The organism is Ammoniphilus resinae (genome assembly GCF_017873965.1).
GTDB lineage: Bacteria > Bacillota > Bacilli > Aneurinibacillales > RAOX-1 > Ammoniphilus_A > Ammoniphilus_A resinae.
This window is the reverse complement of record NZ_JAGGKT010000012.1, coordinates 55,157-112,827: the sequence shown is the minus strand read 5'-3', so window position 1 is coordinate 112,827 and position 57,671 is coordinate 55,157. Positions and strand designations below refer to the sequence as shown.

Here is a 57,671-nt window from a genome sequence, read left to right as displayed (position 1 = left end):
AACGGGGAGATTGTCGTCGCCATGACCGAAGAAGGGGAAGCAACGGTAAAGAGATTTTATAAGGAACGAAATCACTTCCGCCTACAACCCGAAAACCCGGAAATGGAACCGATCCTACTTCCACAGGTTACTATTTTGGGCAAGGTGACTGGAGTTTTCAGAGATTTGCATTAGGAAAGAAGCGGGAGCTCAGGAAACTGAATGAAAGAAAAGGCGTACAAATTGACAATAGAAATTTGTGCGCCTTTTCTATTTATGCGCGCAGGAGACTTTAACGCCAAATTTGACCTCATACCCGATGATGACCTTTTCTTGCGTCTTTCACACGAGATTTGGTCTTCATAACCCCGATGATGACCTTTTCTCACGTCTTTCACACGAGATTTGGTCTTCATAATCCTGATGATGACCTTTTCTTGCGTCTTACACACGAGATTCGGTCTTCATAACCCCGATGATGACCTTTTCTTGCGTCTTACACACGAGATTCGGTCTTCATAACCCCGATGATGACCTTTTCTCACGTTTTTCACACGAGATTTGGTCTTCATAACCCCGATGATGACCTTTTCTCACGTTTTTCACACTAGATTTGGTCTTCATCACCCTGATGATGACCTTATCCCCTACACCACCAGAAAAAACCAAACAATCATGATCGCCTGTACCCCCAATTTAACAAGGGCGCTGCCAAAAAAGGCGACCATTGAGCCAATCCCTACCTTAAATGCCAAGGAGAAATCCTGGTTGCGGGCCCATTCTACAAGTAAAACGAAAATAAACGGTCCAAGCAGCAACCCGATCGGCCCCATGACAAAAGGTCCAATAAGCAGCCCAGCCACAGACGCCGCCATCCCCCATTTGCTTCCACCATATTTCTTAACGAAGACCATATTGGTGAGAAAATCAGAGACCAACAACAGAATGGTCAATATCGCCATTCCCCACCAAAATGAGGCTGGCAGCCCATGCCCCTGATCAGCAAGCAAAAATTGATAGATTAAAAAGCCACCCCAAACAAATAGGGCGTCCGGTATAACCGGGACAAATATTCCGACCATACTGGCAATAAATAACAGAATAATAATTGACCAAAACAGGATATCCAAGCGACGACCTCCTTTACCCATTATTCTTTCATCCAATACGTAAATACAAACCGAAAAGATTCAGTTCTACAGAAAAGAACCCTCAACACCATTGGTGCCAAGGGTTTCTTTAATCTTAATAGCTCGACATATACTGTTCTTTCTCCCACCCGTGAATCTGCAGACGGAACATGTCCCATTCAATTTCTTTTGCTTCCACGAAGTTCACAAAGGCATGCTCTCCCAATGCCTTTACGATGATAGGATCGTTTTTCATGCAATCGATGGCTTCTTTAAGTGTGGATGGAAGTGTGCCGATTCCTTCCTCTTCTCTTTCCAATTCATTCATGACGTAAATATTGCGATCAGTAGGCTTTGGACATTCCAGATTGTTTTTGATTCCATCCAACCCAGCAGCAAGCATTACGGCCAAAGCTAAATACGGGTTGGCCGCAGGATCCGGATTACGAACCTCGATACGGGTGCTCAACCCACGAGACGAAGGAACGCGAACTAGCGGGCTTCTATTTTTTGCCGACCAAGCGACATAGCATGGCGCTTCATAACCTGGCACAAGACGCTTATAGGAATTGACCAACGGATTGGTGATCGCTGAGAATCCTCGAGCATGCTTCATAATTCCTGCCAAATATTTTTTGGCTGTCACACTAAGGCCAAGTTCATCGGATTCATCATAGAAGGCGTTTTCTTTACCTTTAAATAACGATTGGTGGCAATGCATTCCAGAACCACTGATTCCGAAGATTGGTTTCGGCATAAAGGTTGCATGTAAACCATGTTGACGTGCGATTGTTTTAACAACTAATTTAAAAATTTGAATTTGATCTGCGGCCTTCACAGCATCAGCATATTTAAAATCGATTTCATGTTGTCCAGGTGCTACTTCGTGGTGGGAAGCTTCGATTTCAAATCCCATTTTCTCCAGGGTCAACACGATATCCCTACGGCAATTTTCCCCTAGATCAAGGGGAGCAAAATCAAAGTATCCGCCTTTATCGTTTAAATCAAGCGTTGGTTCGCCTTTTTCATCTAGTTTAAATAGGAAGAATTCCGGCTCAGGTCCCACATTCATCGCTGTAAATCCAAGCTCTTCAGCTTCTTTAAGAGTACGTTTTAAAATGACTCGAGGATCACCAGGGAATGGCGTTACGCCATCAGATAAATACACGTCACAGAACATCATAGCTACTTTCCCATATTCATTGCCCCATGGAAAGACCATCCAGGTGTCCAAATCAGGGTAAAGGTACATATCCGATTCTTCAATTCGAACAAATCCTTCGATGGAAGAACCATCAAACATCATCTTATTATCCAATGCCTTGTCCAACTGACTAACGGGAATCTCTACATTTTTAATCATTCCTAATAAATCTGTAAACACAAGTCGAATGTACTTAACATTCTCATCCTGCGCCAGTTGACGAATATCTTCTTTAGAATACCTTTTACCCATAGTTAAGCCTCCCTCAACACTCTTATTTTTTATCTATCGTTAATTAATGAAGAATCGAGATAATTCCCCACTAATCAAAGATGTCGATGATCCCGGTTTACTCATCATAATTTGCTGTTTCAACAGCTGTCTAAGTTCCCGATCTGTCATATCCTTACGAATTCCCTTTGCGACAGGGGCCACCATTTTGTCATCCATCGTAACAGGAGCTTCCAGCCCTAACATCTCTTTAATACCGGCCATGTTCAATCCTTTCTCAAGATAGGATTTAATTATCAGTAACCGGTCTACATCATTGAATGAAAAGAGTCGCTGATTTCCCTCTGTCCTTGCCGGTTGAACCAGTCCATGTGCTTCATAATAACGAATCTGCCTCGCCGTCAATTCCGTGAGCTTTATGACTGTTCCGATGGAAAACAAAGCCATATTGCGACGGATCTCATCACCCAAGATTAACACCTCTTCATTCATATTTTCCAACATAGGCACATTTTATCGCAGCAAAAATCCCATGTCAATTATTCTGACATGGGATGTTAAGAAAAATATCATTAAAAAAGCAGATCTTTTTCGAGCATTCGGTCGAGAGCTGTAAGAACGCCTACCTTAACATGAGAAAAAGTCAGTCCCCCCTGCACAAATCCGAGGAACGGCGCACGCAGCGGTCCATCTGCGGACAGCTCGATACTCGCACCCTGAATGAAGGTTCCCGCTGCCATAATCACATGATCCGCATAGCCGGGCATTTCACTCGGTTCAGGGCGAACATGGGAATCGACCGGAGAGGCCTTCTGTATTCCTTCACAAAAAGCAATCAGTCGCTCTGCCGTACCAAATTCCACAGATTGGATTAAGTCTGTTCTAGGCTCATTCCATTTAGGATTGGTACGAAAACCTAATAATTCAAGCATTGCTGCTGTGAAGGTTGCCCCTTTTAGCGCTTCCCCGACGACATGTGGCGCAAGGAAAAATCCTTGATACATCTCATGTAAGGAATAAAGCGAGGCCCCTCCCTCCGCTCCGATTCCAGGTGCCGCCATACGGTAGGAAGCCAACCTCACCAAATCTTCACGTCCAACAATATAGCCTCCTGTTTTGGCTAGTCCGCCGCCAGGGTTCTTAATCAAGGAGCCAGCCATAATGTCAGCACCCACCTGCGTGGGTTCAAGCGCCTCTGTAAATTCCCCATAGCAGTTGTCGACAAACACATGGATATCGGGTTTAATCTCTTTAACAAAGCTGATCATCTGTTTTAAATGATTAATAGTAAACGACGGCCGGTCCGCGTAACCCCTTGAGCGTTGGATGCCAATCACTTTTGTTTTCTCAGAAATAGAGCTGGCAATCAACTCGAAGTTAACTTCCCCTGTTTCCGTAAGCGGTATTGCCTGATAATCAATTTGATAATCCTTTAGCGATCCCTGTCCAGTTCCCCGTACCCCGATCACCTCTTCCAAGGTATCATAAGGGGCACCGGTAATATACATCAGTTCATCCCCAGGACGAAGCAATCCGAATAGACAAATGGAAATGGCATGTGTTCCGGATACAATTTGCGGCCGTACGAGGGCAGCTTCCCCTCCGAAAACCTTCGCATAAATTGCTTCCAGGGTGCTCCGGCCGACATCATCATAACCATATCCTGTGGAAGGGGCAAAATGGAATTCGGTCACTTCTGCCTCTTGAAATGCCCGCAATACCTTGAACTGATTATAATCCGCCATCGCCTCAATTTCTTTTAATCGGCTTTCAATCATGGCCTCTGCCTTTTCCACATAAGGCTTTAACTTTTCACCAAACTTTAACATTGAATACATATGTTATGCTCCTAGCTGTTCACGATTCTCATCTACTTAGATTAAAAATGCCTCGATTTCTGCTTTATGTCTGCCGAAATCCTCATCAGACAAGCGCACCTGCACCTCCCAGAATTCCTCTAACTCCCTCTTCTCAATCAATTCACCAAGCCTGTGTAGCCTGGACATGATCTCCGCCTCTTGATAGGGAATTCTCATCGTGTATACCTTGGAATGTGCAAAAAGGATCGCTTCCATTTTATCAACCAACTGTTGAATCCCTGCTCCTGTTGCGGCAGAGACGGCGACCCCATCAGTACCAAGATAAGGCATAATCTCCAGAAGATCTGTTTTATTGTAAACCTTAAGGGTAGGCCGATCAAGTGCATCCAATTCCTCCAATACATCTTCTACCGTTTGGATTTGCTCGTCACGGTTCGCACTCGAACTATCAATCACATGTAGCAGCAGATCCGCCTGGACCGTCTCTTCCAACGTGCTCCGAAAGGCTGTCACCAATTTATGTGGAAGGTTTTGAATAAAACCAACCGTGTCGGACAACAAGAACTCCCATCCCGATTCCAATTCCAGCTTTCTCGTGGTCGTATCGAGCGTCTTAAACAACTTATTCTCTGCTTCCACTTGCTCCACCGCGCTATTGCCCAGGATAGAATACATCTTATTAAAAAGGGATGATTTCCCCGCATTCGTGTACCCGACTAGCGAAACGACAGGGATGCCTGTGCGTTTTCGCTGCGCCCGGTGCAATTCACGGGTCCGCTGTACGGTTTCCATGTGGGACTTAATCTCATCGATCCTTCTGCGAATATGACGGCGGTCCATTTCTAACTTTTGCTCCCCCGCCCCCCTGCTGCCAATACCTCCTCCCTGCCGGCTTAGTTCCATCCCTTTCCCAGTCAAACGAGGAAGTTTATACTGCAGTCGTGCCAATTCTACCTGTAGGATCCCTTCTCTACTTTTTGCCCGCAGTGCAAAAATATCGAGAATGAGTGCGGTTCGATCAATAATTTTCGTATCCAATAGATTCTCTAAGTTTCTCTGTTGAATGGGTGAAAGTTCTCCATCAAAAATAATCAGATCAGGTGTTAACTCTTCAATTGCTGCCTTCAGTTCATCAACCTTCCCTTTTCCGATATACGTCACCCGGTCTGCACTCGGCCTTTTTTGCGTCAGAGTCGCAATGACTTCTGCTCCCGCCGTATCCGCCAGACTTTCCAGTTCTTTTAAGGAAGTGTAAAAAACCTCATCCGTCAAGTTTGAATGCTGTAATCCGACAAGTATGGCTCGTTCTTTTTCTTGTTCCAAATTTATCGCCCTGCCCTTCGATTCCCTTAAAGCCAAAAGATGGGAATATGCTTATTTATTATAATGCTCTTTTTCTAGTGGTTCAACGTATCAGGGTAGCAAGATTCAAGCAAAGTTCCCATCTTGCAAAGCCCAACATAATCATGTTATTGTCAGATGGAAATGGATTTAAAATGGGGCGAACAAATGGAACATTTCGTAAACCTAATTAATACACAATTACTTCCCCAGATTCAAATTACCAGTTTACATTCAACGGAACCTCTTGTTGTAGAAAAAATCCCTTCCCCTTGGAAGTTGTGCGGGATCGGAAATTATGCAGCTGTTTTATATCATCCGGAATACCCCGGGTGGGTGGTCAAAATTTATGCCCCGGGTAGACCTGGAATAACCGAGGAAATAGAGGTCTATCGTCGTTTAGGGGACCACCCTGCCTATTCCAAGTGCTATTATCACCAGGAGAATTTCCTAGTTCTTAAACGCCTATATGGAACCACATTATATAATTGTATGCATGAAGGCCTTCGGATTCCCAGGCAAGTGATTCTTGATATTGACCAAGCACTTGACTATGCTCGTACAAAAGGTTTAAACCCGCACGACGTACATGGGAAAAATGTGATGATGAAAGATGGGCGGGGTTATGTGGTAGACGTATCGGATTTCTACAAACAGGAGTATTGCTCTAAATGGAAGGATCTTAAAAAAGCCTATTTTAAGATCTATCTTCCCTTCTTCTATCACTTTCCTGTTCCTGTCCCCTATTTTGTACTAAACCTAGTGCGGAAGTGCTACCGAAAATACAAAAAATATTTTTTCTCCTCCTAACAGCCCTCTCGAAACTAAGCAAAAGAGAAGCCATTATTCTGGCTTCTCTTTCCCCTCCAAAACATCCTGCAATTCCTCATGTATTAGCTGTCGATCTTCTTTCGGTATGACGGTTTGCAGTTCTGCACTGTCCCAATAGACATTTGGTGTTTCCAGTGTTTGGATCCCATCAAGACTGAAATTCCGCAAGCTGAGGAAAAGACTTTTCAACTCATCTTTGCTCAGGTCTGTGCGGATATGGTCGGCCATCGCATCCATCACATCAAACAGCTTAGTCGCCCCTTTAAAGGAAGTTAATTCAGAAGCAATCGCTTTAATTGCTTCTTTCTGTCTACGGTTGCGATCAAAGTCACTAGAGTAAAAATTTTCTCCTCGATCATCTTTTCGATGACGTACCCAATTGAGGGCATTTTGCCCGTTTAGGTGCTGCCGTCCTGCACGGAGGTTAATATGTGTCCCATCGTTCGGGTCGTTGTAAATCATATCCCGCTCCACATCAACGGTAATGCCGCCTACCGCATCGACAATTGCTTTAAAGCTTTCGAAATCGACGACGACAAAACGGTCAATCGGGATATCAAAAACATCCTCCGCCATCTGCTTGGCCAGCATGGAGCCATCAACAGTCGGCTGTTTTCCTTCTGCTTCCTCCTGTTTTCGTAAATGTTCACCTAGATTAAAAGCCTCGTTCGCCTTGGCTCGATGATCAATTTCAGGAAAATACACTTTTGTATCACGCGGAATAGAAGCCATAGAAGCTTTTCCATTTTTCTTATCAATGGTCGCAACAATCATCACATCGGTAAGGTTCGTCCCTGTTTCCGGACGATAATCCCGACCAAGGATCAACACCGAAAAGGTGTCCTTTTCCTCTTCTTGTTCTGCTTCCGCCTGAACCGTCTTAACCGCCCCAGCACTCTTCGAAACTTGAACCTTTTCTGTAGATGGAATAACCATTTCGTCAAAAGCCTGGTCAATCCGCCATGATGCATAACCAACAGCACTAATTCCTATAATCAAAGAAAATATGAGGGCATTAAAAATAAGAAAACGCAACCTTTTCTTCTTTCTTCTTCTTCGTCTCGGTATGTTTTGTCCTGGTCTCGTTGGCGTGGGCATGGTCATACTTTTCCTTTCTTTTCAACTTTTTCCTGCTTATTCAACCTTACCTTATTCCTCCTTTCCCTATCAACCCCTAATTTTACAAAAATAGATTTGATTCGACACAAATGAAAACCGGGAGAAAGTTTTCAAGATTTCACCCGGTTCCTATCTATTCGTCTTCGTTACCACAATCCGGAGGATGATTCACAATGCAAGTCATCGGAACCAATGGTGATCAAATCCTCTTTACTTGGGTTCGTCTTCTGAATTAATCGGACCGCTTGATAGCGGATCGATTTCTCAATAATATTGCGCACATGTCGAGCATTACTAAACCGGCGATGGGGATGGTGCATCTGGTTTTGCAGATGTTTCCTTAGTTTTTGTCTGGCATAAGAGGAGAGCTGATATTCCCGTTGTTCAAGCATCATCTCGGCAATTTGCATCAGTTCATCCAAACGATAATCAGGAAAAGAGACCTGGATTGGAAAACGGGATGGGAGCCCTGGATTCGAATTTAAAAATTCGTCCATTTCGTTGGAGTAACCAGCAAGAATAAGGACAAAATCCGTCTTATAATCCTCCAACCCTTTGACGAGGGTTTGAATTACTATGCGGATGGGTAGAATTTTGCCCATCATTTTCTGGTTTCCACCTAGTCACAATTTGTATAGTATCTTCATTCAAAATGACTTTGCTCACTAAAATCTGAACCAACTTCCTTTTGGTTTCAATAGTCAGGTCTGATAAAGTACTTTGATACTTTTTAATTGTTTCCTTTATTCTTCCCAAATCGTTTTGCTTTTCTTTGGCACGATTCTTTGTATTACGTATAAATTCAAGTTCAACTTCGAGTTGTTGTACTTCCCCATTAAGTGGCTTTAAATTTCCCTCTAATTCTGTTTCTGTAATTAAATCCTTCACAAACAATTGTTGGTATTTTTTACGCTCTTTTTGTTTTTTCTCAATTACTCTTAAGAGATTTTCTTCCTTTAAATTCAATTCCTCAAGTTTATTAATATCATCTTGTTGGTCAAGAATTTCTTTAATAATTTGATCTGGATTTTGTATATATTGCTTTAAATATTTCCAAACGTAATCATCAATTACGTCCTGCCTCCAATTCCGCCCGCGGCAAACATTAACTGCTTCACCTGTTCCGGTTCGAAACCCCTTCTTGGCTTTATTTACACATGTATAGTAAAATAACGTCCCGTTTTTCAAACGACTTGGCGGTCCTGCAACAAGTGCTCCACCACATCTTCCGCAGCGACAAATTCCTTTGAGAATATAATTCTGTGTTTCTCGACCCCTATTTTTTTTAATTAAATTTCTTAGTTTAATTTGAACTTTATTAAAATCATCTTCACTAATGTAGCGCGGAATTTCAATTTCTAGCCATTCCTCTCTAGGTTTCTCGACAATTATTTTTTTTCCTTTCTGTTGAACAATCTCTGTTTTTCCATAATAAAATTTACCTAAATAAATATCATTATGGAGTATCCTACTTACAGTAGTCTGATACCATATTGGTCCCTTAGGGCCTGGAACATCTTGTTTACAAAGCTCTATAGCTATCTTAGTACACGTCATTTCTTCTCCGTCTTTTCCATTTATCATCCAGTCAACCATTTTTAAATATACTTCTTTTTCATATGGATCCTCCACAAGGGTATCAAGATCCTTATCATACTTATACCCATAAACCCGGTTTATTCCTGGAATTTTTCCGTTTTTAATCATTTGTTTTCTTCCACGTTTGGAATTAGCAAGTATTTTTGCTTTATTGTATTGTGCAATTGAGCCCTGTATATTGTACATTAACATAGACTCCGGGTTATTTGGATCCACCTGAAATTCTACAAATTCGAGATCACAACCTGCATTCCAAACACGTTGAGTAATCTCTGTTTGTAACGCCAAGTACCTACTCAATCGGTCTGGATGAAGAATAACTAATTTCCTACCAACGCTGTTTTCTAAAAGATATAAAACATGATTCAACCCAGGTCGATCCGGGTTATCTCCCTGCTCTCCAGGCTCGATAACGACCATTAGTTGGCATTCAGTATAATTAAACTTCTCCTTTGCATGTTTAATACACCTTTCCATCTGTGATTCTAAGGAATATCCATGAATCGCTTGATCAGCTGTAGATACACGAACATAAATAATGGCCTTAATTTGTTCAACTAAGACCATTAATTCATCATTAGGATATTTAATAGAGCCTTGAACTTTTTTAATCATTTGAACACCCCTAGCATATCATTATTACAATTAGCCATTGTTGTCCTTTTTTAAGCTTTCGTAATCTAACCTTTGGGAAATTTTCAATACTTCTGTAATCCATTCCTTAATTTTGGGTTGCAGTTCTTCTAATGTTGGTCCGTTATTCGGATGGATTTCAAGTATGCTGAATTTATTTCTAGACCTTTTCATTAGATCCCCTCCCTTGATACATCAATATGGGAAAATGGGGTAGTCCTATGCGATTTTTTACTTAAGGATGAATGATTATCATCCTAGGTTTTCACTTCCTAATAAAAGGGATTAAGACCAATCTCAAGATTGGTTCTTATACTCTGTTTCTTCTTTGACATCTTGTTCTTGAATTCAAAAAACAAGACTTGCCTCATATAATTTTCTTCGGGCATAACGGAGGCAGTCAGCGGGAGACGTTTTCTTTCCGATTGATTGAATTTTTTATGTGTTTTAACTCGCTTATAACTTTTGAGTCCGACTCTGCGAAAGTCGGGCTTTTTCTTTGTCCGATTAATTTTACTTTCTGGTAATCCTTCAGAATAATCTCCTGTTTATTGAGCTAAAGACACCCGATAGCGGAATAAATAAAGTCCTGACAAACCGTTAATGGATGAACTGAAAACATATGCTTCATAATAAGATCAGAAAAAATTCTAATTCTCTGTGAGGGTAAATATGTTCCATTTAAAGGGCAAGAACGATGATAATCAGCCTAAAAAGACAGTTATTGCTTTAGATGCCTTGAAAACGAGCTTGGCAAACCTCGATGACGCAGAGTTCGTTGAACAAAGAACTGCTCTTGATCAACCAATAACACTGATCTATATCAATACTTTAATTGACAAAGAACGCCTAAATGAATCGATTATAGAACCATTGATCCAGTGTTCTTCTGACAACATGGACCAATGCTTTACTAACGCTAAAATCAACAAAATTACAACTTTAGAGGATGCAAAAAAAAATCTCATGCTTGGCTCCATTGTTTTTAACAACCCAAAGGATAGTCATTGGTGGACTATTCAGTTGGAGAAGCCATTAAGCCGGTCCATAGAGCAATCTGTCACGGAAACCGTTATCTATGGGGCAAAAGACAGTTTCAGTGAACAGATTGACGACAATATTACCCTGATCCGCAGGCGATTACCTTTGACGGAATTAAAGACAGAGAAGTTTCATATTGGGTATTTAAGTCAAACACAGGTCATCTTGATATACATCGAAGGGTTGACGAATCCTGAATTTATTTCAGAGGCTAGAAACAAAATTTCTACCATCAATTATGATCAGTTCCTGGATTCTTCACAAGTCGCAGCATTCATGGATGACCATCCTCATAGCATTTTTCCGCAGTTTCTGCAGACGGATCGCCCGGATGCGTGCACATACGCCTTGGGAGAAGGGAAAGTAGCTATCTTAGTAAACAATACTCCCTTTGCCCTGCTTGCTCCCATTACATTTTTCCATCTATTCCAGTCTCCTGAGGATTACTTTCTCCGCTGGAGCATTGCCAGTTTCTTGCGTCTAATCCGGTATATAAGCTTTGTAATTTCTTTAGTATTAATCCCTCTTTATGTAGCGTTGACCACTCATCATTATCAGATGATTCCGCTGCAGATGCTATACGTTCTATTGGAGTCAAGAAGTAAGCTGCCTTTTTCTCCTTTTTGGGAGGCCTTGATGATGCTCGTCATTCTTGAAATTATCAAAGAAGCCAGTTTGCGAATGCCCACGAAGACCAGTCAAACGCTTGGAGTCATTGGCGGCATTGTAATTGGACAGGCTGCTGTTGAAGCTGGATTTGCAAGCAAAATATTGATTGTCCTCATGGGCATCTCCGCTATCGCCTTCTTTTTGGTTCCGAATTATCTCATGACCAAAGCGAATGTCTTAATCCAATTTGGTTTTCTGGTCTTGGCGTGGGGACTTGGGATAGTGGGTATCACTTTCGGCACGATCCTCATCCTGGCTCACTTGAATCGGCTAACGTCACTTAAACAGCCTTATTTTGCACCTGTCGCCCCCTTTTACGGCAGAGATTGGATTGACCTTTTCATACGCGGTCCGCTAAACCATATCAAAACTCGCCCAGAATATTTGCGTCCACTTCAAAAATGGAGATATAAGCAAAGGAGATGATTGCATGACATCCTTCTCTTTATATGACAAAACCACTTCCTTTGGTAGTGTGTATACCGTGTTTATCATGAACCGAATACAAGTACTTTACTTCCTTTTGATCATGCCCAGTTTTTTAGTTCATCCTTATATGATATGGGGGATTTTAACTGTCGGATTACTCTCACAAATCAACTTATTCCTATTGTCAAAATGGTTTCATTCTCGGTATGCAGGAGGATATCAGGGATTTGTAGACCTTTTGGGTGATAAACCGGTTCGGATCCTTGCTTTTTTGAGCTTGGGTTTGCTATTCATTAAAATTGCTGTCCTAACCCTTGGAATAGGTGAAATTGTATACCAATATATTTTCCCATCCATGAACTCCAATTGGTTTGTCCTTTTTATCTTTTTAATCTGTTATTATATCGCTAGCCAAGGAATGGAAAAAACTATTCAATTTGTCGTCATCGTATTTTTCAGTACATTTTGGATCCTTATTGCCTTTATCCCTTTTTTCTTTCCGCCAACAGCTGCCATTCATGATTTATATCCGTTATTTCCAACAGAGTGGTCGAGAGATTCTTGGAGGGGAATATTGTTCATCGGGTCAGCCTTTTCAGGTCCAGAATTATTAGTGTTTTTAGCTCCTTGGCTTAAACCCAAACAAACGATATTGAAGTCCTTTACGATAGCGAATATGATTTCAACTATGGAATATTTGTTGTTATTTATAGCTTCGCTCTTCTTTTTTGGCTCTACCTACTTGAATAAAATCAAATTCCCGGTGATTGACATGATCCGGTACCTGCAATCTCCTTTTTTTGAACGAATTGAGATTATCTTAATCTCCATCCATCTGGTTGTACTTGTATTTTGGCTTTCAATCTTCCTTTTGTATTTTTATGGCGCTGCCCGTGTTGTAGTTGGAACAGCAACTAAAAAGACGACAAGACTCGGTTTTTTGATTAGTTGGTTTATGATTGTCAGCGGTGTGATGATCGTTAATGAATGGTTCTGGAAGTCAGGAGATAAACAAATCCTTTTGCTGAACCTCCAAATATGGTTTGGGGCATTCACGTATCTGTTTGTTCCAGTCTCCCTCCTAGCCGTGATGAAATGGAAGGGACGCCTCTCATGAAGCAGTTGCAGCGCATGCTTATTATTGGATTAATAGGTATTTTGGGGATGACAGCTTGCTCTCCTTTTGTGGAAAACAATACGATCGAGGAAATCGCTCCCGTTATTTTTTGGTATATAAAAGAAACCGGGGATGGAAAATTAAAAATCAGCACGCTTGCTCCCCCGCTTGTGAAAGAACAAAAACGGCTTTTAACCCAAGAAGTACATCTGCTAAAGCAGGGCGGCAAGGAATTTAATTTGAATTATTATCGTGAGTTGAAAAACGGACAACTTCGAATGCTGCTCTTGGACGAGAAAATTTCCAAAAAAGGCATACGTCAACTCGTCAACACCGTGCTGACAGACCCTGCTATTTCTCAACGTCTTTATCTAGTTATCGTGACTGGAGATCTTGATGATTACATCAATTATCAGCTAACGAAGCAGCCAGATTTGGATTATTTTCTTTATCGCATGTTCAAGCACTACGAAAAGCAAGGAGACATCAATATCGTAAATCTTCATCAATTTATGAAAAAGCTATACTCTCCCTATGCAGATCCCGTCCTGCCCATTTTTAAAGCAAACCATGATAATTTTTCCTATGAAGGTACGGCATTATTTAAAGATGATCGACTCATCAATTCCATTCAGAAAAGGCAAGACCAGATATTCCAGTTAATCAGCAACAACTACTATCTTAAAACACTTGCGCTTCCATCCTTATCCGTATCTCTGGGAAAAGTCCGGTCAAAGGTTGAAATGGCATTGAATCATGACTATTCCATCCTTACGATGAAAGTCAAACTAGAAGGCAGGATTGAGGAATATCTCGGAGGAAAAAATATACGTGATCGAAATCAATTTGCTGACCTCAAGAGAGATATCATATCGTACTTAGAAGCTCAGTCGAGGGACTTGTTAAAGGATCTTCAGAAATCGAAAGTGGATCCCTTGCAAATTGGGACACTAACCCTTACCCCTTTTTCAAGACCAATGAGTGAACAAGAATGGTTTCGACATTGGGAAAAGATGCAGATTAAAGTAGTTTATGAGCTTGACATCCAGCCATTGACAAAAGTAATGAGATGAGATAGTCACAAATTGCGCATAACTGCCCAAAAGGAGCCTTAAGCATGTGGCTCCTTAACTATCGTTAACCGTCGTAGAACAACTTTTTATTTGACCTGATTTATTTCAATAACGAAGCCTTTGAATGATACTAGAAATGAGTATAGGCTGTAGATAACTAAATAGGAGTAAACGGGTGCCCTTTTCTTCACTCTGCTGTAGTTAATGGGAAAGTGATATCGACGCTAGTCCCCTTTCCTAACTCACTATGAAATTCCATTTCTCCCCTATGTTCCTTGACAATTTTAGAACACACCATTAATCCTAAACCGGTGCCCTTTTCTTTTAGAGAATAGAACGGTTGACCTAGATAAGGAATTCTTTCTGGCGCTATTCCTTCCCCTCGATCCGTGATAGAGATATTTATTTCATTAGAATTTTCACGGTAAATACTAATTTTAACTATGCCCCCGTTCGGCATAGCCTCTATCGCGTTTTTTAACAAGTTTATAAATACTTGTTTGATTTGATTTGCTTCACAAAACAATAGGGGTAAATCAGGCTCGATTTTCGTGATAATTTCAATATCATTCATAATAGCTTGAGAATTAATAAGTGGTAAAACTTGTTCTAGCAGCGACTTCAGGTCATTGTGTTGAAAATGCACCAAATGAGGCTTGGCCAACATAAGAAACTCGTTTGTGATCAACTCGATTCGCTCCAGTTCCGAATACATGAGGTCCGCATACATGGGATCTGGGAAATCAGCCTTCATAAACTGCAAGAAACCTTTTAGCGTGGTTAATGGATTCCTTATTTCGTGGGCAACTCCTGACGCAAGTTCCCCCACTATTGATAGTTTTTCCGATTTGATCAAAAGTTTCTCTTCCTGTTTTCGTTCTGAAATATCACGGCTAATTATTACTAAACCTTCAATGGAAGAATTTCTTTTATATATCGGCATAATGTTTGCCTCTAAATATACCCAATCTCCTATTTTGTTCCGAACTCGACATTGGACTTTGGCAGCTTGTTTTCTTTCCAATGCGTCAACCACCATTATTTGGTTATCCGGATGAACCGTTTTGATTAGTTGGCCCTCACCATTTAGGTCATTTAACCTATATCCCAAGTACTTTTCGCAGGATGGTGAACAATAAGTAACCCTCATTTGTTCATTTAGGACAAGTATGAAATCGGAAGTGTTTTCTGCAATCATACGATACTTTGATTCAAATAAGCTTACTCGACGAAGATATGATATTAGATAAAAGCCTATTCCCCCGCCTATCCAAATAGCTAGGATATAATCTCTATACAGAGATAAAATGTTGACGGACTTGTCCTGAATAGTGATGACATAAGCAATATAGAGATTTGTTATGCTTACTGCTGTTAACATCAACAACATCTTAATCCAATTTCTAAGTTTAAATATTGCAATAAAAGCACAAAATCCAGCAGTAACAAAAAGGGTCAACTGAACAAGTAATAATTGTATATGAAATTCATCATATATCAGCAATCTTCCGGAATACACGATAATAGTAGCGATTAACGCAGAAGCCCAACCACCATATAAGGCTGCAAACACAATGGGTAAATAACGTAAATCTATGTAGATCCCTGTAGAAATGGGAAAATGAAATAATAGTAATAACAGACCTACAATACCGTTTGCAATACCATAATAGATACGTTCCTTTATGCTGGAATAAATCGAGAGGTTTATATCCTTAAAAAGTTGATGGATAACAAAATACGCACAAACAAGAATGGTGATATTGATGAATAGTTCGCGAATCATTTATAAATACCTCTTTGCAAGATAGTGACCAAACAATACTAATAGTATAATAATTTTAAAAATAATGTAAACATAATAATACAATTTATCATCGAATTATTCTTCAAGTCCCACGGAGGCCGTAAAATCCTTCAATAAAAGTGGCTGCACAGACAGAAATTATTCCTAAACTAAGCCTAATCACTGTAATTCATGGTTTCATGATGACCTGCATGAAATTAATTCCGACATGTATCAAATAATACCAATTTTATGTCCCATCATAAGCAGCATTTATTGAGGATAACTGCCAGTTTAGCGAAATAGAGATTGCTCTAGACACTTTGGATTTTTCCGCCTAGCTATGCAGGGGAAACAAGTCACTCAAAGTTATCCAGATTACAGGGGCGAAACTGTTTTTGGTGATTATAGGTGGGTCAATGGCCATAAATGGCTTATCATTGGGGAATTTGCGAGGGATGACATCTTCTCTCCTTTCTACCAATTGATGATGGTGTTAACGGTAGCCCTATTGCTCGTTCTGATCATAGGTTTAGTGTGTACGTTGTTACTCTCCAAACAGATTGAAATTCCGATTAAAGAAGTGCTGAAGGGTGCACGTCAAATGGGAAAAGAAAAATATGAATACCGCATCGAACCGTCTTCTTATGCTCATTTTTCTATTGAGCTTCAGGAACTCTGTGGGACGTTTAACCAAATGGCTGAATTGGTCCAATACCATATGCATTCAGTACAGAATAGTGAAGAACGTTATCGTGCGTTGATTGAGTCTTCCCCCAATGCAATCATCGTTCATCAGGCAGATAAAATCGTCTACGCTAATCCAGCGAGTGTTCGTCTGCTTAGGTTCTCATCCCCAGAGGATCTAATTGGTCGGCACATTTTGGAATATGTTCATCCTGATTATCATGAAATCGTCAGGGACAGAATTCAACAGTTGGAAATCAATAAGCCTGTAGGTTTATTGGAAGAAAAATATGTTTTCTCGGATGGATAGGTAATTGATGTAGATGTAATTGCTACCCCATTGAGTATATGGATAAGCCTGCTTTCCAGGTTATCATTGAAGATATTTCCGAAAGGAAACTGACTGAACAAAAGCTTAAGGTGGCTAACGAACTTTTACAACACCTTTCCTCCACTGACGGATTGACTGGGGTGGCCAATCGCCGTTCGTTTGTTTGATGAATATCTAGAAATAGAATGGCAGCGATCAATTCGAAACTCCATCCCTTTGTCGCTGATCATGTTGGATATTGATTATTTCAAAGCCTTTAATGATACCTACGGCCATCAAGGTGGAGATGAATGTTTAAAGCAAGTGGCCACAACCATTTGAAATGTATTAAGAAGACCAGGAGACCGCATTTTCCGATATGGGGGGAAGAATTCAGTGTCATTCTACCAGAAACACATGAAGAAGGTGCCAGGAGAGTAGCAGAAAAAATTCGGGAAGCCATCGAGAGATTAGAGATTCCTCAAGCCGGTTCGAAAATCTATCAGTGGGCTACAATTAGTTTAGGAACAGCAACGATGGTGCCGACAAAATATACCCCATCTTTAAACTTGGTTGCATCAGCAGATAAAGCATTGTATCAGGCGAAACAAGATGGACGGAATTGCGTTCGTTCCTATGTGGAGTACAAATAATTATTATTAATTTCCCTACGGGAATCTATAGCTAAATAGACAACAAAGAAGGTTCTTCCTACCTTAGGGAAGGAGAATCGTCTTTTTAGCGTCCATAATATATGTCTTAGTGTGCGTTTTTCATGTTGGAGTAAATAACATTGGAACAATGTAAAATCACCGGAATAAATAGCCAAAAAGTTAAATCTGTATTCCCCCAATAATCGAAGGGTGGAAAAAATATGTTAAGAGGCACGCAGGTATACGGAAAGCTCAACTTCTCATTGACTTAGCTAAAAGAAGTGTCGGTCCAAAGCAGGCTCTCAATGCATACAAACTCCATTTACAGCAACTCCTCGAAGAATACGATCTTGCCGATAAGCAGCTTCAAAAAGTGGAGTTTGAGATTTCATCCGTCCTAGACCTAAGCTTTGAACTAGAATGATTCAATTTAAATATGATTTTTTTATAATCAATTATTGGGATAATTACAATGGCTATTCGAATGATTTTTTTCATTTTCTCTTCCTCCATTGATACCTAGGAAAATAAACTGCGATTCGTCATAATCAAGACAGCAGCCATGATCAATAAAAAAAGGTAATTTCTCAGGGTACTTTGAAAGAATAATCCTTTTTAGATTTCTATGCATCATTCCAATCGTGCCGCCAACAAGCAGCACGATTGCAATCCCTGCCCATAAGATTGAAGGATAGGATGAATAACCAAAGCTCATCCATCCTCCTGGTCATTTCCCGTACAAGAAAAAATGGTATGAATGATAAAAGGTAAAGAAAGGAAGCTTCCTAAAATTAAATTAATTACTGGTCTACTCTTGGCCTTTTTGATTGTAGCCCATGCAATTCGAAGATATATTCTCATTCCTTTGGAGAAAATGAGCGCAAGTGTTAGGCAGATTGCAGAAGGAGATTTGGATATCCAGTTACCTTCCTCAAAAATTTCAGAAATCGCTGAAGTCCATGACGGTTTTCATGCGATGGTGGATAGTTTAAAAAAATCTTTTCAGAAACAGGTAGAATTGGAAGATCGACGAAGATTTGTGATTGCTGCAGTTGTGCATGATTTACGGACACCATTATTTGCCTTACGGGGCTATTTGGAAGGTTTAGAGCAAGGTATTGCTGATTCACCTGAAAAACAAATAAAGTATCTGCAGGTTTGTAAGGAAAAGTCTGCACAATTGGACCGACTTGTAGAGGACCTTTTCACATTTACAAAGACAGAATTATTTGAGATGGAATTCAAAGAAAATACGGTAGACCTTTCAATTGTTATACAGAAGTCAATTGACAGTGTTAGTCTGCTAGCTCATCAGAAGCATATATCGATCATTGTGTACCAACTTGGTGAGGACTGTGTAGTCATTGGTGATTCGCACTTATTGGAGCGAGCCATGAACAACTTATTGGATAATGCAATCAGACATACACCCTGCCATGGGGAGATTTTTGTAGAATGCTATAAGAATGGCAACAATGTGACCTTTACCATTAAAGATACAGGTGAGGGTTTCTCTTCAGATGAGCTTAAACGAGTTTTTGAAACATTATATCGTGGTGAAGCATCGAGAAATCGTTTAACTGGCGGAGTGGGGCTGGGAATGACGATATCAAAGAGAATCATTACGCAACACGGAGGTGACCTTGCCGCAGCTAACCATTCAGACGGTGGTGCACTCCTAAGTGGCCGGATACCCTTGGCAAACAGTTCTTTCTATTCTTATACTTGAAAGCCTTATTTGGCAATCCAGATTAACTATTCCTTTTGTCTAGATCCCCTTTCTAAGAAATATTTTGCTTTACCCTTAAACTAGCAGTGAACCGTTTCATAAATAATTATAGAATTATTCAACAATCTGGCGTTTTTCTTGAGTACGGAGAGCGCCTTTTCTCAATAATTGCCACTCTCCTATCCAATAAATATATTGCGCTACCCAATAGCACAATAAAGGGCTTCCTTCGAATTAAAGCCCATCTTTCGTCTATTCAACTCTTGATCTCAGTTACTTATATAACCGCAGAAATTTAGACTTATTGTATTCCTCATTAGTGGATTAACTTACAGTACCAACGGACATACAAACGTGATATGACGAAAGTAATGAATAAACCAATCCAAGTCCAATACCAAGTCCAACCTGTGTACTTGATTAAGTTGGTATTCTTTTCAACCATTACCTCTATTAATGTCATTCCAGAGCAGAACAGGGCGTAGTACCCTAATTTATTAAGAATGCTTCTTTTTTCAGGGTAATGAGCAATAAAAATTGCACAAAGAGCGGGGTGTACAAAAAAATCATAAGTAAAACTCGAACCATATGAGGAAATTTCACGTACAGGAAATTGAATCCACCCCTTCTCAACCACAAACATAGCTCCTGACCAAGTAATCATCTGTTTAATTAGAAATGCTAATTGTGCTTCGCGGAATTTTTTCCTTGGAACCAACAATAAAAGGGCAAGAATTATTAAAATCCATGCCACAATCAAAATAGTGCGCTCAACTGACATAACACAATGTCCTTTCCAGTAATTTTCATTTATTATTTTGTCCAATGTTAACCAAGATAACTGTCCCTTAGCACAGTAAAGGAGCCTTTAGGCTCCTAGAAAAATCGTTTATATAGCTCTCTTTGACGCTCTCCCCGTAATTGAGCATAAATTTGAGTTGTTGAGGCTTTTTCATGCCCCAACATCCCCTGAATGAAATCTAATGGTGCTCCGTTATCGAGTAGCTGGCAAGCATAAACATTGACAGGAATCCTTCCACCGGGTTCAATCAATTTCACAGAGTTACGGAGGGTCGGGATCGACAGCCTATGATTTGGGTTGTTCTCTTACGTTCAGACTGTTTAGCTAGATATTCTTTTAACAATGGTAAGGTGACGTATTATAGTTCCAAATCACCTATTTCACGAGTGAGGATTTTACAGGTTAAATGAAGTATCTTTCCCTTTCGTTTAATATCTCAATTTAGACCCCTGCAAATTCTTTCAATGTCGGCTTGGGATGCTATTCATTGATACGATATAAAAAAAGGCACTTTCCTTCATTAGGAAAGTGCTATATTTTGACGGCTACCCCATATTGTATCAAAAAGCTCGGATGTATTGCTTAGGTACTTTCACTTCAGTCCCCAGTTGACGTGCCGCGTGGATGGCCCAGTAAGGATCGCGCAATAATCCACGAGCGATCGCGATCAGATCTGCATCTCCATTAGCAACGACAGACTCTGCCAGAGCCGGATCCTCTAACCTACCAACGGCAATGACCGGGATGGAAAGGGACTCGCGAATGGCACGAGCGAACGGAACTTGGTAGCCTGGATAATTTCCTGGTTTTCTTTGCCCCGCTTGCCCTTCTCCTCCAGAACTTACGTGGAACAAATCCACTCCTGCTTCCTTGTATGCGTGGCAAAGCTGGATGGCATGATCCAAATCATACCCACCATCTGCATATTCCACAGCGGATATCCTAAAGATAAGCGGCATATCGGAAGGTATTTGTTTCTTTACGGCTTCGATCACCTCTACACCGAACTTTTCTAAGTGCTGTCCATAGGTATCCTTCCTATGATTAGTTAGTGGGGATTGGAATTGGTGAATCAGATACCCGTGTGCACCATGGATCTCAATCAAATCTACCCCAGCTTTCACGGCACGGCCTGCGGCATCCGCAAAAAGTTGAATCATATCTTTCACTTCGTCGGTTGACAATTCACGAGGCTCCTTATACCCATCCGAAGGGAATCGAATGGCTGAGGGTGCAACAGGTGTCTCTGCATCCTCTGCCTTGCGGCCCGCATGAGCGATTTGGATCCCAATTTTTGTACCGTACTGGTGAACTCCGTTAATAATCTTGGCAAAGGCAGGAATCTGTTCATCTGACCATAACCCAAGATCATGATTCGTAATTCGACCATCTGGTTCCACATCCGTCATTTCCATGATCATTAATCCTACTCCACCAACAGCGCGGCTCATATAATGCACATAGTGCCATTCATTCGGAGTCCCGTCCATCGCTTCTACTGAATACTGACACATAGGAGCCATTACAACTCGATTTTGCAATTGTAGACCTTTTATGGAAAAAGGAGAAAATAACAGACTCATCAAATTAAACACCTCTGATTTTTATAAAGTAAAGATACATTAGAATTACTTATGTATCATTGTGCAAATAGGACCAAATTTATGAGAAGTCCAACATTCGCTTACTATAAAGAAAGGGCAGTTGCCCGCCCTTATGCTGTTGCTCTGCTTTCTTTATCTCTATTCCTATAGACATGATCAATGGTTCCTCCACCGAGACAAACATTATCTTGATAGAAAACAACAGACTGACCTGGTGTTATCGCAATTTGCGGTTCGTCAAAAAATACATCCACCCACTGTTCATCACGAACAAAGACGGTGACGGTTTGGTCTGGCTGACGATAACGGAATTTCGCTGTACAGGTAAAAACCGACCCGACCTCTTCTCCCGATATCCAGTTCACACCGCTAGCCATTAGTCCTTCTGACTGCAAGGCAGGGTGGGATCCGCCCTGAACCACGTAGAGGATATTCCTCTCAAGATCTTTATCCGCTACATACCAAGGCTCACCTGTTCCCTTCGTACCGACCCCCATGCCACGTCTTTGTCCTAACGTATAGTACATCAGCCCGTCATGGGTACCTACTACCTCGTCATTTAAGGTTCTGATGTCTCCAGGTTTTGCTGGCAAATAGGTTCCTAGAAACTGTTTAAAATTGCGTTCACCGATAAAGCAAATTCCTGTACTATCTTTTTTTGATGCAGTGGTTAGACCCACTTCATTGGCGATCTCCCTTACCTGGGATTTATTCAAATGCCCAATGGGGAATAGGATCTTGGAAAGCTCATTTTGACCTAACAAATGAAGAAAGTAAGTTTGATCTTTTCCTTGGTCTGCTCCACGTTTTAGAAAGTATTGCCCTTCCCTTTCTTCTACTTGGGCATAATGACCGGTGGCCACATAGTCTGCACCCAATTGCATAGCTCGCTCTAAGAATGCTTTGAATTTGATTTCTTTATTACATAGAACATCAGGGTTCGGCGTTCTACCCAGCTCATATTCTTTAATAAAATAAGTGAACACCCGATCCCAATATTCACGTTCAAAATTCACCGTGTAATAAGGGATGCCAATTTGATCACTCACTCGTCGAACATCTTCATAATCTTGATCAGCGGTGCAATAACCAAATTCATCGGTGTCATCCCAATTTTTCATAAACACTCCAATTACATCGTATCCCTGTTGTTTTAATAAATAAGCCGCTACGGATGAATCCACCCCACCGGACATGCCTACAACTACCCGGACTTGCCTCTGGTTTCCCATCGTCACGCTGATCTCACCTTCTTTATGGTCATTTTTGTGTAACTTTTTTTGTTACAATTAATGCATAAATAGATCCTATCCTACAAGTGGCGGTTAATAGTGTTTAACAATAGTTCCTTAGGTTGGAACCCCACTATTTTTTCGACTACTTCTCCCTCTTTTATTAATAACAAAGTAGGAATGCTCATGACTCCAAATTGTGCTGTGGTTTCCGGATTTTCATCGACATTTAATTTTGCAATCTTGATCTGATCTCCCATTTCTTGATCGATTTCCTCCAATACAGGGGCGATCATTTTGCAAGGTCCACACCAATGAGCCCAAAAGTCAACTAATACCGTACCAGAATATATTTCCGTTTGAAATGTACGATCGTTTACTTCTAGAATAGCCATTCTTGATTCCTCCATTAGTTCGTTTTAGAATTCTTCACTAATCTCTAATCTTCTCCATCGATTTTTCAGGATCGGACTTAATTTGTATTTTTTACGATTATCACTTCTACCCTGTCTCAATTGATTTAATTCGAAAGAGAGCTCTAAAAACCATGATTCGTCGCGGGTTAGCAAAGCCAAGTCAACCATTTGCAGTATTTGTTCCTCATTCCGTGTTGATTCAGGCAATTTCTCAACCCATTTCGTTAAGGTTTGTACTGTTCTACCTACGGTCTCTTCATTATCGCAGGTAACGACCTTTATCTTTACCCAACCCTCTATATAATCTGAAGCTTCTACAAAACCGCGGATTAACTCTCCATTTTTTGATTTTCCTTTAATCCAGTCTCCGATTGCGAAGTGTTGCTTATTTCCTGTCATTATCATTCACCTCGGCACATAATGTTACAAAAAATGTTAAAGTTCACCTAGAAAATATCTGTAATAAAAAAAATTACATTATAGAGAAATAAAACAGAATTTATTTATTCTGTTTTATCCTTTCCAACACGAAGCTTAGAGTAATTCGGTTTAAATATTGTTCAAAATACAAATCCGCTTCATTAAAAATATCATCCATGACAGACTGAAGATTCGATGAGATCATACAATTCTGTTCTGGATCCCCTGTACACCAGTGTGGTTTAATCGTTCCACACGCTACGGTACGGTAAATTTGGGCTAAGGTGATTTCCTGTGGGTCACCGTTCAGGATATAGCCGCCACCAATGCCCTCTTTGGTCTTTACAAAGCCGCCTTTACGCAAGCAACTCATCACTTTTCTGATTCTTGCTGGATTTGTAGAAACATTCTTGGCAATCACATCACTGCTGGCCATATGCTCAGGCAGATAAGCTAAGAATACTAAACTGTGTACTGCAATGGTGAATTCGCTGTTCACGTTAGCCTGTTCCTCCTCAAGAAGGATACTGTAATCATAAATGATACAGATACAAATGTCAAATACTTTATATTAATGAAGGTCATAAACAGGGGTCGAACCGAATTTATTTTTTCCTTTAGCATGTGACACCTCTTTTTTGATGCGCGTCTCTAACTCCTTTTATTTATCCATCTACAATGAGGTCCAAAGAAGTAAAATGAAGTGTTTAACCAAGCCATGACACGGTCTCCCTTTTTTAATTTGGTCACCCCTGGACCGAATATTCACCTGGTAAAAGAAGACCCCAATTCTTAAATTGAATTGGGGTTTCTGTCATTGTTTGGCTATGTGCTGTATGAAAAATACGAAGTATCCAATCGTCTATTAGGTTATAGTTAATAATTGGCTAAAGCGAACGTTCCACAATTTCTGCAATGTCTAACGTTTTGACTAGGTCTTCAACTTCCTTTGCCTTTGTACCATCGCTCATCATCGTTAAGCAGTACGGACAATTACTTCCGATCGTTGATGGGCTAAGCTTTAAGGCTTGCTCTGTCCTTTCAATATTGATTCGCTTCCCATGCGTTTCTTCCAGCCACATCATCCCGCCGCCAGCTCCACAGCATAGAGCATCTTCGCGGTTACGATCCATTTCGAGCACGCTGACACCTGGGATCGATTTTAAAATTTTTCTCGGAATGTCATAAATGTCGTTGTAACGGCCGATATAACAAGAATCATGATAAGCAATGGCTTCTTTGACTTCCTTGGTTGGTTTAATACGCCCTTCTTGAATCAACTGATAAATGATTTCAGTATGGTGATAAACCTCAGCCTCTAAGCCAAATTCGGGATACTCATGTTTAAAAGTATTGTATGCGTGAGGATCGATCGTAACAATCTTTTTGACCTCATACTTTTGGAAGTTTTCGATGTTCTCTTGGCACAATTGCTGGAATAAAAACTCGTTTCCTAACCGGCGCGCGGTATCTCCTGAGTTTCGTTCATCGTTACCAAGGATGGCAAATTTGACGTTAGCTACATTTAAAATTTTCGCAAAGGATTGGACAATTTTTTGACTGCGGTTGTCAAAGGATCCCATCGATCCGACCCACAAAAGATAGTCAAACTCTTCTGTTTCCTTGACGGTTGGCACTTGGATATCCTCCCGGCCTTCACGCCACTTGATACGCTCTTTGCGGTTAATCCCCCATGGATTGCTTTGACGCTCAATGTTTTGGAAGTAACGGGCAGCTTCTGAAGGCATGCTTCCTTCGGTCAACACAAGGTAGCGCCGCATATCGATGATCTTTTCCACGTGCTCGTTGGCCACCGGGCATTGGTCTTCACAATTGCGGCAGGTTGTACATGCCCAGATTTCCTCTTCGGTAATGACACCACCAATCAGGTTGACATCATACTGTGCGGTGGCCGCCACTTCAGATGAACCAGAAGCAGCGGCAGCTATCTCGTTGGCTTTATTACCGAATACAAAGCCCGGCATCCACGGTGTGCGGGAGGTAATCGACGCTCCCTTTTCGGTTAAATGGTTTCTCATCTTCACGATCAGATCCATTGGTGACAACGTTTTTCCTGTTCCTGACGCAGGGCACATGTTCGTGCACCGTCCACACTCCACACAAGCATAGAGGTCGACGAGTTGGTTCTGGCGAAAATCTTCAATTTTCCCCGCGCCATAACTTTCTTGCGATTCATCCTCGAAGTTAATGGAGGTAAGCTTTCCGACGGGTTTGGTATCCCGCAGGAAAACGTTTATGGGCGCAAAAATTAAATGTGCGTGCTTGGACTGTGGAACGTAAACTGCAAAGCAAAGTAGGGTAAGCAGATGGATCCACCAAAAGATATAAAATAAGACGCCAGCTGCCGTGGTGCTGATTCCACTAAACAAGACTGCAAGTAAAGTCGAGATCGGTGCATATACCGTATCGCCTGGTTCACCTAGCCACAGATGCTCGAACGCCAAGGATAATAGAATCGATAGCATTAACGTAGACAAAAACATAATGACAAGACCCGCTTTCCAGCCGCGCTTCAATCGTCCAAGCTTTTCTACATAACGACGGTAAAACGCGTATGCCGTGGCAAGAAATACAAGAAGGGTCGTAATTTCTTGGGTTAAGCTAAAAAAGTGATGGGCCGTACCTATCGGATATTCAAATCCTTTGAATAAACCTTTGAGAATGAGTTCAATAGCTCCAAATTGGAGAATGATGAAGCCGTAAAACATCACTACATGCATCAATCCGCTTTTTGGGTCTTTGAAGAGCTTCTTTTGCCCAAACACATTGACCATAACTTCGCTAATGCGCTGCTGAGTATCTTCTTTCAAATTGGATTTCTTTCCTAGCCTAATGAAGGTAATACGGCTGTAAACCACGTTGGAAACTAGATAAATGGCATAGCCTGTTACCAATAGAAATGCTATAAAATTTAAAAATGCCAGCATGTTCTCTCACACCCTTATAAAGAATCTTGTATCTATCATTTTCTGATTACGCTTCAACAAGAACTTTCTTAAATTCTTCAATTAATAAAGGCACCATTTGAATAAACCCTCAACAAAATTCAGAATCCATTAATCGCTATAATCACTTTGGAGCTAGATATTCCTGCCAAATGTTGTATTGCCCCAGATATCCCACATGCAATATATAAAGCCGGTGTATCTGACCTTATTTATTTAAGTAGATGGCGCGAGATAATCATGCGCTGAATTTCTGAAGTACCCTCTACGATTTCTAATACCTTTGCATCCCCGAAAGCGCGAGATACGGCATATTCACTCATAATTCCATAACCGCCATGAATTTGAATCGCCTGGTGTGATGCCTCCATAGCTTTTTCTGTTGTAAAAAGCTTAGCCATCGAAGATTCTTGTTCAAAAGGTTTCCCAACATCCTTAAGAGAGGCTGCCTGATAGATCATAAGTCGTGCCGCATGAGCATGTGTAGCCATATCTGCAACTTTAAACTGTAGCGCTTGATAATCACTTAGAGGCTTGCCAAATGCGGTCCGTTCATGCAGGTAGGCAACAGAACGATCCAATGAACCTTGGAGAATCCCCAAACCCAGCGCAGCGATCAGAATACGCCCTGTGCCAATGGTAGATAACGTTTGTCTCATTCCTGCTCCTCGTTGTCCCAACAGATTTTCCTTTGGAATCCGGCAATTCTCAAAAAATAATTCCCCTGTGCTTGATGCACGCCAGCCTATTTTCTTTAGCTTTCTTCCATACGTAAATCCAGGTGTACCATTTGGTACAATAAAATTGGAAATTTCATTTTTACCATTCTCTTTTTTGCCGGTGACCGCAGCAATAATGACAGGTCCTGTCTTTTCATTGTCTGAATTACTGATAAAAATCTTTGATCCATTAATCACCCATTCGTCACCATCTAGCACAGCATGGGTTTTTAATGCAGTTGCATCAGAACCTGCATTGGCTTCCGTTAATCCGATGGCGCCAATTTTTTCTGCAGTCAGAATAGGACGCAGAAATTGTTCTTTTTGTTGTTCGTTTCCAAAGTTGGAAAGCAAACTTGCAGCGGAGGAATTAGCCATAATTGAGTTGGCAACCGCACAATCGATGCGGGCTAGCTCCTCTAATACGATCACAAAGGATAACCAATCCCCACCAGAACCACCATATTTCTCCTCATAAGGCAAACCAATTAAACCTAGCTCTCCAGCTTTACGCCAAAATTCGTAAGGAAAGTGTTGATTCTCCCATAATTCTTCAGAAATCGGAGCAATCTCTTCTTCTGCAAACTCTCGTACCATTTTCCGGATCATTTCTTGCTCTTCTGTTAAAATAATCATCCTTAGCACCTGCCTACTTTTTTAGTTTTTTATTTGAAAGAATACATTAAATCCCTCTTTAGCAACTTATGCCTTAAAGAAAACTTCATTTAGAGGCCCTCCTATGAAAAAATTATCGTAAACGTTTACAATAAAAGCACTTATTATAAAGTCTTTTTAAGTCCTTCTTCATTAGCCTCCGACTCAAACATATATCGTCCTACCCTGCTTGAAATCATTTATCTTTTTTAAAAATTCCTTTTAAAAAGCGAAAGATATTTGAAAGAATGCGAGTGATGCAAATAAGGATAAAAAAATAGTCAAACAGGCACATGACTGAATCTGATTATATTGCAATCGTTTACAATGTATATTTTTTCATATAGTTCATTTTCTTGGTTTATCTTTATTTTTTAGACTTTTAACAATAAAAATTAGTAGGTAATCGCAATAAATAAGTCTACCTTTTCAAGTTTTTGGTTGAAAAAATTGCAAACGATTACAATCAATCTATTAACCATAAAAACAAATGAAATATATGAATATGTATTCTTTTTTAATATATAAAAGTATACAGATAACTCATCTTGTTTGTCTAGTATTTTTGTGATTCTTTATAATCTTTTTTATTCATTAGTTTATTATTGTACCATTCCTAAATGGTTCATTTTTATCAATGATCCAAGGTGGCAGAATACATAAGTCCTCTCTGACCCCTTTGGATATTTATGCCCAAAAATCTATGTTAATGTTTTAACTCTTTTTCCCTTGAACATAATCCGGTTAAATAAAAACCATCAGGGTATGCCGTATGTTTGATGTCAGGCCACAATCTCTCAAGGGACTGTGGCTTGACATTCTAAATAACTATTATTGAATGAATCATTTAAGTTCCCATTTTTAAAGCTCTAAGTTAGTTTCATCAAACTCATCTCTATTTGATTCTAAATATAAGCAGCATATCACCAATAACTTCCCTGCACTTCCTCACAATTTCCAACGCAAAACGGACCCTGCAGGTTACCACCGTACTCATCTTTACAATATTCTCCAAAGGGGATAGAAATTGTGCGATCAGATAGTCATAAATCCTTAAATTCAACAGTGTCAAAACTGGCGTTTTTCATTCTCAAGGATTCTGGAAGCATGTATTTCTATCAGTTCACCGATCTCCTTAATCATAGACGTAGATGGACGGATTGGATATTGCCATCCACAGGAACGTCTTGGGGGACATTGGATGGTGCAACTGCAGGATAACCGGTGACGTCTGGTCTAGCACGGCTACCCCCGTGTCCAATTTGGATTGATGCACGTGCTCCAAGTTCTTTTATTTTGCTAGCCAGTATCGTTAGTCCCGGCAAAAACTCATCACTATATATTCCGATTTCCCGTCTCCTGTGCCGACCAGATGGATGAGGTGAACCCAGCTCAACGGTAATCATAGCGACACCTCCACGTGTTCTAGCTGCATAATATTCAATGAGCTCATCTGTCACTTCCCCTTTGTTTCCAGCAAAACGTGTAGTCATCGACGCCATCACGATGCGATTTCGTACTTCAAGGCCACGTAGACGAATCGGTTCTAATAATTCCATCTATTTTCTTCCCCTTTTTCATTAACATGATGTTTTGGGTATAGAAAATTTAGGATCCCAAGTTTCATCATGAGATCCCAGGTAGTCCCCCATTACTTCTTCGCCGCTTCAATTTCCTCTAGGTTCTTTTGCCCATCAGGAATATCTTTCAATATCGCATCGTATGCTTTCATGGTCTGCTCTTTCAAACTAGATACGTTAGTTTCAACCACTTCAACGCCAGCTTGTTTGATTTTTTCTAAGGAATCCGTGTACTCCTTTTTATAATATTCAATATTGAACGCTAAAGCTTCATCAGCGGCTTCCTGCAGTGCCTTTTGCTGATTCGGGCTCAACTGGTCCCATTGAGCTTTAGAGGCTATTAAAAGCAATGGTAAATTATGAACCTTCGTCAAGTTATAATACTTTGCCACTTCTATAAATTTGTCCATAATAAATTGGTCTGGTGTCGTATCCCCTCCATCAACGACTCCTTGCTGCAAAGATAAGTAAACTTCGGAATAAGCCATTGGAGTAGGTACGGCGCCTAAAGCCTCATAGGCTTTTACATAACCTGGAGCCTGCATGACTCGAACCTTTAAAGAACTCATATCTTCAACTGAACGGATTGATTTAGAAGAAAATACGTTACGTTCAAGTGCTGTGAGCCACCCGAGTCCAACCATACCATGCTGCGGCAGCATATCAAGAAATTTATCTCCTACGGGTCCGGCTAGTACTTCGTTTGCTTGATCGACACTATCAAACAAATACGGTAGGTCAAATACACCATACTCTGGAATTGTATTGACCAACGGGGCTTGGGCCGTAATGAACATTCCCAACGTACCGGTACGGGCGGATTGAATCATTTTCACTTCCCCACCTAACTGGGACTGAGGGAAAATAGTAATTTTAATGGTCCCGTTAGACTTTTCTGCTGCCAGCTCTGCCAGCTTATTTGCCATCGCCTGATAATGACTTTCAGGAGAAAGCACATGTCCTAACTTTAATTCAACGGGTTTGTCATCGCTTTCAGAAAAAGGATTAGAGGAAGATTCCTTACTGTTACTATTACCGTTAGATGCCTGTGAATTTGAACCCGTATTCGTACTGCTGCCACATCCAGTCAAGAACGTTCCAAGTGCCAATGCAACAGTTAATCCGCTGACTAACCGTTTCTTTTTCATACCACATCTCTCCTTTTAAAATGACAAACCGACTAAGATCATGTGCTATTTAATAGGTGAAAAACTAGCTGATCCGTGGGTACCTCCCTGGATTCTCTTACTTCTGACAAATTATTTCTTGGCAGCTTGAATCTCTTCTAAAAGTTGTTTTCCGTTAGGAATGTCCTTTAAAATGGCATCGTAGGATGTAATTGCTTTCTTCTTCAGATCTTCTACATCTGATTCAACCACCGAAACCCCTGCTTGCTTAATGGCTTCAATAGATCTCGCATACTCGTTTTTGTAATAATCGATTTGGTATGCCAAGGCTTCATCAGCTGCTTCTTGAAGGATTTTTTGCTGGTTCGGACTCATCTGATCCCAGACTACCTTGGACATGGTCAGTACGAGCGGCAAGTAATGAACCTTTGTCAAGTTATAGTTCTTTGCGACTTCCATAAATTTGTCCATAATGAACTGGTCAGGGGTGGTATCCCCTCCATCTATAACTCCTTGCTGCAAGGACATGTAAACTTCGGAATAAGCCATGGGTGTCGGCTGTGCGCCCAGTGCCTCATAGGATTTTACATGACCAGGTGCTTGCATAATCCTGAGTTTTAGGGAGTTGATGTCATCAGCTGATTGAATAGCTTTGTTGGAGAATACGTTGCGCTCTAATACGCTTAGGAAGCCTAATCCAACAAGATCATGCTTTTCAAGCATATCCAGGTATTTTTTGCCAACAGGACCACTGAGCACCTCATTGCCTTGATCGATACTGTCAAATAAGTAAGGCAGATCAAAAATCATGTATTCCGGAATTGTATTGACCAGGATCGACGAGGCGGTGATGGATAATCCCTGTATACCTGTGCGCATAGACTGGATCATTCTTACGTCCCCTCCTAACTGTGACTGAGGGAAAATCGTGATTTTTATTGCCCCGTTTGACTTCTGCGCCGCAAGCTTCGCAAACTTTGTTGCTAATGCATGAAAGTGACTGTCTGGGGAAAGCACATGACCCATCTTCAACTCGATTGGTTTTTCATCAGCTGGTTTGGCTGTTGCTTCGCTAGCAGGAACAGGATTCGTCGTGGCTTGGCTTGCTGGGTTGGTGCCGCCGCATCCGGTCAAGATAGCACTTAAAGCAAGCACTGTTGCTACGCCTGAACCTATTAGTTTTTTCATCATGAAAACACCAACCCTTCTCTATAATCAATATTTTCTGAAAGGAAAATTCGGATTTGACCTTTTATCTTATAGGTGAACGTATAAGTGATTATCTTCGATGGAGACATTGTATCGTTCCACTGTCACTTCATAACTCTTCGTTCTCATTTTCGGATCGACGATCATGCATCCAGTCTTGACGTCAAATTCCCATTGATGCCAAGGGCATCGTACGATTTCACCCTCATGCTCATACTCAAACACGCCCGGCCTCGTAGAGGTAATAAGAGCGGTCGTAATCCCTCTGCAAAGTTCAGCCCCCTGGTGCGGACAGGTGTTGCGGATAGCATAAAACTGGTCCCCCACATGATACACACCTATGCTACGTCCGTTTGCTTCTATTATTTTTTTCTCTCCTTCAGGAATCTCGGATGCTTTTCCAACAAAAAAGCGGGTCATTATTTTATTCCTCCTTCTGGGCTTTTCTTGCTGGCAGTCCATATAACTCAGCCGCATTTTGATAGAAGACTCGCTCCCACAAATCATCTTCCAGCTTAGGAAAGGCCATCAGCGGAGAATCAAAATCCCAATGAGGGTAATCACTGCAAAACATTACGGTTTCACTGGCATTCACCGCGTTCATCAATTGACGGAAGATCTCCATGTTTGGTGTAGGCTCAAGCGGTTGGGACGATACTCTTACATTGCTGAAGAAATACTCACTTGGTTTTTTCTTTACCCATGGCGTTTGGAAGCGAAGCGCTTTCCAATCCTCATCCATTTTCCATAAGAACGGCGCAAGCCAGAACACTCCAGCCTCTTGCAGAACAACCTTCAAGGTTGGAAACTTTTCAAACACTCCTTCATAGATGAAGCTAGCAAGGTGCGCGGCCATTACTTGGGGTCTGCAAGCTCGATACTCTGGGTAGTAGGACACATAGCCTGCACCAGTGTTAGGCGCATTGATACCCAGCCCTTCCAGCAAGACATGAATGGTGAAAGGCAGATCCTGCTCCACACAAGCTTCATAAATCGGGTGATAGAAACGGTTTCCGTAAGGCTTTTCTGCACCGCTAGCCACAATAACTTGGACCATATCCGGATGTGAGCCGATACGGCGAATCTCCTTTGCTGACAGCAATGGATCTTGTTTTGGAATGAAGACAGATCCTTTCAGCCGGCTTTCATTCGCTAGCCAATGGTCGCATGTAAAATCGTTAATGGCAGAACATAAGGCTGCGGCATAATCAGCATCGGGTGAAGCCTGGCAAAAGTACTCCGTTCCGGTTAATACCCCATATTCAATATTGTAGGGATCCAATAATTGCTTTCTCATGAATTCAAGGTTGCTTCCGGGAAAGCTTCCATCAGGAGGGGTAGAGTCAGCCATCTGACCTACCTTTACTCCGCCGTTTAACCATAATGAGCCCGGGAGCCTCCATCCCCATAAATCAATCTGATCACGATAGGCCCGAGGTAAATAAGGCTTTATGTCTTCGAGCTCTGTTTTGTGATGAATGTCGACATCAATAATACTCCGTTTCATTTTTGTTCTTTTCTCGCGTTGCTTAATCTCAGTTGCTTCCAACTGTCTTCACTCCTTTTTGGTTTCCTCTTACAGGAAATCTTAAATAGCCGCTTCTTAGCGTAAACCAAGCTTATTTGATTGTTTAAATTTTCTGTTTAGGATATTATAGCAATTCATCGAATCACCCAAGATGTAACTTTTTCCACCATTTTTGCAGATTGACTGTCCTTTTCTACATTGGTTATCACGGGAATTTATCTCTCTATATATTCTCGATCAAGGCAACGAACAACACCATTCTGCCTGACGGTCGCTGAGGATTCATCCCTGTGACCTCCGTCACTTTTGCCAGCCGATTGCGCAAGGTATTGGGATGGATGAACAGCGATTCTGCCGCGCTTTCAAGCGAGTCACTGACCAAATAGGCCTTTAATGTTTCGAAAAGCTCCGTTCCGTTTTCTCGATCGTAGCGGACTAGGCTGTCAACAACCTGTTGACGTATTTGTTTTCGTTCCGTCTGTTCTTTCGAATGCAATAAAAATAGCTCTAGGAGATGATCTGTTGCATACCACAGTACGCCTTTCTTATTGACTGCATACTGAACAAGTGTATTGGCTTGCTTATAGCTTATTGGAATCGATTTGGCCTCTCCAAAAATACTTCCTATGCCGATCCGGACTTGTTTTTCCAAAGAAACATAGGAATAGTGCAAGGAAAGAAATTCCTTTAGTTTAGCCTCGTGATGGGCCTGATCGCACCATGCCGAATTATGGGGCAAGGATACCAAAATAACTAATTCATTTTTTCTAGCTACAGGCAAAGCAGATGGAAAAAAAGCTTGGATACGCCTTGCTAAACGATTCATCAACGATTGACAAGCATCTGGAGGAGAAAAAGCTTCTTCAATGGCTTTAATGATCACAACCTGATATTCATCCAAAATTTTCCACCCTAAAAAACTTGCTTTTTCGCAAAGAACCTCTTCTTCCATTCCTTCAAGTATGATTTCCTCCACAAATGAAACAAGCATTTTCTTTTCCAGCTGGTCTTGCAGGTGCGATTCCAGCTGATTCATGCCAACCGCATTTGCCGCATATTTCGTCAAGAGACTTTCGCGGAACCCCCAACTTCGCACGGCAGAGAATACGAGATAGCTGATAAGCTTTCCCTTCACGTAACAACCTGCAATCAGATAAGAATTTTGGTAAAATTCTATGGATGAGTGATCCACTAGATCGTGATTGATGGCCATGTCGTTCAATACAGCATCAAGATCGGCAACCTGTTCGCCGATGACAGAAGGGATTTCTTTTCCTTGCGAATTTGTTACTTTTCCGGCGATCAGCCTCCGGTCAGGGGATAGTATTGCACAGTCATAGCCAACATAACGTTGGATTTCAAGACACAGCCTTTCGGGTGAGGATCCCTTCATTGATAGGGCCATGATCTTATCTTGAAACGCGATTGTTTGTCGGTAGGATTCATTTTTCCGATCAATCAATTCTTCTGAAATAATACGAATGATATCACGGAACTTGACATCTTTATCTATAGAGAAAAGTGGTAATTGTAGTTCGTCAGCGACTTCAAGCAATGATGGATGAATCGATTGGAGAAATCGTTTCTCTTTGATAGCCAGTGCGGCAATACCTTTCCGAGATAACGCGCGGATCGTCTCTATTTGAAGATTTAGATCATCTTTTATTGAAAAGAAGTTGCTCAGCACGAACTCATCTTCGTTGACCCATTGGTGAAAATCCGGGACTTCCATGATGGTGACATGACCGATCTCGTTTCTCAGCCCTTCTCTTCCGGCAATAAGATTAGCACACATAGTAAAAGATTCTAATTCTACCAACTCCATTACTTGTAGCAATCGTAAGAATTCACCTCCTGTAAGGGTTCATTGCACCTTATCTCCCTTTCAATTTCTGACCGACCCTTGCTTTTTTAATTAAATATAGTAGTAATCTGCATAAACGAAATTATGAAGCGTTTCTAAACCAATACCTGTGTTTCATTCTAAAGGAGCATGCATTGCCCTCCATGGTGAACCTCCAAGCTTTTCTGAATGCTCACATAGAATGACCTCGTGTCCACGGTCTACTAACATATAAGCAGCTGTCATTACTCCCAGGACGCCACCTACAACCAAAATACGTTGTTTTTCTTTAGTAGCAGACCACTCGTAAGATGATTCTTTGCAGCGAGGGAAGACCAAATTCTTCAAAGGTTTTCATATAATCATACGCTTGTCCAAAAGCTTCACCCTCGCTTCCTATAAGATCTATCTTTATCTCAGCATAAAAAAGTATAAACTCCACTTCTAGATTTCCATTACCTTAAAGTCCTTTCTCTTTCTGTTCCTGCATAATTTTTCGTGTAATAATCATTCGATGAATCTGAGATGTACCATCATAAATTTGGCAAATCTTTGCATCTCGCATATATCTTTCCAGTGGATATTCTTTACTGTATCCATATCCACCAAAGATTTGGACGGCATTTGTGGTATGGCGCATGGCATTATCCGAACAGTAATACTTGGCCATGGAGGCCTCTTTTGTAAAGGGCAACCCGGCATCACGGAGTTGAGCGCCACGATACAAAAGGAATCGTCCGGCATCAATTTCCGTTGCCATATCAGCCAACATAAATCCCACTCCTTGGAAATTTCCGATCTCCTGACCAAACTGTTTCCGGCTTGCTGCATAAGCGGCTGCCATCTCGTAAGCAGCCTGGGAAAGACCAAGCGATAAGGCTGCAATATCCAAGCGAGTTCCATCCAATCCGGACATCATGATTTTGAATCCCTGTCCTTCCTCACCTAACATATTTTCTACAGGAACACAGCAATTATCAAAATAAAGCTGACCAATGGGGATACCATGTTGTCCCATCATAGGTTCTTTAGGTCCCGCTGAGAAACCAGGTGTCCCTTTTTCTACAAGGAAACTAGTCATTCCACGGACTCCCTTGGAGGGATCTGTTTTCGTTAAAACAATGACCATATCTGCGACAGGCCCAAGCGTGATAAAGCATTTAGACCCATTAATAACCCAATAATCTCCTTTTTTAACTGCTGTGGTTTTGATATTGGAAACATCGGATCCTGCACCAGGTTCCGTAATGGCAAAGGAGCCTATTTTCTTCCCGCTACTTAAAGCCGGGATCCAGTTTTCTCTCTGAGCCTTTGAACCAAACTGATGAATGAGCGAAAGCTGCAGCCGGACTGCACCAATTACATTGCATACAGCAGCGCTTACCCTTGCAATTTCTTCATTGCAGATCACGGTTGCCAAAGCACCACTGTCAATCCCTCCTACAGACTCTGGCAGTTCCATAGCCAGAATCCCCATCTCCCCAGCCGCTTGCATAATATCCGGGAAGAACTCATCTTTTTCATCGATTTCTTTTGCACGTGGAGCTATTACCTCCTCTGCAAAGCTTCGTACTAGTTGTTGAATTTCTTTCACCGAATCTGGAATCTGAAAATTCATTTTGCACGCCCCTTTCTTAGTCTTTGTTTGGAACCAACAAGTTTTCAGACTTTACTAGTTCCACTCTTGTGCAATTTGGGTAGTTTATTATCTAAATAATGCAATTCGTGTGCCAACATCTATCTTGTAAAAAGACTTTATCCAACTGGATGTTCAGTTGCTTGGTTGGTTTGTAAACTTGCAAAATTGCAAATATAATATGTGTTTTATATAATAATTAAGAAGAAAACCTTTAATTACTAGTGTTGAGCATCATTGCACAGTTTGTGCAGAATTGCTTAAACGAAAAGGATGTGTGTATCATCAATACGTCATGCTTGGTTTCTCGTGAACTAGATGCTGTCGTTGATGCAGCTTATGATGGAATCGTTGTTACCAACCGAGAAGGTGGAGTTTTAAAAGTTAATCAGTCTTATAGCAAGATAACAGGCGTTCTACCAGAACAAATGGTTGGGAAGAATGTTAGTGATTTACTAAACTTAGGCTTTTATGATCAATCCATTGTTCAAATGGCTTTTAGAGAAAAAAGAGTAGTCACCCGACTACAGAACATTCTTCATAATGGGAAAGAGGTTCTTGTATCTGTAAGCCCTGTTTTTGATAAAGAAAATGAAATTTATATGGCGGTCAGCTTTATTCGTGATCTTACGGATCTAAATAACACTAACAAACAACTGCAAGAAAATAAGAAACTAATTATGAAATATAAATCGGAACTACAAGAAACACGAGATAGATTGGATGCGATCCCTTATAACTTTATTGCTAGAAGCGAGCAAATGCTGAAAGTCATGGATATTTTAATCCGGGTAAAAAATGTAGACTCTTCCTTACTAATAATGGGAGAATCAGGTGTGGGTAAAAGTATGTTGGTAAAATACTTGCATAGCATCAGTTCAAGGAAAGATTATCCTTTTTACGTTATCAATTGTGGCGCAATCCCTGAACAACTCTTGGAATCCGAACTATTTGGATATGAGAAAGGTGCATTTACAGGTGCACTTGCCAGTGGGAAGCCGGGTATATTTGAATTAGCCCATAAAGGGATTGTATTTTTGGATGAAATTACAGAATTGAGTCCCTCTTTACAAGTAAAATTATTAACCTTTTTACAGGACAAGCAATTTATGAGAGTAGGTGGAACGAAGAGTATTAAGGTGGATGTTAGAATCATAGCGGCTACAAATCAAGATATAAACAAACTTATTGATAAGAAATTATTTAGAGAGGATCTGTATTATAGAATTAACGTCATTCCGATTACCATCCCACCCTTGCGTGAACGAAAAGATGAGATGATCTCCTTGATTTGGCATTTTACTAATTTTTTTAATAACAAATATCAAAAAAAGACATTTTTTAGTCCAGATTCATTCGATTGTCTGTACGCCTATCATTGGCCAGGTAATATAAGAGAATTAGAAAACCTCGTGGAGCGATCAATTATTATGAATGATGGTATGATTCATCCCAATCGACTTCCTGAAAATATAAGAGATTACAATAGGCCTCAAATCAATACGAATAACCTGAAAGAAGCAATCGCCGAGTTTGAAAAGCAGTTTATTTCTCAAAAACTTGATCAGATAAATAGCATCGATGAGTTATCCCAGCTTCTCGGTGTCCATCGAACTACCTTAACGCGTAAAATGGAGAGGTACAAAATTAAAAAGTTATTATAGGACCACTTCAAAGCACTTTTCTGCATGACTCAGCTGTCGCGGACTGCCTGCCAGATCTAAAGCGTGAACGCTTTAAAGGTGCCGATCACTGGTGCCAACTCATCTAAGAAAAAACACATAACATCCTTGAATGGCCAGGGTTACCCAGATGACTCACGCCATTCAAGGATGGCAGAAGGGATCCTAGCTAGCGGAAGCCTAGGATCTCAAGTAGCATTGGAGTTTTGGCTTTTTATTATTTTAAAATATTCAACAGGGTCATAACTATAAGGGATACCGCCAACATTTCGAAATTTTTATACGCTAAACGAATTTTAACCTAAAAAAAGTCGATTTCCTGTACGTTAAGGAACTGACTTTTTTAGGTGGGTTCTGTTGTTCAAAAACTTAATTTCTAGTGATTCAGATTAATTACATCGTAGTTCTCCACCGGTAATTTCAGAAGAAAACAGGTTGTTATAAAATGTACTACTTTACCATTTGGATAAGCAAACAGCTGTGAATTAGGGGCAGAGTACACACCAATAAGCTTTTTAATTCTTATATCTAGATTGGTTTCTTCTTTTACCTGCCTTATAGCTGCTTCGGAAACTGTTTCTCCTATTTCTATATGCCCTAAAGGAATACCCCAAAGTCCTACTTCAGACCTTATTTGCAACAAAACTCCGTTTTTTTTATTCAGAATAATAACTGCACCACCAGCTTTTATATCATCAATTCTCTCCATAAAATAACCCTCCCTCGAAATAATTAAAAAGGTCCGAGGAGAAAGATTTCAACGCATAACAAATACGCTGAACCTTTCCCCTCGGACCTTTTATGCCAATAGGTGCCTTTATAAAAGATGTAGCCCTCGGTCACTAACCTACCTAGTTAGCGGAACAATAGCTACAATTTTCCAGTTCATCTTTATTTTACTATATTACTTGCAAAATGAAAGAGATTCTTAACCCCTGCGAAAAAGAAGGCTGCTGGGTTATGATAACCAACAAAAATAAACCTGTGAGCATAAACTTATGTATTGTCTTCTATTTACACCTTCTCTTAATTCCCAAAGACTCAAGGTAATGAAATATATAAACTAATCAAAATTGATATAAAACACGTCCCCTTAAAAACTGTATTTAGTACCCACATACTAGACATTTTTGGAACGTTTTTATTTTTTTCGCACTCAGTTTTAACATTTATTCGATCTCGCTTATTGAACCTAACTCCCTTTAGAATAATTAATCGAGCAACCTTCTATTGATAAATACATAAGTAATAGTTAATAAAACCAACATAGCAACTACAAGAACAGTTGCTTCATAAGGGTAGTCAATAAAACTATGTATAACTACTAACAATCCTACGGTAGAAAAAAAGCTCCCCCTGTCAGTTTGCCTAATAAGGATTTATTCTTAATTTTTTTTCATTAAACCTAGCTAATAACCACGTTTGCTTTTTAACTGCTACCAAGTATGAAACAAGTAAAAGTGCTATACCAATAATTAATAATCCGTAGTCCATCTTTAAACCTCCCAAAACCGTATTTATTTTCCAACACATTATTTACAAGTCTGGATAAAAAAGTTCCCACTTATTCAACTTATCTCCCGTTTACCGTAATAGGAGATGTCTAGACATTGGAGCCTTACAAATATGTATTATTTATATTGTTATTCCACTATCTAATCTCGTTAGCCCAAGAACTTACCGTTTTCTTTGAATAAGAAATGCATTTTCTGCTTTATTAAATCCCACCCTTGGATAATAATCCATGGCATTAGGAGCAGATAACAACAACAGCGATGTTTCTTCATTTAATTGTTTTTGCAGATCCTTTATCAATTGTTTTCCTATTCCACGGTTTTGGTATGCTTTATCGACTGCTAAATCGATAAGTAACAACAATAGCTGTAGTCAGTAATTGCACGAGCAATTCCAATGGGTTGGGTCTATTATCATCCCAACAAGTTATTGTTATATCTGCATTATCAATCATACGTTGTAAGCGTTCCAGTTGGTCGACAGGTCTTTTTATACCTGAATCTCGAAATACATCAGCTACTTCTTCAGATAAAAATCAGCCTATAGAACTTCAAAACTGTATGTAATGATTTCTTTTGTATGGACTCACTCTCCCTACTCTTGGAGATTTTATAATAAGTGATTCCGAACCGCACTAAGAAACGGATCGCTTATCCCTTGTATAGAAAATAATAAAAAAGTAACGATTTCTCGTCACTCCTTTTTCTGGTCACACCTTCCATCACACGATATGAAATTCCTCTGATTTTATTATTACCTTTGAGTCACACTTGGGGTCAAAATTATTAAACGTTTTAGGCAGTAATAATCAGTAAATAAAAAAGTCCCCCTAAGCCTGGATATCACTCATTTTGTCAGCGTTTTCAAGGCTATCCGAGGTGCAAGTAGGAAATGAAATGGATTAACTATAAATATCACCTGTACTGATTTACATGCCACTTAACTGTTTTTATCCCTTTGTCCGCCAACACTGCTCTTACATAAGGTGGAGAAAATCCGTGCTTTTCGATACAGATCTGTTATTCCAATCTTGTCTTCAAAATGTAACTTATGAAGAAAGTCAAAATCCTTTTCCCTCTTTAATCTTGCACGTTCCGGTAAACTAAACCGCTCAATCCCTTCTTTTCAAACAGGTCCTTTACCGTCCACCAGTCGATACTTGTTTCCTTACTGATTTCCTCAAACGTCAATAGTTTTACATGGTATAGTTCCTTAAGCTCGTCCAACCGATGCTCAATTTCTTCGGTCTTGGAAACAAATTCATCTCCACCCCACTTTATTTCGGGTATCTCTCCATCCGAAAACACATAGAAATTCAAACCGTCGTCTTAACCAAAGTGTCGATGGCTTCCCGCCCAAAATCCTTTTCACCACCCCTTGCCAGTGAATACGCTTCATCAATGAATAATATGCCACCTAAAGCCTTTCGAATCTGTTCTCTCGTTTTCTGAGCCGTATGCCCAATATATTCACCAACCAGGTCTGCCCTTTCCACTTCCACCAGATGACCTTTGGAAAGGACACCCATTTCCTTGAACAAACGACCAACAATACGAGCCACTGTCGTCTTCCCCGTTCCCGGATTTCCTCTGAAAACCATGTGGAGAACTTGGCTGTCAGCCTTCAGCCCGCGTTTTCTGCGGCATTGGTTAATATGCAAAAGAGCATAAATTTCGTAAATTAAGTCCTTAACCTCTTTCATCCCAACCAAATGATCGAGTTCCTTAATAATTTGGAAAAAACGATCATGCGACATAGACCCGTGATCTTCAGATTTCAATTTAGAAAAGGAATCCGAAAGGGATTGAAAATTTTTATTCCTATCGTGTGTCAAGACAACATTAATGCGGTGAGGCGCTTCTATGGATCCAACACGCCGTGTCAAGTCTGTCACCTCTTTTCTCTTCGTACCTGCATAGTATGCGGGAGAGCCCAGATGGGTGAAAGCGGAGTGTGGATTGTGTAGGAATGGTCGTAAGAAGTAAAAAGCCCTTCAGCATAAACCGAAGGACTCTACGGGACGAACATTAAACGGTGAGCAGCTTAAATTCTCCGCCACCAAATATTGTTTTCACATAATCTACTTTTGTGTTATTGAAATAAGCATTCGCTTTAGTGGCAACAATGAATTTTACACCGTCTACCTCTGTAATCTGATCTTCCTCACCTGCTGACTCTTCCAGAGCCAGTTTTAATTGTGGGCCGCCTCAGCCAATGCTCATATGCAGGCGAACAAACACATCCTGCATTTCATCTTGATGTTTAGAGATCGCTTTTTTCACTTCAGTTAATGCGGCTTGCGTAACCTGAACCACTTTCTACTCCTCCTTTATTTCATTTGTCGGGGGTCAGACCTCGGTCGAAATTTGTCGAATTAGTTAAGTTTCTGGATTCTTATACGCCTACAAAGATAAATAAAAATGTTTATTCGACAAATTTCGTCTGAGGTCTGACCCCCATACCCTTAGTGGTATCTTATCACTCCATTACATTTTGTTCAACAAAAAACAGCGCATTTTAGCAATACGCTGTTATCGCACCAGATACATCCTAATCATGGGGTATAAGGCTTGTTCCTCCTGGTAAAGATGTTTCATCACTTCCAGGAAGAACTTCTCTAATTTTTGTTTGATTTGTTTGTCGGGCTGCATACCTCGGTCTTCCAACAATATGCATTGTTCACACCAATCAATAAAAGAGGCTAATTGCTCAACTAACTGATGATGTTCGGTTTGAATATAGGCAATCATTTCCACTTCCGCTTGGTACATTTCGCGTAATGCCGGAATAATTTTCTCCTCTTCCTGTTTCACATGTCTTAAAAAGAGGAGAGAAAAATCTTTTAATTTTACGAACATGGGATTATAAGAATAAGAAGGTTGGGAAAGATTCTTAAGGTCAGCCTTCAAATCCTCTAATTGACTTCTCAATTCATCATGCTGCCTGATGAGTTCGTCAAAATGCTTATCCACCGCCATCTCCCCTTTGTCTGCAGTTTCTATTTATTTCTGTATTGTTCTTCACAAATCCATCTTAAGCAAAATCCCAGTTTCTTGTTGTATAAAAAGTCACAAGGCAATTTTAAAGGAAAAGTTTTCCGTCAGCTCAACCTTATCTCTGGCTAAACCCAACCAAAAGTCAAAAAAAAGATGCAGGAAAAATCCTTTCCCGCACCTTAATGCTGGCATACCTGACAATAAAATGTCTTCCGAGAAGTGATCTCGTCTTTTGTGATGGGTGTTCCACACCGGAGACAGGGTTCCCCTCCACGATCGTAAACCTTGCATTGTTCATCATAGCTGCCGGTTCGGCGGTCGCCTTGAAATAAGGGGTTCTCCATATAACCCCCCATTTCTGTGGCTTGCCCTAAAACCAACCGAGTTGCTCGATACAGTTCCAAGAGCTCTGCATCTGTAAGATCCTGACATTTCCGCATAGGCAGAAGGTGTGCTTCGAAGCAAATTTCATCGGAATAACAATTCCCAATACCAGCCATGACCTTCTGATCCACTAGCACGGGTTTCAGCATTCCCCTTTTTTTGCGCAATCGGTCACTAAACATGCCACTCGTAAACAAAGGGCTATCCGGTTCGGGACCAAGATTAGAGAGAACCTCTTCAAGCTGCTCCTGACTCAACAAATGCAAATAACCTAAACGAAGTCCGATAAAATAAAGCGATACATCTCCAAAATCAAGGATCACCTGAAAGGTCCGCTCCGGTTGATCCTCCTCTGTTCCAAGGTACATCCAGCCGCCTAGCATTAAATGTAATAACAATACCCGTTCATTTCCCAGGTAGAAAATGATTTGTTTCCCCCGGCGTCCAATGCGCTGGATCGTCTGTCCTTTGGTTAGCCCTGTAAATGATTCTACAGGCATATTAATAGACTTTTCACGATGAATGGTGATACCAACGATCCTTCTTCCTAGCAATTTATCGGATAAAAGTCTACGGTAATTCTCCATTTCCGGCAGTTCAGGCATCAGATCACATCCACTTCGACCTCATTTCCTACTCTTATCCCCTTCTTCAGCAGGCTTTATACCTGTTAGAAAAGGTGGCAAATGCAAGAGAGATTCGAACATGGCGGGTATTCATCTATGTTTTTCTGCCGTTTTAATTGGCCAACAATCTGCTCGACTTTATTCCGATATTTGGCTTGTTCCACTTGATCAAGTGGCAAATCTATACTCTCTCCGCTTTGCAAAAAGACAAATTTCATGGAAGAAACAGGTCTTATGAGGACTTTCTCGGCCATTGCAACATACAGATACCCTTGTAACCGATAAGGTTCTAAAGCCTCTTCAAGCGTGCCCCGAAGCCGATTGGTCTTGAAATCATAAATATGAATCGTTCCATCAGCCAGAAACTGCACGCGGTCCAGCGTCCCCTGAATAGGCTGTCCCTGCCACATCATAAACAGCGTTTTTTCCCCTTCATAAGGCCCTGGTTCACAACGCTCCATAAATTGCCGGTAAGACGCCATGTACACATCCACCTTATGCCGATCCTCTTCCGACATCAACCGATCTGAACCAAACAATTCCTCCTGCACAGAAACAAGATCCTTTACCTGCCCATCTGGGTAACATTCAATCAACCGGTGGACCAATGTCCCCATTTCCGTAGAAGACAGTGATCCATCACCATCATTCGAATCATCCTTCTTTCCGACCTGGACGAAATCATCCAACCCATACAACCCCTCGATATAGTTCAAATAAAAGGATCTGGGGCATTTCTCATAAAGCATCAAAGCAGAAGCGGACAAGATCGGAAGATGTGCTGCCTTTGCAGCCTCATCCACTCGATCTTCCTGCCAATCTTCCATCAACGGTAAGTCAGGCAGATCACGATCATCGAGCTTTTCTCCCTGTTCGATCCAGGCCTGCCAATTGGTTTTCCCCGTGATATCGCTGACCTTCGTAAAATCAGGGATTTCCTCTCCCGACCACACCTTCATCTTCCAATTCGGTTGATCAATAACAGACTGTGTCAATGAATCCTCAAATTCTTCCCAGCCTAAATGCTCCATAATCCACTGCAGCCAGTTGGTTTTCCCTTTCGGTTTCGATCCAACCAAAATCAGATGGTCACGCGCCCGCGTCATTGCTACGTATAACAGCCGTTTGGCTTCTTGCAGCTCACGATGCTTCTCTTCATCAGCCAAGCATTCATACAGTCCGTTACCAGGCATGCCTTTTTCTAACTCACGCAGCTTTACACCTACACCGAGATCTGGCTGATACAGGACGCTCGTCGTTGAACTGCCTTTTTTCAGCACATCCTTGCGCAGCTCAGGAATACAGACAATCGGGAATTCCAGCCCTTTTGAAGCATGCACAGACATGATCACCACAGCGTCCCGCTGGTCCTCGACAACAGATGCCTCCTGTTCCTGCACTTGCTCCTCCTGCATCCGGGATAAAAACTGAACTAGATCATACAGGTGATACCCCTTCCTATCTACCCATTCACTCACCAGCTGCAAAAATTTCTCCACATTGGCAATCCGCTGTTCTCCTTGTGGACCAGCCATTAAGGTGAGTAAAAAGCCAGTATCGTCCATCACTTGCTGCAGCAGGGAATATAGCCCATCCCATTTACTGACTTGGTGCCAGTTTTCTACCCAGTGTCTTGCCTTAATCAGCTTTTGCCAATCCTTTGCCGTCATCTGTCCAGGCTTATCCTCTGACTTAAAGAATGCTCTGCTTAATGTAGAGTTTCTGGTGAGCCAAAACAAAGATTCATCACTCAACTGAACGAAGGGAGAGCGTAAAAATCCGAGCAATGAAACCTCATCTTCCGGGTTTTGAATCAAGCGTAGAAGATTGATTAAATCAAGGACTTCCTGCTTCTGATAAAATTGCCTGCCGCCTACCACGATATAAGGGATGCCGTATTCCTGGAAAGTAAATTCGTATACATGCATCTGCGAACGGGCCGCTAATAAAATTGCCATATCCCCGTATCGTGCGGGAACGGGCATTTCTTCTCCGGAAGCCTCCTTTTTCCAGACGAGCGTCTCTTGCCCTTCTACCATCTGCTTCAAGCGGCGGGCGATGAGATCAGCTTCCTTTTCCACCCAATGTTGTTCTTCTTCCTCTGAGGTTTCTCCTTCTGGCTCAGCGTTCCGCTGATCATTTCCCGATTGTTCAGCAGGAATGAACTCAATTTGTGGTTCCTGCTTCTCTAACTTACGGAAGGCTTCCAGATCTTCATATACGGTATAAAAAAGCGGATCGTCCTCTTTCCTTTGCATTAAAACAGAGAACAAAGAATTAATATAGCCAATGACCCCCGCCTGGGTACGAAAATTCATCGCCAAACTTACCTTTTCTCCGCCTTCATGGACAATCTCTTGTTCCATTTGGTAGAAAACCTGAACATCAGCCCCGCGAAAACGATAGATCGACTGCTTGCCATCTCCCACGACAAATAACTTCATCTGCTTTCCCTGACCCGTAAAACAGTCGATAATCAATTTTTGCAGTGAATTCGTATCTTGAAACTCATCCACAAGTAGAAATTCCACGCGTTTTTGCCATTTCTCGCAAACATGCGGATTGTTCTTCAGCAAAGCAGCTGCAAAGGACTCCAGATCATTGAAATCAACCAACATCCGCTGCTCCTTTTCCTGTTGATACAGCTTCTCAGCTTGCTCAACTACCGAAAGAAGCGTTCGAACAAGGGGAAGGTAACGGGGTAAAACAATGCTATTCACCCAAGCCGGCAATAGCTCAAGACGCAAGTGATCGGTCAATTCCTTGAAATGATCAGGCCCGCTCTTCGTCCATTTATTTTGCAGTAGATCCTGGATGCTAAGAAGATCCTGATCATTTAATGCCGCTCCACAGCTTTCCAGCCTTGCTCGTAACTGGTCATAGCGAAACATCCAGTCTTCAAAAGCACCAAAATACTTTGCCGGCTTTTTCGCCCCGCCTTTAATCAGCTCGAATTCATCTTTTAATTGATAAATACACTCGTCCAAGTGTCGAAGGGCCGCATGGAACCGTTCCTCTTGCACAGCTACTTGTTCCTTCGTTTCCAGCCACAAATCATCCGTTGTCTTATGATAAACCCGCAGTTTTTCAAACAGGGTCAAAGCCGCTTCCACAATGGCCGAAATCTGCCCAAATTCTTGATACAGCCCCTGTGCCTCCTCGCCGCCCTGCTCGAGAAACCATTGCACAGCTTCCTGAAACATATCGCGAATAAGCAGGCTGCCTTCCATCCCATCAAGTACTGAAAAATCCGGATCAAGCTTCGCTTCTACCGGATTGGCCCGCAATAAGCGAGCACAAAATCCATGGATAGTGGTAATTAGACTTTGTTTCAACTCCTGCTCACATTGCTCCCAATACCGTTTTTCCCCTGGATCTTCCGCCTGAAGAGCCATCTTCTGTACTGCGGCGCGAATTCTCCCCTTCATTTCTCCGGCGGCTTTTTCCGTGAAGGTGATCGCCACGATTTGAGAGGGACGATAGCCCTTGCTCAACATTTCCAAATATCTTTCAGTAAGAACCCAGGTCTTTCCGGAACCTGCCCCCGCCGAGACGAGCATACTCCGATCCAATACTGTTATAGCTTTTTCCTGACCGGCAAAGGGTTTGGGGTTTCGATTAATTTGAATGGTCTGCTGCATGTCCAATCCTCCCCCTAATTTTTTCTTTATGCCGCAGATAGATGGGGTTATAGCGAAAAATAGCATTATCGGCATAATACTCATTCGGCTTTTGTCTTGTGGTGAGAAAAAAGTCACCCACTCTCAGCTTGTCCAGCTGTATTTTTACTTCTTCCAAATCAGACCGGATCTGCTCGCTTAACGAGGAGAATACACCTTTTCTAGCCCGTTTCGAAATGCCAGCCAGATCCCGCTTTTCCTCATCCCACATTCCTACCTTTTTAAAACCTTCTTTCTTTCGCAAGCTATAGAAGCCGCCACCGACCATCTGTGGATCTTCCACCCCATTTGCCCGCAACCATTCTGCGATTGCCGCAAGATAAAGAGGAAGCTGGTAAGTTACCGTTTGGTCTGCCAGTTCCTTGTAATCGCTATATCTGCTTAAACTCAATTTATAGTCAAGGATTCGGAAATGGCCCTGCTCATCCAAATCAATCCGGTCAATTTTCCCATATAATCTGAGCAGCTCTTCCCCCAGTGGGACGATGATCTCCTCCGTTTGTGAGCGGGCATCGATGCGGTCTGGCTGATCAAGCGGAAGACCGAAGGAAAATTCTAAGAACCTCGGCTTGCAGGCTCCCTGCTCATCCATTTCTTGGGCCAACCAAGCCTCCATTTCCCCTATCATCCGCTCCACTTCAAAGCCCCATAAAGGGGACTCTTCATGGATCGTTCCTTTCGCAAACCGTGCGGCTTCCTCCTGCAAAAGTAGCCCCATCTCAGCTTGGTATTGCGGAAGTTGATTCAATTTCAAAGGGCTGTTTAGATGATTTGTAAAAAACTTACGCAGAACTTCATGCAGGATCTGCCCCTTATCTAAGGCAGACACCTCTGCCCCCGTTTCATCCATCGGTTGAACTCTTAAGACCCGTTTAAAAAAGAAAGTTAAAGGGCTGCTAATATATTCATTGATTTGCGATACACTGTATTTTACTTGCGTGGAAAATTTTTCTTTTAAAAGTTGCTGGATCTTCTCTTGCCCAAGGTTACCCTCCCAAGCGGTAAATCCGGCAAAAGCACGGTCATGCTCGATTCGAACTCCTTCTAGCACATGTTGAAACAAAGACCTGGCAAGCCAATTGGAACGATACAAAGCCACTCCCTGTCCTTGCCACGCTTCCTTCCCTTTCTGCATCAGCCAAAGGGCATACTCTTTTGGTGAGGCGATCTCCTTAAACCATTGCTGATAGTCGTTTACGCTTCGCCTCTTATAGTCTGGCAGAATTTTCTCCAAGGCCTCTAAAAAAGGAGAAACGAGCATCTTTTCATTAGCCTCCGGAGAGATCAGGGTGCAAACGAGCCGTTCCTCAGTAAGCGATGCAGCCATTAAAAAGAAGATTTGCTCCATTTCATTATGATGATGACTCGCGGGCAAATTCCCAAGCTTCCCTAGAAGCTGTCGTTCCTGATCGTCAAGCAGCCAATTTTCCCGGTGGGAAATCGGGAATCCCCCATCATTGCAACCCAGGATATAGACCTGCTTAAACTGTAATCCTCGTGCTGCCGACGGTTCAAAACAAGCAATTCCTTCAGGATCCCCCACCTCAACCAAGACAGAAGCTTCATTCCAATGTTCTACCCATTCCTGAACAAAACTGGCGAAGGAAAGATTTCTCTCCTGCTCCCTCATCTTGGTCACAGAGGATTGTAACGATTCAAGGCTCTTTTGCAGCAAATTCCAGGACTGCATATCCCGTTTCAGCCATTGTCGGTCATATGCAGGATGTTTGATATTCTCCGCTAGTTTGTTATATATACCACAAGCCTTAAGCCATTCTTTAGCTGCCTGCAGCATCTCTTCCATGCTCCCTTGCTTTGGGAAGATAGCCATTATTTTATCGATTTGTTCAAACCAAGCGGCCAGCATCCGAAGGTTTTGCGAGGTCCGCTTCCATTTTGCTTCCAGGCTGGTCTTCTCTTCTTCCAGTAATGTGTGGTCATGTGGAAGCCCGGCAAGCCTCTGCTGCAGCCCTTCTAGGTCCCTCTGCACGGCCTGCAGCCATCCAGCTTTCCCTTCGACAATCCCTTTTTGCTTTATCCAACGAACCAAGCCTCCTGGAACCGAAACTCCCCAATCCATATAATTCCCATCATACAACTTCAGCAGTTCGTCCCTGTGCCATCCTGTCAATTCCATCTGCAGAAGGGCGGATAGCTGACGGGCCATTGGGGTATCGCTTAAACGAAGGGAGGCTCGTAGGGCTAGGGGTAAGGACTGTTGTCCAAAAACCTCTTGAATGAGCGGTTGAACACTTTGTAAATCTCTTGAAATCACAGCGATTTGCGATGGTTTCAGCTCCGGTGATTCGAGTAGGGCGCTCTTAATTAGCTTACCAACCACTGTCACCTCTTGCTTAGTCGACGTACACGGGATGATCACCACACTCTCTTGGGCAAGTTCGGGCAATTGTTGGCGGGTAAACAGCTGCTGTCTTAGCCTCCATAGCCCATTCCTTGGCGTCGTATAGGAAGGCTCCACATCTGTCAACCAATCTCCGACCAGCGTATGGATGATTTCCGAATAACTTTGTCCTTCAAAGGAAACACGCTCCATCCCCAATTCCTCTAGGGAATCCAATGTAGACTGAATGAGCGGATTGAAGTGAGGAAGCGTTTGGTAGACTTCGCTTTGATAGGGCAAATAGATTCCGATGTGTTCGACTTGCCGCAAGGAAATAAGCCCCTGCAGCATCTGAAATTGTAAAGGAGTAAAATCCGTAAATTGGTCCACCCAGATTGTTTGAATCTTCTCTAACCAGCGGGGGAACATCTTCCCTTCACTTAACAGCTGGGCCGCTTTCTGCAGGCGTGACTCCCTGGTCATACAGGTATATCCATTTCGTTCGGACAGCCTGTCCAGCCATTCATCAGCCTTTATGTATAAAAACGCTAATGCTTTATGCTTCGCCATTGTACCTGGCTTCTCAAGCAACTCTTTCATCTGCTCACTGGTAATCCCGGATCGCTTCATTTCTCCGAGCATATGCAGGAGGGATCGTTTTACCCCTTTTAGATGCAAATGAGCTGTCAACGGTTTTAATAATGCATGATTTCCATTTTGCTCGATCAACTGATCATAAAAACGTTGGAACTCATATGGAGTTAAAATTTCACCGCGAGGATCCTCGGCGGCAACCAGTTGTTCTGCGATCTCGTCAAAGGTTAGAAGTTTCACATCCCCCATGCCGCCCGATAATTGTAGCAGGTTTTCTCGAACTTCTTTTAACAGTCGCGCTGTCGGCAAGATATAGAGAAACTGCTCAGAGTTCCCTTCCTCCACCCACTGGTTTGCTTTTTGTGTCCAGACGATTCGGCTCATCGGACCAAAAGGTCCTGTATATAATTTCCGCACGATTTTCTCCTCCCTAAGGAACACATGTTCCATCTATTGTACACGATCTGATCTGTGGAAGTCTAGCACCTGCCCAAACATAGGACAGGACAAATGAATAGTCTGATAAGTAAGAAGCCACTCCCAAGGAGAGCGATACATTGAAACTGAAACATCGGAGATATATCAGTAGCAAATGGGTAAAACATAAGGCCCTCATGAAAGAGCCGCAGATCCAGCAGATACTTCCCGATACGGCTCGTTTAACCAAATCCACGTTCATAGAATGGTTGAACAGGTATCCTTCGGTCTTCCTTAAGCCAGTTAATGGCACGGGGGGAAAAGGAATCATTCAGGTAAAGAAAAAAGAGGATGGCTACCGCTACAAGAAAAATAGGAAAAGCCGTGATTACTCTGATTTACCCGCTCTGTTGAAGAAAATTAAACCACTGATTAAGAGCGAAAAGTATTTAATCCAACAAGGCATTGATCTGCTTAAAGTGGAAGGAAAACCTGTAGACTTTCGCGTTTTACTGTTAAAGCCGCGAAAAAAGTGGAAAGTCATGGGCAGAATGGGTAAGCAGGCGGCAAAAAAGCGAATTGTGACCAACCATTGTCAGGGCGGGAAGCCTCTAACCCTGCGCAAAGCACTTAAAAAAGCAAAAGGCATCACAGGCCAGGACTACAAAGAAATGAAGCACCGTGTTGACAACACGGCTCGCCTGACAGCCGAAACGCTAGGTAAAAGATTTAAAGGGCTGCGCGAGCTTGGGCTTGATCTAGCGATTGACAAAGATCTGAAGATCTGGATCCTCGAGGCCAATACCAAACCGCTATTTAACCTTTTCCGCTATAACCCCGATAAGTCCCTTTACCCGAAAATCCGCAGGCAGATTCTCAGGATACGAAAACGCCGATGACCCCATCTAATCATGAGATCATCGGCTTTTGCCTTTTTAGATTTGGACTTTTTTCTTTTGCTCTACCCTTGCCCAAGGTCGCTCATCATGCCATTCGATGACTAATGGTATGTTGAATGCCGATGTCAAGTTTTCCGCTGTTAAAACCTTTTCTTTTTCCCCACAAGCAATCATTTCCCCTTGATCAATTAACGCAATATGCGTAAACAGTGGCATGATTTCTTCGATATGGTGTGTGACATATATAATCGTCAAATTCCTTTGGCGAAGCTCTTCTATGTTTTCTAGCAGCTTCTCCCGTTCAAACATATCCAGTCCGGAGCAGGGCTCATCCATAATCAGAATGCTGGGATCGCTCATCAAGGCACGGGCAAGCATCGCTTTCTTCCGCTCCCCTTGGGACAAGCGTCCGATCGGCTGATCCTTTACATGGGACAAACCAACAAACGCAATCATCTCTGCCGCTTTTTGCAAAGCTTCAGCAGGAATATCCTGATAAAATCGCAAAAAACCAAATTCGCCGGTGGCTACGATTTCCAGGACGGAGTCCCCCAAGTTCAATTTTTCCAATAATGATTGGCTGATGTAGCCAATCTTTTTCCGCACTTCCCGCAGATCACATTGGGAATACCGATAGCCGGCTACTTCAATGGTCCCTTTGCTTGGAAAAGTATAGCCGGAGATCATCTCAAGGATGGTGGTTTTTCCGGATCCATTTTTCCCGAGGATGACCCATTGTTCTCCTTCTTTAACATGCAGATCAATCCCGCCTAAAATTTCGCGGCTATTGCGGATAAAATAGACGTTATCTAATTTGATCATGATTTCTCTCCGTTTTTAAAAAATTATTGGTTCATCACTTGGTTTCTTTAAACGACTCAATACCTGAGCTAGCCTGTCCATACCCAGCTTTAATTTATCCGGTGTGGAGTGGGTATAGTTCAGACGCATCGTATTTTCCTGTGGATTCCCTACGTAAAATGGTGCTCCTGGTACGTAGGCAACTCCATTTTCCACGGCCTGCATCAGCACCGCAGTGGTATTAATCGATTCCTCCAGCTTCAAGAAGAGGAACATTCCGCCTTTCGGTTCGGTCCAGGAAAGATTGGGGTCGTTCAAACCCTTTAGATAATCCTGCATGATTAGCATGCGCTTGTAATATTCTTTGCGGAGGGTGCGAATATGGCTCTCTAGATCAAAATCCTCCATCAAATAATAAAGAGCCTGCTGATCCAGTGAGCTAGAATGCAGGTCTGCGGACTGTTTCGCCTGGGCCATCATGCGAATCACCTGGAAAGGACCGGTTACCCATCCGGTACGCAGCGCAGGCACGACCGTTTTGGAAAATGTGCTTGTATAAAGAACATGTGTCCCTTCTTCGTCCATCACTGCTAATGGGGTGTAGGTTTCGTCTTCATGGAATTGAATTTCCCCATAGGGATCATCTTCAAAAATAATTACATTGTATTTGTGAGCCAGCTCGACTAATTGTTTCCTCCGCTCCTCACTCCACACTTTTCCTTCAGGATTAGAGAAGGTAGGAACAACATAAACGAATTTAGGGCGAAGCTTCTTCATCTTAGCCTCGAGATCCTCCGGATCCATCCCCTCTTGATCTCCTTCTACCGGCACCACATTTGCCTCATAGGATTGGAATACCTGAAGGGCGGCTAGGTATGTCGGATTTTCAGTTAAAACGGTATCACCAGGGGAAATCATGATCCGTGAAAATAAATCAATCGCTTGCTGTGAACCTGTGGTAAGTAAAATATTTTCCGTTTTGCTTTCAATTCCTTTGCGCCCCATCTTCTCACTAATTAAATCGCGAAGAGGGGTATACCCTTCTGTAAGTCCATATTGCATCGCCTTAGGTCCTGAAGCGAACACGCGATCATAAGCTTTCTTTACATCTTGTACAGGGAAAAACTCCTCAGAAGGCAGTCCCCCTGCAAAGGAAATCACGTCACCTCTTTGAATCACGCTTAACAGTTCGCGTACTGCTGAGGACTTAACCATTTTTACCCGATCTGCAAAAGGGTATCTCATCTTAATGCTCATCTCCTATTTTTGAATCACACTTTGAAAAGTCATTAGTTTTTATATAAACCTATCATATAATGTGATAGAATTCTAGTCCTTTAGGGGACAGACCTCAGCCGAAATATGTCGAACAGGCGATTAATCTGGCCTGATCTTTGCAAGATTATTGATTCGGTAACTTTCGACTGAGTCTGACCCCCGATCGTAGAAAAATATAAACCACGAACGCCTACCCTGAATATCCTGACTAGAGGAGGGATAAACGAATGAAGCATTTTCATGATGCCATGCGACAGTTGCAGCAAGCTACTGGGCGGATTTCTCATTTGGGTGAAAATCCTTGGGGTCATTTGCCTGAACTGGAAAAGTTCTTTAACCAACCCTTTTGGCAGCAAATGAGTCAGTGGGAGCCTCCTGTCACAGCTGAAAAAACTTCAGAGACTGTTAAGGAAACGGCTTTGCATCCCCCACTAGATCTCTTTCAAACCTTAGGTAAAATTATAGTTAGCTGTGAATTGCCAGGACTTGATCGGAACAGCTTGAAAGTCGCCCTGCGCGATGGCAAAAAGCTTTACATTAAGGGAAAAACGAAGCAACATGACCTTTCTGACTTCTTAATCCAGCGTGAGAGGACATACGGGAAGTTTATTCGGGAGGTCACTTTACCTGATGAAGTATTGTCTAACAAAGTAAAAACGAAGTATCGCGATGGAATTCTTGAACTACAGTTTACAAAAGGGTCGAATTCAGACACAGGGCTTGTCTATGTCGTGACAGAGATATAATAACGGAAAATTTTTCCGTTATTTGTAACCACCCTTCGTATTTAGATTTACAACTTTATCCAACGCCCAATATGTTTGTATATATTTCTGGAAATTCCAATCTCGCAGGAAGTTCTGGGTGGATTTCCTGCCCAGTTCAATCAGCTCCAGCTTATCTTCTTCTGTCAAGTAAAAATCCGTTGTTCGCAATTTAATCCCTTTGATAAAAATCGTTCTTACAGCACTGTGCGAATCCAAATGCCGTTGATCGTGGAAATCCATCATTGTACGAATTAAGGCAATACTAAGGTCTAACGGCCCAGCTATTTTTTTAGGTTGTTGAATGAATTCTGGACCGGATAGACGAAAACCGAAAGTTGGCCATTTCGGCACATCTGTTGTATCGAAAATCCAAATAGGATACTTACTCAGCACTGCACCATCAACAATTACATTTCCATTTAATTTTAATGGTCTTAAAATGTAGGGAATACTGCAGCTCATCCGAACTGCGGTGGCAACAGGAAAGGTGGCGGGGTCTGTTTGGTAAAATGCGAGGTCGTCAGGCAATATAGACATTCGATTCGCAGTGAGATCGGTGATCGTTACTTTCAATTTGTTTGGAGGCAAGTCGGCAAAAGTCGTTATCCCCTTTTCCCGCAGCAATTGATGTATCCACTGTTCTAATATGATGGGATTATACAAACCATTATGAAAAGCCAAACAGAGCCAAGGTCCAAACAACGGGAACTTGCCAATCCCTGTTTTCTTTTCAATCTGATTAAAAGGGAATTGGAGTAACCTCTCTGTAATTTCTTTGCCTTTATATCCTGCAGCAAGTAATGTCGCCATAATTGAACCCGCGGAAGTGCCCGCTAGCTGCCCCCATTCATAACCAAAGGCCTCCATTTGTTCGATTGCCCCAAGAAAAGCAAGCCCTCGAATCCCCCCTCCTTCAAAAATAGCATTTACCCTCATCCCTACACCCCCTTTCTTTATTTTATAAAGGTAGAGATAGGAGTAGACCAGAACACAGAAAAAGCTTAACCCAAGATCGCCGCGCTTGGGTTAAGCTTCTCTTTCTTGAAGTATCAGTCACAACATGATCCATAATGATGATGCGGCATGCAAGAATCATACTGTTTGTGGGAGTGACAGCCATGTTTACTTGAAGAGGACATACTGGACTCATAGTAAGAACCCGAACCGTAAGAATCATGCATGCCACACTTGTTCATATAGTAATGACATTTATCCTGGTGGTATTTCCTCTTTTTCATGTAGTAATGATATTTCGGTCGATGGTGTTTGTGTTTGTGGCATTTATTGGTGTAGTAGGACAACTTCTCCATATGAAATTGCAGCTTCATTTCATGTTTGGAAGAACCCGGCTTTTTCATCGGATGGTGCTTTAAGAGTGGTACCATATTCATCTTATTTGGCATTTTGGGCATTTTTGGCATCATCGGTTGATTCATCATGTGATGTTCTTCCTGTGCCATTGGTGGTATATTCATCATTTGGTTGGGCATCATTGGTTGATTCATCATGGAATTGGGTATTGGCATGTTGTCCATGGGCTTTGGCATCATGGGAGACATCTCCATGTTCGGCATCATCGGTGGGTTGACGGGATGGACCGAGGGGTTAGATGGCATAGGTGGCATTTGAGGATTATTTTCCATTCACTAACAACTCCTTAGGTTTTGGTCTATAAATTTTAGTCTATATAAGTTATGTGGACCGTGATAGGAATGTAACGACACCAGCCTAGAGGGAGCAATACCTATGCGCCTATTTTTTCCTCGCTTCCTCCCTTACCTTCCCGTAAATCTCTCTCATCATTTGTGGAAACGAAAAGGAAGAGGTCCAAAACGGGGGTGGGCCTTCCTCCATCCACTTCCCTGCTTCCGATGTTCGAGATGGAAGAGGAATTAATCCGAAATCTGTAGTCCCTGTCCAACCACTTTCACCTGGCTCCTTCTGCTTGGAAAGCCATGCAAAAATCTGGCTCTCCTTGATCCCCCTAAACCGCAGGAATTGCAGCAAATCCTTGGAAAAAACCTCCCCCGCGGCACGTACAACAGATTGAAGATGTCCGCAAGGAACAACAGGGGCTTGGCAAGTGCAGGTCGTATGCAACGGAGGGATCTCTAAACCAAATCGATGCCCGTACTCCCGAAGTTCCTCTGTATCGATTTTTCCCCGGTAAATCTGCAATAAGATAGAACGGTTTTCATATAGATCCTGGAGAATGTTCTCGATTTCCGGATCAGACAATGGATCAGCATAAATGGCTGACTCCTCACAATCCAACCCGCATACCGTGGCCAGGATTTTCCCTTCATCAATAACGAGCGATTGAATCGTGCCCCCTTTTTTCCGGGGAGAATCATGATTCAGCTCATCCCAATATCTATTCCATTGTTCGCTAAGTGATCCTTGACTTCTCCCGTTCATCCCAGTTTTCCTTTCATTCATCTAAAAGTTGGTGGCGAAGCAGGATCAGGTCCTGCAATTCATTCGTGGATAATTCTGTGACCCATCCTTCACCCATACCAATGATATCTTCGACAAGGCCTTTTTTTCTCTCGATCATTTCATCGATTTTTTCTT

53 protein-coding genes and 5 pseudogenes (2 of these 58 running past the window's edge) are annotated in these 57,671 nt (G+C 41.8%); 14 read left to right on the top strand and 44 right to left on the bottom strand.

Annotated features, from left to right (window positions below; genetic code table 11):
• Window positions 1–174: the final stretch of a transcriptional repressor LexA gene (gene lexA, locus J2Z37_RS17995; RefSeq protein WP_209811722.1), read on the top strand. The gene continues 450 nt to the left of window position 1, outside the view; 174 of the gene's 624 nt are visible here — the last part of the coding sequence; the start codon falls outside the window, past its left edge; the stop codon is at window positions 172–174.
• Between the two features lie 452 nt (window positions 175–626).
• On the opposite strand, the gene J2Z37_RS17990 is transcribed toward lexA, so the two are convergent.
• From J2Z37_RS17990 to hflX, 5 genes are all read right to left on the bottom strand, one after another.
• Window positions 627–1,109: a DUF456 domain-containing protein gene (locus tag J2Z37_RS17990; RefSeq protein WP_209811684.1), complete on the bottom strand. Its 483-nt coding sequence runs from the start codon at window positions 1,107–1,109 to the stop codon at window positions 627–629.
• A gap of 115 nt (window positions 1,110–1,224) precedes the next feature.
• Complete coding sequence (gene glnA / locus J2Z37_RS17985) at window positions 1,225–2,565, bottom strand: type I glutamate--ammonia ligase (protein WP_209811683.1); 1,341 nt, start codon at window positions 2,563–2,565, stop codon at window positions 1,225–1,227.
• A 39-nt stretch (window positions 2,566–2,604) separates the two neighbouring features.
• Entirely contained in the window at window positions 2,605–3,015 is a 411-nt protein-coding gene (locus J2Z37_RS17980) for a MerR family transcriptional regulator (RefSeq protein WP_209811682.1), read from the bottom strand.
• 101 nt (window positions 3,016–3,116) lie between these two features.
• A complete protein-coding gene (locus J2Z37_RS17975) occupies window positions 3,117–4,382 on the bottom strand; it encodes a methionine gamma-lyase family protein (RefSeq protein ID WP_209811681.1) in 1,266 nt (421 codons plus the stop codon).
• A gap of 36 nt (window positions 4,383–4,418) precedes the next feature.
• The gene (hflX, locus tag J2Z37_RS17970; RefSeq protein WP_245203901.1) at window positions 4,419–5,687 is read right to left on the bottom strand and encodes a GTPase HflX; all 1,269 of its coding nucleotides are present in this window, start codon (window positions 5,685–5,687) and stop codon (window positions 4,419–4,421) included.
• A gap of 186 nt (window positions 5,688–5,873) precedes the next feature.
• On the opposite strand from hflX, the gene J2Z37_RS17965 reads away from it, so the two are divergent.
• Entirely contained in the window at window positions 5,874–6,515 is a 642-nt protein-coding gene (locus J2Z37_RS17965) for a serine/threonine protein kinase (RefSeq protein ID WP_209811720.1), read from the top strand.
• A 33-nt stretch (window positions 6,516–6,548) separates the two neighbouring features.
• Here the strand turns inward: J2Z37_RS17965 and J2Z37_RS17960 are convergent, their stop codons facing one another.
• From J2Z37_RS17960 to J2Z37_RS17945, 4 genes are all read right to left on the bottom strand, one after another.
• On the bottom strand, window positions 6,549–7,535 hold the full coding sequence (locus J2Z37_RS17960) for an LCP family protein (protein ID WP_209811680.1): 987 nt from the start codon (window positions 7,533–7,535) through the stop codon (window positions 6,549–6,551).
• A 266-nt stretch (window positions 7,536–7,801) separates the two neighbouring features.
• Window positions 7,802–8,152 (bottom strand): stage V sporulation protein K, encoded by a 351-nt coding sequence (locus tag J2Z37_RS17955; RefSeq protein ID WP_209811679.1) that lies wholly within the window; start codon window positions 8,150–8,152, stop codon window positions 7,802–7,804.
• A 40-nt stretch (window positions 8,153–8,192) separates the two neighbouring features.
• Window positions 8,193–9,869: a recombinase family protein gene (locus J2Z37_RS17950; RefSeq protein ID WP_209811678.1), complete on the bottom strand. Its 1,677-nt coding sequence runs from the start codon at window positions 9,867–9,869 to the stop codon at window positions 8,193–8,195.
• Between the two features lie 30 nt (window positions 9,870–9,899).
• Window positions 9,900–10,061, bottom strand: a complete 162-nt coding sequence (locus J2Z37_RS17945) for a hypothetical protein (protein WP_209811677.1) — start codon at window positions 10,059–10,061, stop codon at window positions 9,900–9,902.
• A gap of 498 nt (window positions 10,062–10,559) precedes the next feature.
• Between J2Z37_RS17945 and J2Z37_RS17940 the strand changes: the two genes are divergently transcribed.
• From J2Z37_RS17940 to J2Z37_RS17930, 3 genes are all read left to right on the top strand, one after another.
• Window positions 10,560–12,023, top strand: coding sequence for a spore germination protein (locus tag J2Z37_RS17940; RefSeq protein ID WP_209811676.1), 1,464 nt, complete (start codon window positions 10,560–10,562; stop codon window positions 12,021–12,023).
• 184 nt (window positions 12,024–12,207) lie between these two features.
• The gene (locus tag J2Z37_RS17935) at window positions 12,208–13,143 is read left to right on the top strand and encodes a GerAB/ArcD/ProY family transporter (protein WP_245203900.1); all 936 of its coding nucleotides are present in this window, start codon (window positions 12,208–12,210) and stop codon (window positions 13,141–13,143) included.
• On the top strand, window positions 13,140–14,216 hold the full coding sequence (locus tag J2Z37_RS17930) for a Ger(x)C family spore germination protein (protein ID WP_209811674.1): 1,077 nt from the start codon (window positions 13,140–13,142) through the stop codon (window positions 14,214–14,216). Before J2Z37_RS17935 ends, J2Z37_RS17930 begins: the two co-directional genes overlap by 4 nt.
• 187 nt (window positions 14,217–14,403) lie before the next feature.
• On the opposite strand, the gene J2Z37_RS17925 is transcribed toward J2Z37_RS17930, so the two are convergent.
• On the bottom strand, window positions 14,404–16,002 hold the full coding sequence (locus J2Z37_RS17925) for an ATP-binding protein (RefSeq protein ID WP_209811673.1): 1,599 nt from the start codon (window positions 16,000–16,002) through the stop codon (window positions 14,404–14,406).
• A gap of 343 nt (window positions 16,003–16,345) precedes the next feature.
• Between J2Z37_RS17925 and J2Z37_RS17920 the strand changes: the two genes are divergently transcribed.
• The 5 genes and pseudogenes from J2Z37_RS17920 to J2Z37_RS26160 form a co-directional block, all read left to right on the top strand.
• Window positions 16,346–16,999, top strand: coding sequence for a PAS domain S-box protein (locus J2Z37_RS17920; protein WP_209811672.1), 654 nt, complete (start codon window positions 16,346–16,348; stop codon window positions 16,997–16,999).
• Window positions 17,000–17,037: 38 nt separating this feature from the next.
• Window positions 17,038–17,187 (top strand): hypothetical protein, encoded by a 150-nt coding sequence (locus J2Z37_RS17915; RefSeq protein WP_209811671.1) that lies wholly within the window; start codon window positions 17,038–17,040, stop codon window positions 17,185–17,187.
• The gene (locus J2Z37_RS26165; protein ID WP_209811670.1) at window positions 17,180–17,341 is read left to right on the top strand and encodes a diguanylate cyclase domain-containing protein; all 162 of its coding nucleotides are present in this window, start codon (window positions 17,180–17,182) and stop codon (window positions 17,339–17,341) included. The genes J2Z37_RS17915 and J2Z37_RS26165 overlap by 8 nt, the downstream gene beginning before the upstream one ends.
• On the top strand, window positions 17,311–17,652 hold the full coding sequence (locus J2Z37_RS17905) for a GGDEF domain-containing protein (RefSeq protein WP_209811669.1): 342 nt from the start codon (window positions 17,311–17,313) through the stop codon (window positions 17,650–17,652). The genes J2Z37_RS26165 and J2Z37_RS17905 overlap by 31 nt, the downstream gene beginning before the upstream one ends.
• Window positions 17,653–17,851: 199 nt before the next feature.
• A pseudogene (locus J2Z37_RS26160) lies at window positions 17,852–18,055 on the top strand (IS110 family RNA-guided transposase); the annotation flags it as partial.
• Between the two features lie 48 nt (window positions 18,056–18,103).
• On the opposite strand, the gene J2Z37_RS17900 reads toward J2Z37_RS26160, so the two are convergent.
• Window positions 18,104–18,367, bottom strand: coding sequence for a hypothetical protein (locus J2Z37_RS17900; protein WP_209811668.1), 264 nt, complete (start codon window positions 18,365–18,367; stop codon window positions 18,104–18,106).
• A gap of 42 nt (window positions 18,368–18,409) precedes the next feature.
• Here J2Z37_RS17900 and J2Z37_RS17895 point away from each other — a divergent pair, with 42 nt between their 5' ends.
• On the top strand, window positions 18,410–19,381 hold the full coding sequence (locus J2Z37_RS17895) for a sensor histidine kinase (RefSeq protein ID WP_209811667.1): 972 nt from the start codon (window positions 18,410–18,412) through the stop codon (window positions 19,379–19,381).
• A 316-nt stretch (window positions 19,382–19,697) separates the two neighbouring features.
• Here J2Z37_RS17895 and J2Z37_RS17890 read toward each other — a convergent pair whose 3' ends face one another.
• The 18 genes and pseudogenes from J2Z37_RS17890 to J2Z37_RS17805 form a co-directional block, all read right to left on the bottom strand.
• Window positions 19,698–20,162: a CBO0543 family protein gene (locus tag J2Z37_RS17890; protein WP_209811666.1), complete on the bottom strand. Its 465-nt coding sequence runs from the start codon at window positions 20,160–20,162 to the stop codon at window positions 19,698–19,700.
• Between the two features lie 95 nt (window positions 20,163–20,257).
• Window positions 20,258–20,440, bottom strand: a complete 183-nt coding sequence (locus J2Z37_RS17885) for a tyrosine-type recombinase/integrase (protein WP_342453852.1) — start codon at window positions 20,438–20,440, stop codon at window positions 20,258–20,260.
• Between the two features lie 303 nt (window positions 20,441–20,743).
• Window positions 20,744–21,766: an NADH:flavin oxidoreductase/NADH oxidase gene (locus J2Z37_RS17880; protein ID WP_209811665.1), complete on the bottom strand. Its 1,023-nt coding sequence runs from the start codon at window positions 21,764–21,766 to the stop codon at window positions 20,744–20,746.
• Window positions 21,767–21,897: 131 nt separating this feature from the next.
• Window positions 21,898–23,019 (bottom strand): tRNA 2-thiouridine(34) synthase MnmA, encoded by a 1,122-nt coding sequence (mnmA, locus tag J2Z37_RS17875; RefSeq protein ID WP_209811718.1) that lies wholly within the window; start codon window positions 23,017–23,019, stop codon window positions 21,898–21,900.
• Between the two features lie 80 nt (window positions 23,020–23,099).
• Complete coding sequence (trxA, locus tag J2Z37_RS17870; protein ID WP_209811664.1) at window positions 23,100–23,414, bottom strand: thioredoxin; 315 nt, start codon at window positions 23,412–23,414, stop codon at window positions 23,100–23,102.
• A gap of 24 nt (window positions 23,415–23,438) precedes the next feature.
• A complete protein-coding gene (locus J2Z37_RS17865) occupies window positions 23,439–23,834 on the bottom strand; it encodes an IDEAL domain-containing protein (RefSeq protein WP_245203899.1) in 396 nt (131 codons plus the stop codon).
• Window positions 23,835–23,934: 100 nt separating this feature from the next.
• Window positions 23,935–24,354 (bottom strand): RrF2 family transcriptional regulator, encoded by a 420-nt coding sequence (locus J2Z37_RS17860; RefSeq protein ID WP_209811662.1) that lies wholly within the window; start codon window positions 24,352–24,354, stop codon window positions 23,935–23,937.
• A gap of 388 nt (window positions 24,355–24,742) precedes the next feature.
• A complete protein-coding gene (locus J2Z37_RS17855) occupies window positions 24,743–26,803 on the bottom strand; it encodes a heterodisulfide reductase-related iron-sulfur binding cluster (RefSeq protein ID WP_209811661.1) in 2,061 nt (686 codons plus the stop codon).
• A 46-nt stretch (window positions 26,804–26,849) separates the two neighbouring features.
• Window positions 26,850–27,021: pseudogene (locus J2Z37_RS26155) on the bottom strand (FAD-binding protein); the annotation flags it as partial.
• Window positions 27,022–27,033: 12 nt separating this feature from the next.
• Window positions 27,034–28,176 carry an acyl-CoA dehydrogenase family protein gene (locus J2Z37_RS17845; RefSeq protein ID WP_209811660.1) on the bottom strand — a complete coding sequence of 381 codons (1,143 nt, stop codon included), beginning with the start codon at window positions 28,174–28,176 and terminating at the stop codon, window positions 27,034–27,036.
• Between the two features lie 1,157 nt (window positions 28,177–29,333).
• Complete coding sequence (locus J2Z37_RS17840) at window positions 29,334–29,753, bottom strand: oxidoreductase (RefSeq protein ID WP_209811659.1); 420 nt, start codon at window positions 29,751–29,753, stop codon at window positions 29,334–29,336.
• 92 nt (window positions 29,754–29,845) lie between these two features.
• Entirely contained in the window at window positions 29,846–30,922 is a 1,077-nt protein-coding gene (locus J2Z37_RS17835) for a TRAP transporter substrate-binding protein (protein ID WP_209811658.1), read from the bottom strand.
• A 111-nt stretch (window positions 30,923–31,033) separates the two neighbouring features.
• Window positions 31,034–32,089, bottom strand: coding sequence for a TRAP transporter substrate-binding protein (locus J2Z37_RS17830; RefSeq protein ID WP_209811657.1), 1,056 nt, complete (start codon window positions 32,087–32,089; stop codon window positions 31,034–31,036).
• A 69-nt stretch (window positions 32,090–32,158) separates the two neighbouring features.
• Window positions 32,159–32,530, bottom strand: a complete 372-nt coding sequence (locus J2Z37_RS17825; RefSeq protein ID WP_209811656.1) for a Rieske (2Fe-2S) protein — start codon at window positions 32,528–32,530, stop codon at window positions 32,159–32,161.
• 4 nt (window positions 32,531–32,534) lie between these two features.
• Window positions 32,535–33,659: an amidohydrolase family protein gene (locus tag J2Z37_RS17820; RefSeq protein ID WP_209811655.1), complete on the bottom strand. Its 1,125-nt coding sequence runs from the start codon at window positions 33,657–33,659 to the stop codon at window positions 32,535–32,537.
• Window positions 33,660–33,861: 202 nt separating this feature from the next.
• The gene (locus tag J2Z37_RS17815; RefSeq protein WP_209811654.1) at window positions 33,862–35,475 is read right to left on the bottom strand and encodes a PucR family transcriptional regulator; all 1,614 of its coding nucleotides are present in this window, start codon (window positions 35,473–35,475) and stop codon (window positions 33,862–33,864) included.
• A gap of 141 nt (window positions 35,476–35,616) precedes the next feature.
• A complete protein-coding gene (locus J2Z37_RS17810; RefSeq protein WP_209811653.1) occupies window positions 35,617–35,829 on the bottom strand; it encodes a hypothetical protein in 213 nt (70 codons plus the stop codon).
• Window positions 35,830–35,941: 112 nt separating this feature from the next.
• The gene (locus J2Z37_RS17805; protein ID WP_209811652.1) at window positions 35,942–37,099 is read right to left on the bottom strand and encodes an acyl-CoA dehydrogenase family protein; all 1,158 of its coding nucleotides are present in this window, start codon (window positions 37,097–37,099) and stop codon (window positions 35,942–35,944) included.
• Between the two features lie 245 nt (window positions 37,100–37,344).
• On the opposite strand from J2Z37_RS17805, the gene J2Z37_RS17800 reads away from it, so the two are divergent.
• Entirely contained in the window at window positions 37,345–38,781 is a 1,437-nt protein-coding gene (locus J2Z37_RS17800; protein WP_209811651.1) for a sigma-54 interaction domain-containing protein, read from the top strand.
• A 410-nt stretch (window positions 38,782–39,191) separates the two neighbouring features.
• Here the strand turns inward: J2Z37_RS17800 and J2Z37_RS17795 are convergent.
• The 9 genes and pseudogenes from J2Z37_RS17795 to J2Z37_RS17755 all read right to left on the bottom strand — a co-directional run.
• Window positions 39,192–39,508 (bottom strand): annotated as a pseudogene (locus tag J2Z37_RS17795) (NUDIX domain-containing protein); the annotation flags it as partial.
• A gap of 659 nt (window positions 39,509–40,167) precedes the next feature.
• The gene (locus J2Z37_RS25880) at window positions 40,168–40,293 is read right to left on the bottom strand and encodes a hypothetical protein (protein ID WP_280922235.1); all 126 of its coding nucleotides are present in this window, start codon (window positions 40,291–40,293) and stop codon (window positions 40,168–40,170) included.
• A gap of 183 nt (window positions 40,294–40,476) precedes the next feature.
• A pseudogene (locus tag J2Z37_RS17785) lies at window positions 40,477–40,843 on the bottom strand (GNAT family N-acetyltransferase); the annotation flags it as partial.
• Window positions 40,844–41,393: 550 nt separating this feature from the next.
• Complete coding sequence (locus J2Z37_RS17780; protein ID WP_209811650.1) at window positions 41,394–41,621, bottom strand: hypothetical protein; 228 nt, start codon at window positions 41,619–41,621, stop codon at window positions 41,394–41,396.
• 20 nt (window positions 41,622–41,641) lie between these two features.
• Window positions 41,642–42,199, bottom strand: a pseudogene (locus tag J2Z37_RS17775) (AAA family ATPase); the annotation flags it as partial.
• 646 nt (window positions 42,200–42,845) lie between these two features.
• The gene (locus J2Z37_RS17770; RefSeq protein ID WP_209811649.1) at window positions 42,846–43,286 is read right to left on the bottom strand and encodes a hemerythrin domain-containing protein; all 441 of its coding nucleotides are present in this window, start codon (window positions 43,284–43,286) and stop codon (window positions 42,846–42,848) included.
• Window positions 43,287–43,489: 203 nt separating this feature from the next.
• Window positions 43,490–44,299, bottom strand: coding sequence for an Fpg/Nei family DNA glycosylase (locus tag J2Z37_RS17765; RefSeq protein WP_209811648.1), 810 nt, complete (start codon window positions 44,297–44,299; stop codon window positions 43,490–43,492).
• Window positions 44,300–44,364: 65 nt separating this feature from the next.
• Window positions 44,365–47,961, bottom strand: coding sequence for a UvrD-helicase domain-containing protein (locus J2Z37_RS17760; protein ID WP_209811647.1), 3,597 nt, complete (start codon window positions 47,959–47,961; stop codon window positions 44,365–44,367).
• A complete protein-coding gene (locus J2Z37_RS17755) occupies window positions 47,939–51,352 on the bottom strand; it encodes a PD-(D/E)XK nuclease family protein (RefSeq protein ID WP_209811646.1) in 3,414 nt (1,137 codons plus the stop codon). Before J2Z37_RS17755 ends, J2Z37_RS17760 begins: the two co-directional genes overlap by 23 nt.
• 140 nt (window positions 51,353–51,492) lie before the next feature.
• Here J2Z37_RS17755 and J2Z37_RS17750 point away from each other — a divergent pair, with 140 nt between their 5' ends.
• Window positions 51,493–52,251, top strand: coding sequence for a YheC/YheD family protein (locus J2Z37_RS17750; RefSeq protein WP_209811645.1), 759 nt, complete (start codon window positions 51,493–51,495; stop codon window positions 52,249–52,251).
• A 36-nt stretch (window positions 52,252–52,287) separates the two neighbouring features.
• On the opposite strand, the gene J2Z37_RS17745 is transcribed toward J2Z37_RS17750, so the two are convergent.
• Window positions 52,288–53,073, bottom strand: coding sequence for an ABC transporter ATP-binding protein (locus J2Z37_RS17745; protein WP_209811644.1), 786 nt, complete (start codon window positions 53,071–53,073; stop codon window positions 52,288–52,290).
• Between the two features lie 15 nt (window positions 53,074–53,088).
• Window positions 53,089–54,297, bottom strand: a complete 1,209-nt coding sequence (locus tag J2Z37_RS17740; RefSeq protein ID WP_209811643.1) for an aminotransferase-like domain-containing protein — start codon at window positions 54,295–54,297, stop codon at window positions 53,089–53,091.
• A 260-nt stretch (window positions 54,298–54,557) separates the two neighbouring features.
• Here J2Z37_RS17740 and J2Z37_RS17735 point away from each other — a divergent pair, with 260 nt between their 5' ends.
• A complete protein-coding gene (locus tag J2Z37_RS17735) occupies window positions 54,558–55,076 on the top strand; it encodes an Hsp20/alpha crystallin family protein (RefSeq protein WP_209811642.1) in 519 nt (172 codons plus the stop codon).
• 18 nt (window positions 55,077–55,094) lie between these two features.
• Here the strand turns inward: J2Z37_RS17735 and J2Z37_RS17730 are convergent, their stop codons facing one another.
• The 4 genes from J2Z37_RS17730 to J2Z37_RS17715 form a co-directional block, all read right to left on the bottom strand.
• On the bottom strand, window positions 55,095–56,033 hold the full coding sequence (locus J2Z37_RS17730) for a patatin-like phospholipase family protein (RefSeq protein ID WP_209811641.1): 939 nt from the start codon (window positions 56,031–56,033) through the stop codon (window positions 55,095–55,097).
• A gap of 113 nt (window positions 56,034–56,146) precedes the next feature.
• Window positions 56,147–56,740, bottom strand: a complete 594-nt coding sequence (locus J2Z37_RS17725; RefSeq protein ID WP_209811640.1) for a hypothetical protein — start codon at window positions 56,738–56,740, stop codon at window positions 56,147–56,149.
• Window positions 56,741–56,849: 109 nt separating this feature from the next.
• Complete coding sequence (locus J2Z37_RS17720) at window positions 56,850–57,536, bottom strand: hypothetical protein (RefSeq protein ID WP_209811639.1); 687 nt, start codon at window positions 57,534–57,536, stop codon at window positions 56,850–56,852.
• On the bottom strand, window positions 57,529–57,671 hold the final stretch of the coding sequence (locus J2Z37_RS17715; RefSeq protein ID WP_209811638.1) for a DEAD/DEAH box helicase. It continues 2,698 nt past the right edge of the window; 143 of the gene's 2,841 nt are visible here — the last part of the coding sequence; the start codon falls outside the window, past its right edge — the gene reads right to left on this strand; its stop codon occupies window positions 57,529–57,531. Before J2Z37_RS17715 ends, J2Z37_RS17720 begins: the two co-directional genes overlap by 8 nt.

Bases quoted from the DNA above. Each gene is read 5' to 3' on its own strand.
- J2Z37_RS17950 (WP_209811678.1), bottom strand. From the start codon at position 9,869: ATGATTAAAAAAGTTCAAGGCTCTATTAAATATCCTAATGATGAATTA.
- glnA (WP_209811683.1), bottom strand. From the start codon at position 2,565: ATGGGTAAAAGGTATTCTAAAGAAGATATTCGTCAACTGGCGCAGGAT.
- J2Z37_RS17890 (WP_209811666.1), bottom strand. From the start codon at position 20,162: ATGTCAGTTGAGCGCACTATTTTGATTGTGGCATGGATTTTAATAATT.
- trxA (WP_209811664.1), bottom strand. From the start codon at position 23,414: ATGGCTATTCTAGAAGTAAACGATCGTACATTTCAAACGGAAATATAT.
- J2Z37_RS17920 (WP_209811672.1), top strand. From the start codon at position 16,346: ATGCAGGGGAAACAAGTCACTCAAAGTTATCCAGATTACAGGGGCGAA.
- J2Z37_RS17730 (WP_209811641.1), bottom strand. From the start codon at position 56,033: ATGAGGGTAAATGCTATTTTTGAAGGAGGGGGGATTCGAGGGCTTGCT.
- J2Z37_RS17720 (WP_209811639.1), bottom strand. From the start codon at position 57,536: ATGAATGAAAGGAAAACTGGGATGAACGGGAGAAGTCAAGGATCACTT.
- J2Z37_RS17725 (WP_209811640.1), bottom strand. From the start codon at position 56,740: ATGGAAAATAATCCTCAAATGCCACCTATGCCATCTAACCCCTCGGTC.
- J2Z37_RS17915 (WP_209811671.1), top strand. From the start codon at position 17,038: ATGGATAAGCCTGCTTTCCAGGTTATCATTGAAGATATTTCCGAAAGG.
- J2Z37_RS17740 (WP_209811643.1), bottom strand. From the start codon at position 54,297: ATGAGATACCCTTTTGCAGATCGGGTAAAAATGGTTAAGTCCTCAGCA.
- J2Z37_RS17945 (WP_209811677.1), bottom strand. From the start codon at position 10,061: ATGAAAAGGTCTAGAAATAAATTCAGCATACTTGAAATCCATCCGAAT.
- J2Z37_RS17845 (WP_209811660.1), bottom strand. From the start codon at position 28,176: ATGATTATTTTAACAGAAGAGCAAGAAATGATCCGGAAAATGGTACGA.
- J2Z37_RS17745 (WP_209811644.1), bottom strand. From the start codon at position 53,073: ATGATCAAATTAGATAACGTCTATTTTATCCGCAATAGCCGCGAAATT.
- J2Z37_RS17955 (WP_209811679.1), bottom strand. From the start codon at position 8,152: ATGGACGAATTTTTAAATTCGAATCCAGGGCTCCCATCCCGTTTTCCA.
- J2Z37_RS17900 (WP_209811668.1), bottom strand. From the start codon at position 18,367: ATGAGCTTTGGTTATTCATCCTATCCTTCAATCTTATGGGCAGGGATT.
- J2Z37_RS25880 (WP_280922235.1), bottom strand. From the start codon at position 40,293: ATGGACTACGGATTATTAATTATTGGTATAGCACTTTTACTTGTTTCA.
- J2Z37_RS17735 (WP_209811642.1), top strand. From the start codon at position 54,558: ATGAAGCATTTTCATGATGCCATGCGACAGTTGCAGCAAGCTACTGGG.
- J2Z37_RS17975 (WP_209811681.1), bottom strand. From the start codon at position 4,382: ATGTATTCAATGTTAAAGTTTGGTGAAAAGTTAAAGCCTTATGTGGAA.
- J2Z37_RS17895 (WP_209811667.1), top strand. From the start codon at position 18,410: ATGATAAAAGGTAAAGAAAGGAAGCTTCCTAAAATTAAATTAATTACT.
- J2Z37_RS17765 (WP_209811648.1), bottom strand. From the start codon at position 44,299: ATGCCTGAACTGCCGGAAATGGAGAATTACCGTAGACTTTTATCCGAT.
- J2Z37_RS17865 (WP_245203899.1), bottom strand. From the start codon at position 23,834: ATGACAGGAAATAAGCAACACTTCGCAATCGGAGACTGGATTAAAGGA.
- J2Z37_RS17905 (WP_209811669.1), top strand. From the start codon at position 17,311: ATGTTTAAAGCAAGTGGCCACAACCATTTGAAATGTATTAAGAAGACC.
- J2Z37_RS17880 (WP_209811665.1), bottom strand. From the start codon at position 21,766: ATGAGTCTGTTATTTTCTCCTTTTTCCATAAAAGGTCTACAATTGCAA.
- J2Z37_RS17855 (WP_209811661.1), bottom strand. From the start codon at position 26,803: ATGCTGGCATTTTTAAATTTTATAGCATTTCTATTGGTAACAGGCTAT.
- J2Z37_RS17965 (WP_209811720.1), top strand. From the start codon at position 5,874: ATGGAACATTTCGTAAACCTAATTAATACACAATTACTTCCCCAGATT.
- J2Z37_RS17805 (WP_209811652.1), bottom strand. From the start codon at position 37,099: ATGAATTTTCAGATTCCAGATTCGGTGAAAGAAATTCAACAACTAGTA.
- mnmA (WP_209811718.1), bottom strand. From the start codon at position 23,019: ATGGGAAACCAGAGGCAAGTCCGGGTAGTTGTAGGCATGTCCGGTGGG.
- J2Z37_RS17925 (WP_209811673.1), bottom strand. From the start codon at position 16,002: ATGATTCGCGAACTATTCATCAATATCACCATTCTTGTTTGTGCGTAT.
- J2Z37_RS17940 (WP_209811676.1), top strand. From the start codon at position 10,560: ATGTTCCATTTAAAGGGCAAGAACGATGATAATCAGCCTAAAAAGACA.
- J2Z37_RS17840 (WP_209811659.1), bottom strand. From the start codon at position 29,753: ATGGAATTATTAGAACCGATTCGTCTACGTGGCCTTGAAGTACGAAAT.
- J2Z37_RS17825 (WP_209811656.1), bottom strand. From the start codon at position 32,530: ATGACCCGCTTTTTTGTTGGAAAAGCATCCGAGATTCCTGAAGGAGAG.
- J2Z37_RS17830 (WP_209811657.1), bottom strand. From the start codon at position 32,089: ATGAAAAAACTAATAGGTTCAGGCGTAGCAACAGTGCTTGCTTTAAGT.
- J2Z37_RS17835 (WP_209811658.1), bottom strand. From the start codon at position 30,922: ATGAAAAAGAAACGGTTAGTCAGCGGATTAACTGTTGCATTGGCACTT.
- J2Z37_RS17930 (WP_209811674.1), top strand. From the start codon at position 13,140: ATGAAGCAGTTGCAGCGCATGCTTATTATTGGATTAATAGGTATTTTG.
- J2Z37_RS17760 (WP_209811647.1), bottom strand. From the start codon at position 47,961: ATGCAGCAGACCATTCAAATTAATCGAAACCCCAAACCCTTTGCCGGT.